This window comes from Nocardia coubleae NBRC 108252, from assembly GCF_001612805.1.
GTDB classification, from domain to species: domain Bacteria; phylum Actinomycetota; class Actinomycetes; order Mycobacteriales; family Mycobacteriaceae; genus Nocardia; species Nocardia coubleae.
Window position 1 is genome coordinate 111,988 of the sequence record NZ_BDBD01000029.1, and the last position, 55,708, is coordinate 167,695.

Sequence of the window (55,708 nt, forward strand, 5' to 3'; positions counted from 1 at the left end):
GCAGCGGGGTGGTTCCGGTGTGTTCCCGGAAGCGCCGGATCAGCGTGCGGGTGCTGGTTCCGGCCCGCTCGGCGATATCGGCGAGGGTGAGGTCCTCGGCCAGGTTCTCCTGCAGCCAGGTGAGCAGCGTTTCGAGCTCACAGCCCTGCGGTGTCGGGACGTGGTCGTGGACGATGAACTGCGCTTGTCCGCCTTCGCGTTCGAGCGGCATCACCGACAGCCGGGCGGCGTGCGCGGCCACGGCCGAGCCGTAGTCACGTCGAATCATGTGCAGGCACAGGTCCATTCCCGCCGCGGCGCCGGCCGAGGTGAGGAACTGACCGTTGTCGACGTAGAGGACGTCCGGGTCGACGTCGATGTCGGGATGGGCGGTGGCCAGTGCGCCTGCCGCATGCCAGTGGGTCGTGGCGCGCAGCCCGGCGAGCAGACCCGTGGCGGCCAACGGGAAGGTGCCGACACAGATGGACGCGATACGGGTGCCCTCGGCGGCGGCCGAGCGTAGTGCCTCGCGGACGGCGGGTGAGAGCGGCGCCGTCGGATCGGCGATGCCCGGCACGATGATCGTGTCCGCGTTCCGGAGTCCGTCCAGGCCCCACGGGGCGCGCAGGGTGAAGGCGCCCGCGTCGACCTCTGCGTGCTCGGCGCAGACCCGCACCTGGTACCCGGGTCGTCCGTCGGGCAGCCGGGTCCGCGAGAACACCTCGATCGGAGTGGACAGGTCGAACGGAATCACCTTGTCCAATGCCAGGACGGCGACGGTGTGCATGGCCCGAGAGTACCGAGGTTGGCATTTTTCCGTCGAAACCTGTCGCCAGTGCCACTGGGCTCTCGCCGCGAGCACCGGTTGACTGTGGGATGTCCAGCGGATATCGACGCGAGGAACTCATCCATGCATATTCAGATCGTCCTTTTCGACGGCTTCGACCCACTCGATGCCATCGCTCCCTATGAAGTGCTGTACGCGGGCGGCGTGGCGTCCGACGGTGCGGTCACCGTCGAGCTGGTCTCCGCACAGGGCCCTCGCGAGGTGATCAGCGGCACCGGCGGACTGACACTGCGCGCCACCGGCACCCTCGACCCGGAACGTGCGGACATCGTTGTGGTGCCCGGGGCTTCGGGCCGGGTGGGCGACCTCGCCGAGGTGCCGGAAGCAGGTGCGGGCGAGTGGGAACCGGACCAGCCCATCCCGGTACTGCTCGGTCGCACGCTGAGCACCGACCTGCCCGCGCTCCTCGCGCAGGCGATGAAAGCCCCAGACGTCACGGTCGCCACCGTCTGTGGAGGTTCACTGGTCCTGGCCATGGCCGGCCTGCTCGAAGGCCGTCACGCCACCACCCACCACCTCGGCCTGGATCTGCTCGACGCCACCGGCGCGCACGCCGTCTCGGCCCGGATCGTGGACGACGGCGACCTGGTCACCGGCGCGGGTGTCACCTCCGGCCTCGATCTCGGCCTGTATCTGCTCGAGCGCGAGCTGGGGCCCCGTGTCGCGCATGCCGTCGAAGAGCTCTTCGCACATGAGCGCCGTGGCACCGTCTGGCGCGCCGACGGTCTGACACCGACCGCCTTCTGAGCACCGTACCATTCACCGAACAGTCAGGAATCGCATCAGCATGTCCTTCGCAGGCACCTGGAACATGTCCATCGCCACCCCGATCGGCAAGATCGACGCTGTGGTCGAAATCCGTGAACAGGACGGGGTATTCACCGGCGTCGCGCGCGGAGCAGGCGAGGACGTGCCACTCACCGAACTCCGCGCCGACGGCGATCGGCTCACCTGGAAACAGGCCGTCACCAAACCCCTGCGACTGAACCTGGCATTCGACGTCACCGTCGACGGTGACACCCTGCGGGGAACCTCCAAGGCCGGGCGCCTGCCGTCGTCGAAGGTCGTCGGCGAACGACGCCGCTGACGCTCAGTCGCCCTGCCTGCGCACCATTTCCGCGATCCAGGTGGGTGCGAACGGCGAGGTGCAGCCGGGCGAGGTCGGATAGTCGGCGAGCACCCGCAGCCGTTCCCCGATGTCGACGGCACGGGCCCGGTGTTCGGGGTGGTTGATCCCGATCTGGGCCAGGCAGGTGTTCATCGCCCATTGCAGGCGGTCTGGGGCGGTCTTCATGTGCGCTTCGATGTCGTCCAGGAGCCCGGGGAGGTCAAGTCCCGCAGGCTTTTTCACCACTCGTTCGGCGGTGAGCGCCCAACCGGCGGCGGCCACCGCCGGATCCGGGTCGGCGAGCCAGGCCACGCGCAGGTCCTCGGCGTGCGGGTTCTTCTTCACCACATAGTTCACGAGCCAGTCGTGCACCTTCGGGGTGCGGGCGGCGCGGATCATCGCGTCGAGCTCTGCCTGGTCGAAGGCTTTCGGCCGGCAGACGAGCAGGGCGAGCAGTTTCGCGGCGGTGTCGTCGGTGGCCCACAGCTCGACGGCGAGGTCGTGGTTGGTTTTCAGCCGTTTGGCGACCGCACGCAGCTCGGTGAGGTTCACGCCGTGGTCGTCGCCGTGCTTCTCGTTGACCTCGCGAACGCGCGGGTTGTCGAGGGCGGCGAACTCGGCGAGGACCTCCGGCACGGTCATCTCACTCGGCCTCGCGTGCGAGCAGCACATCGGTGTCGAAGCAGGTGTGGGTGCCGGTGTGGCAGGCCGCACCTTCCTGATCGACGATCAGCAGCACGGTGTCACCGTCACAGTCGAGCCGCACCTCGTGCACATACTGCGTGTGCCCCGAGGTCTCCCCCTTCACCCAGTACTGCTGCCGCGAACGCGAGTAGTAGGTGCCCGTGCGGGTTTCGAGGGTGCGGGCCAGGGCCTCGTCGTCCATCCAGGCCATCATCAGCACGTCGCCGGTCGCCTTCTCCTGCGCGATCGCAGCGATCAGCCCGGCCTCGTTGCGTTTGAGGCGAGCGGCAATAGCAGGATCCAGACTCATCCGTCGTTTATAACAGCTCGATCGCCACCAGCAGTTCGACGAGGTCGTTGACGCTGCGCACATTGCGTCCGGTGAGTTCCTGGATGCGGCCCAGCCGATACTTGGCGGTGTTGAGGTGGATGTGCAGAGCGTCGGCGGCTTCGCGCAGGTTCATGTCGGCGGCGGCGAACGCGCGGACGGTGTCGGCGAGGGTGCCGCCCCGGGCGCGGTCGTCGGCGAGGGCGGCGCCGACGCGGGGGTCGACGAGCTGACGGGTGGTGTCGTCGGCGCGCAGCAGCAGGTACCGGAACGGCGTCATCTGCGGCAGCGCGAGCACGCCACCGTCCTCGGGCAGCAGGGCGAGGGCGGCCCTGGCCTGGCGATGCGCCCGGGGAATCTGGCCGACCTCGGTGACCGAGGTGCTCACTCCGACGGCCAGTGCCACACCGTCGGCGGCGAGTTGTTCACGCAGCGCCCGCAGTCGTTCGCACAGCTGCTCGGCCGACCCGTCGGGTCGCAGCGCGGGGATCGCCACGATCTCGGTATCGCGCACCACCGACAGGGTGCGCAACCCGTTGACACCGGTGCGCGCCAACGCGGCCGACACCACTTGCCTTGTCTCGCACAGGGAGTCGGCCGTCGGCGCGGGGTCGAGCACCATCGCGGTGACGACCACCAGCGGCGCGGTCCGTTCGGCGCCGATCCCGTGCGCGGTGGCCACGGACAGGTGTGGTCCGCTCGCGGGCAGGGCACCGTCGAGCAGGGAGTCCATGAGTGCCTGGCCGTCGCGGCTCGATTCCGCGGTGACGTACTGCTGGAATTCCAGGTAGGCGTCGGTGGCCTGGGTGCTGATCAGGTCGGTGTAGCGGGCCAGCGGTCCGGCCAGCGACAACACCGCCTCACGTCCCGCGTCGGTGTCGCCCGCGTGGGCGAGCAGCGATTTCCAGATCGCGCGCTGACCCAGCCGGAACGCGGCGATGTAGTCGACCAGCGGCAGCCCGCAGCGGGCGCGGCGCGCGGCCGCCTGCCTGGCGTAGGAGACATCGGCCGGGGTGACTCGTTTGTGCTCGAGCAGGGCACCGAGCCCGGTGCGGCTGAGCCGGGCCAGCTGGTCGTGCACGTCGGCGAGAAACCCCGGATCGGCGGTGCCGTAGCCGGGCAGTTCGACGCGCAGCTTGGCCATCACATCGTCGGCGATCTCGTCGGCGTGCTCGTACGCGCACCCGACGATCCGGGCGCGCTCGGCGTGCACCGGGTCGGAGTAGCCGAGCAGTTGTGATCCAGCTGACATGTTCGGGGAGTTTGCAGCGCCGCGTTCGAGGTGTCAACCAGATCACACTGTCCGCAGCGGACGAGGCGCGGCCGAAAACTTGGTCCACAACGTCCGATGTGGGTGCTGACCAGCGCTCTTAGTGTTCCTCGCATGCTCGACATAACCCACCTGACGGTGCGCTTCGGCGGGATCACCGCCCTGCAGGATGTGGGGTTCACGGTCGCCGGGGGCGAGATGGTCGGTCTGATCGGGCCCAACGGCGCGGGCAAGACCACCCTGTTCAACTGCCTCACCCGGCGCAACCGTCCCACCTCCGGCACCTTGCGCTACCTCGACACCGACCTGACCACGGTGCGCCCCGATGCGCTGGCCGGCCTCGGCATCGCCCGCACCTTCCAGAACCTCGGCCTGTTCGCCCGGATGTCGGTGCGCGACAACGTGCTCGTCGGCACCCATCACCGCACGCGCGGCGGTTTCGTCTCGGCGGGGCTGCGGATGCCGTGGGTCGGCCGGGACGAACGGCGATTGCGCGCCGACGCCGACGAACTGCTCGAGCGGCTCGACCTCACCGCCGTCGCCGAGCACCCCGCCGCCGGGCTGCCGTTCGGCACGCTCAAACGGATCGAATTGGCGCGCGCCCTGGCGGTGCGGCCCCGGCTGCTGCTGCTCGACGAGCCGGTGAACGGGCTGAGCCACGGCGAGGTCGACGAGTTCGCCGAACGTCTTCGTGCCCTGCAGGCCGAGCTCGACCTCACCGTCGTCGTCGTCGAACACCACATGGGCTTCGTGATGAACACCTGTGACCGGGTGGTCTGCCTCGAGTTCGGGCAGGTGATCGCCGAGGGCGAACCCGAAGCGGTGCAGAGCGATCCGGCTGTCGTCCGCGCCTATCTGGGGGCTGCCTCATGAGCGAATTCCTGACCGCCACCGACCTGTACGCGGGGTACGGCGCGGCGAAAGTACTGCACGGCGTGAGCTTTTCGGTCGCCGAGGGCGAAGTGTGCGCCATCCTCGGCCCCAACGGCGCGGGCAAGACCACCCTGTTGCGCGCGCTGTGCGGCATGGTGAAAGTGCGTGGCACCCTGCGCTTGGACGGTGACGAAGTGGCCGGACGGGCACCCGAGGCGATGGCCCGGCTCGGGGTCGCCCACGTGCCCGAGGGCCGCGGCACCTTCGCCCCGCTCACGGTGGAGGAGAACCTGCGCCTCGGCGCCTACTCCCGCCGCGACCGCGCGGGCGTCGAGTCCGACCTGCGCCGCGTCTACGACTACTTCCCGATCCTGCGCGACAAGCAGCGCGACCCGGCGGGCGGGCTGTCCGGCGGTCAACAGCAGATGCTCGCCATCGGCCGGGCGCTGATGCTGCGCCCACGACTGCTGCTGCTGGACGAACCCTCGCTCGGGCTTTCCCCGCTGGTCACCCAGGAGCTGTTCGGGATCGTGCACACCATCAACGCAGAGGAACGCACCACCGTGATAGTCGTCGAACAGAACGCCCACCTCGCGCTGGGTGTCGCCCATCAGGCACATGTGCTCGAGACGGGCCGCATCGTCCTGTCCGGCAGCGCCGCCGAGATCAAAGCAGACGAGCAGGTCGTCCGCTCCTACCTCGGATACCGGGTGCGGCCGTGACCGAATTCGTACAGCAGCTCGTCGAGGGGCTCTCGGCGGGCGCGATCTACGCGGGACTGGCGCTGGCCCTGGTCCTGATCTACCGGTTCACCGGAGTGGCCAACTTCGCCCAGGGCGAGCTGGCCATGTTCTCGGCATTCCTGGCCTGGCAGCTGAGTCAGGTGATGCCGTTCTGGGCGGCACTCGTCCTCACGCTGGTGATCTCGTTCCTCGCGGGCATGGTGATCGAGCGGGTGGTGATCCGGCCGGTCGAAGGCAAACCGGAGATCACCCTGGTGATCGTCACGGTCGGTTTGTTCTTCACGGTGCACGCGGCAGCGGGCTGGATCTGGTCCTACCAGGTGAAGTCCTTCCCGAATCCCTTCCCGGACGGCGCGTTGCGCGTGGCCGATGTCAGTGTGGGGTACGGCAGTCTGGGCATCTTCGCCGTCGTCGGACTGGTGATGGCCCTGCTGTATCTGCTGTTCCGCTACACCGCGATCGGGTTGGCGATGCGGGCCGTGGCGTGTAATCCGCAGTCCGCCAGGCTCGTCGGGATCCGGGTCGGCACCGTGCTCTCGCTGGGGTGGGGACTCGCGGCGCTGGTCGGGTCGGTGTCGGGTGTGCTGTCGGCACCGCTGCTGTTCCTCGATCCCAACATGATGAGCGGCGTCCTGATCTACGCCTTCGCGGCGGCGACGCTCGGCGGGTTCGACTCCCCCGGCGGCGCGGTGGCGGGCGGTCTGATCGTCGGCGTCGCCGAAACCCTCACCGGCGCCTACATCGACGCGATCGGCACCGAGCTCAAGATCGGTGTGCCGCTGGTGATCATCCTGGGCGTGCTGTTGCTTCGCCCCCAAGGTCTGTTCGGACACGCGGCGGTGGAACGGGTATGAGTGACGTGAAAGTCTCGGCAGCGAATCCTGTAGCACCGCAGGCGGAACCGGCACGTCCGGGAATCCGTGTCCCCCGGCTTCCGCTGGTCTTCACGGTCGCGGTACTCCTTCTCGCCTGTGCCGCACCGTTCCAGCTGGTGCCCTTCCACACCTTCCAGCTGGCGATGGCCATGATCTACGCGGTCACCCTGCTCGGACTGAACCTACTCGTCGGGCACACCGGCCAGATCTCGCTCGGCCACGGCGCCTTTTTCGCGGTCGGCGCCTACACGGCCGCGATCGCGATGCATCAATGGGACACACCGTATTTCGCGACCATCCCACTCGCGGCGGCGATCACCTTCGTACTCGGTTTCGCCCTTGGTATCCCGGCGCTGCGCCTGCGCGGCCTGTACCTGGCGCTGGTCACGATGTCCATCGCGATCTTCCTGGTGCCGTTGCTCAAACGCTTCGACGGGCTCACCGGCGGTTCGATGGGTTTGGGCGTCGAGAAGCCGGTGCCGCCTGCCTGGACCGGGCTCGCCGAGGATCAGTGGCTGTACTTCCTCGCGCTTGCCGTCACCGTACTGAGCTTCGTGCTGGTCGCCGGGATGCTGCGTTCCAAAGTCGGTCGCGCCCTGCACGCGGTGCGCGACAACGAGACCGCCGCCGAGGTGCTCGGGGTGAACCTGGCGCACTACAAGACCCTGGCCTTCGCCTGGAGCGCGCTGCTGGCCGGCGTCGCGGGCTGCGTCTACACCTGGGTGATCGCCTTCGTCTCCCCCGACTCCTTCGCGCTCACCCTGTCGATCACCCTGCTGGCCGGGCTCGTCGTCGGCGGACTCGGCACCACCTGGGGGCCGGTGCTCGGCGGGCTGTTCGTGATGTTCGTGCCGAGCCTGGCACAAGACGTCAACCAGGCCGCACCCGGCGTCATCTTCGGACTGCTGATCATCGCGGTCATGTACCTCGCACCCCAGGGACTGGCCGGTCTGGCCACCCGATGGGCGCACTGGCTCGGACAACGCGTCCGGAAAGGGAGAACTCATGCGCACTAGGACAATCCAGTGTCTCGGGGTGGCCGCCGCACTGGTCGCCACGCTCACCGCGTGCGGTGGCCGCAACGCCGACACCGGGACCGTCGGCGAAGGCGATTGCCGAGGTCAGCAGACCACCGGCATCACCGACAGCACCATCAAGCTCGGCGGCGTGTACCCGCTGTCGGGTCCGGCCTCGGCCTACGGCGAGGTGCCCAAGGGCATCAAGGCCTACTTCGACTACGTCAACGCCGAGAAGGGCGGCATCGGTGGACGCCAGGTGGAATACCTCGTCCGCGACGACGGCTACCAGCCGCCCAAGACTGTCGAGGAGACCCGCCGACTGGTCGAACAGGACCAGGTGTTCGCGGTCTTCCAGACCCTCGGCACCGCCACCTCCTCGGCGGTGACCGACTACCTCGGTCAGCGCAAGGTGCCGCAGGTGTTCGTCGCCACGGGCGCCACGAAGTTCGGGTCCGAGGACAACCCGTGGACCATCGGCTGGCAACCCAGCTACCGCACCGAGGGCCTCGCCTACGCCGAGTACGTGAAGAAGCAGCGCCCCACCGCGACCGTCGCGGTGCTGTACCAGAACGACGACTTCGGCAAGGATCTGCTCGCCGCGTTCCGCGAAGGCGCCGAGGGCAGCGGGGTGAAGGTGGTCGCCGAGCAGAGCTTCGAGGTCACCGACCCCACCGTCGACGCGCAGGTCCGCAACCTGGCCAATTCCAAAGCCGATGTGATGCTGAACTTCTCGACGCCGAAGTTCGCCTCCCAAGCGCTGGCCGCCGACGTGCGCAACACTGACTGGAACCCGCTGCACGTGCTCACCCAGGTCTCCAACACCATGGCGACCCTGCGCCCGGTCGGCCTGCCGAATATCCAGGGCACCGTGAGCGCGGCGTTCCTCAAGGACCCCGCCGATCCGCGCTGGGCCACCGACCCCGGTATGCAGACGTTCAAGACCGAACTCACCCAGTACGCGCCCGGCGCCGACACCGAGAACCAGCACGCGATGGCCGGCTGGGCGATGGCGCAGAGCCTCCACAAGACCCTCGAAGCGGCGAAGTGCCCGACCAGGGAGGGCCTGCGCGATGCGATGCGCTCCCTCGACAACGTCTCCGCCGACCTGATGCTGCCCGGAATCAGCATGAAAACCGGTGCGGGCGACGGCTTCCCGCTCGAGGCGGTCGGCATCCAGACCTTCGCCGGCGAGCACTGGTCGCTGACCGAGGGCCTGATCGATACCTCCGGCAAGTAGTCCCGTGCCGCGAGGCACAAGTTCACCCACGATCGATGAGGATCACCATGAAGATGTCAACCACGCTCGCGACGGCCGCCATGACGGCGCTCGCCCTGTGCGTCGGCAGCGCGAACGCCCACGCCGAACCGACCCAGACCGAGGTCCACTACGAGATCAGCAGGCAGGGCGACGCGGCCGTGCTCTCGACGAACGACGGCAAACTGCAGGTCGTCGACGGTCAGCTCGTGCTCACCACCGAGGCCGATGTGCCCGTCGCGGCGCTGCCGCTGTCGTACCGGATGGACGACAAGGTCTTCCCGATCGCGGCGGCGATCGACGGTGACCGCGCCACCCTCACACCATCACGTGACGGCGGCACACCGGCCGAGGCGGCCACGAACGTCATCAGTCAGGATGTCGCGGTGCAGCAGATCGCCGAATCCTTCACCCCCCGTGACCAATCCGCGCTCGGTGTGCTCGCCCAGCGGCTCACCATCGGCAGCGCGGTGGCCGCCATCATCGGCGCCGTGGTCGGCGGCGGGGTGGGCTGCCTGGTCGGCGGTGCGGCCGGTGCGACGATCGCCAGCCCCGTGATCGTGCTGCTCGTACCGTGGGTGGGCGCCACCGTGGCGGGATGTGTGCTCGGCGCGGCCACGCTCGGCGCGGTGGGCGGGATGGTCGGGCTGGTCACCGTCGGTGGTCCGCTGGCCTTGTTCGCCGCCTACCAGTACTTCTCCACCATCCTCGCGCCGTGCCCGGCCGAGCTGGGCGCCTACTGCAAGGACCCCGCGGTACCCGCGCCCGCGAAGTAGATCTCGTCCGCTGCCGGGCCGCGAACACGGGGTGTTCGCGGCCCGGCCCGTGCGCACAGGCGCGCCGACAACAGGGGAATCGCTGATGCGCAGAACAGCTTTCGACGCCGAACTCGTCGCCTTCCGGGCCACGATCCGGGCCTTCATCGAAGCCGAGGTCGTCCCGAGCTTCGGCCGCTGGTACCAGGACGGTCTCGTGCCGCGCGAATTCTATTACCGGCTCGGGGATCTGGGAGTCTTCGGTCTCGAGGTGCCGGTGGAGTTCGGTGGTGCCGGGCGTGACTCACTGGCCTATCGTGGCGTGCTCGCCGAGGAGATCGCCAGGGCCGCTGTCTCCTTCGGTGGGGCAGGCGCGCACCTGGGGCGCTGCCTGCCGTTGATCACCGCGCTCGCCACCCCGGCGCAGCAGGCCAGGTGGCTGCCGGGGATCGTCTCCGGCGACACGATGTTCGCCCTCGCGGTGGCCGAGCCGGGCACGGGCACCGAACCGGAGGGGATGCGCACCACCGCGCCACTGACCGCCGAGGGCAGCTATGTGCTGAACGGTTCGAAGACCTATGTCATCGGTGGGGTGCACGCCGATCGGGTCATCGTGTGCGCCCGCACCGCACCGCCGCGGCCCGACGACCCGTCCTACGGTCTTTCGCTACTCGTGGTCGACACGAGCGCCACCGGTTTCCTGGTGGGCAGGCGCCTCGACACATTGGGCCGCAAGGTCGGTGGCACCGCCGAACTCACCTTCACCGATGTGCGCGTCCCCGCCACCGACCTGCTCGGCGACCCACACCGAGCCGCCGCGCACCTGGCCGCCCAACTGCCACAGCAGCGACTGAATATCGCGCTCGGCGCCTACGCCCGGGCCAAGGCGGCCATCCGCTTCGCCCGCGACCACACCCGCGACCGGCTTCCGGCCGCCCGCCCCGTCGCCGCCGTCCAGCACAGCAAGTTCGAACTGGCGGGCTGCCGAGCCGAGGTCGATGCCATCGAGGCCGTGATCGATCGCGCGCTCGCCGCCCACGACAGCGCCGCACTCGACCCGGCCCACGCCGCCTCCGCCGAACTCTTCGCCACCGAGACCGCGACCCGGGTCATCGACCGCTGCCTCCAACTACACGGCGGCGCGGGCTATCTCACCGACTCGCCCATCGCCCGCCTCTACGCCGACCACCGCGTGGACCGCCTCCAAGGCGGCGACACCTCCGACACCCTGCGCACCGTCATCGCCACGGACATGGGTCTGTAGCACCGACGACGGAGACCGCCGAGCGTCGGCGCCGGGTCAGCGGACGGTGATGCCGTCTGCGCGCATGGCGTCTTTGACCTGGGCGATGGTGAGGTCACCGAAGTGGAAGACGCTGGCGGCGAGCACCGCGTCGGCACCCGCGTGGACGGCGGGCGGGAAGTGTTCCACCGCGCCCGCACCGCCGCTGGCGATCACCGGAACGTGCACGGCGGCGCGGACGGCGGCGATCATCGGCAGGTCGAAGCCCGCCTTGGTGCCGTCGGCGTCCATGGAGTTGAGCAGGATCTCGCCGACACCGAGTTCGGCGCCGCGCACAGCCCATTCGACGGCGTCGATACCGGTACCGCGCTTGCCGCCGTGGGTGGTGACCTCCCAGCCGGACGGGGTGTCGGGCTGCCCGTCGGGCACGGTGCGGGCGTCGACCGAGAGCACGATGCATTGGGAACCGAAGCGCTGCGACATCTCCGAGAGCACCTCGGGACGGGCGATGGCGGCGGTGTTCACCGAAACCTTGTCGGCACCGGCGCGCAGCAGGCGGTCCACGTCCTCGACCGTGCGCACCCCGCCACCGACCGTGAGCGGGATGAAGATCTGTTCGGCGGTGCGGGTCACCACGTCGAGCATGGTCGCCCGGTCGCCGGTGGAGGCCGTCACGTCGAGGAAGGTGAGTTCGTCGGCGCCCTGGGCGTCGTAGGTGGCGGCCAGTTCCACCGGATCACCCGCGTCGCGCAGGTTCTGGAAGTTCACGCCCTTGACCACCCGGCCCGCGTCCACATCGAGACAGGGAATCACGCGGACGGCCAGCGTGCTCTGCTGTGTGCTGGTACCCATCGTGTTCAACCTCGTTCTTCGTCGCTGACCGCGCAGATCATGTCAAGGAGTTCTTCGTGCACACCGGGTGCGGCGGCGAGCACCGAGCCGGAGGTGATGGTCCACGGCTCGCCCGCCAGGTCGGTGACCACCCCGCCCGCGGCCCGCACCAGCGCGACCCCGGCGGCGTTGTCCCACGGATGGTGACCGAACACCACCGCGCCGCCGAGCACACCGGAGGCCGTGAACGCCAGATCGATTCCGGTGGCGCCGTGCATGCGGACCCGGGAGGACAACCGGCTCAGCGCGCCGAGCAGGTCGAACCGGAACTGGCCCGGGATGCGGCCGGCCGAATCCAGGTTGAACGCGCCGAAGCCGATCATGGCCTCGCCGAGTTTGCCGGGCGCCAGCGGCGGCAACGCCACCCCGTCGAGATACACCGGACCGCCGCTGACGGCGGCGTACCGGCGGCCCAGCCCGGGCAGCCAGGTCGCGCCGATCACCGGTTCGCCCTCGTGCACCAGGGCGAGCAGGATGCCCGACATGGGATGTCCCACCGAGTAATTGAAGGTACCGTCGATCGGATCGAGCACCCAGGCCGTGCCCGACGTCAGCTCCGGCCCGCCGAATTCCTCACCGTGCACCGCGATTCCGGTGCGCTGCCGCAACTCGGCGGAGATGGTGCGTTCCAGTTCGAGGTCGAGTTCGGTGGCGAAGTCGTTGCGGCCCTTGGCCACCGCGCTCGGCGCGCCGACACCCTCGAGATAGCGCGGCACCACCCCGTCCAGCACCTGGGTGGCGACGGCCAGCAGGTCGGTCAGTTCGGCGGTGCTCGGCGCGGTGGTCATGGCGAGGTCAGCGCACCGCGGCCAGGGCTTCGGGCAACGTGAACCGGCCCGCGTACAGCGCCTTGCCGATGATGGCGCCTTCGACACCCTCGTCGGTGAGGCCGGCGATGGCGACGAGATCGTCGAGCACCGAGATGCCGCCGGAGGCCACGACGGGTGCCTCGGCGGCATTGGCCACCTGGCTGAGGAGTTCGAGGTTGGGGCCGGTGAGCGTGCCGTCCTTGGAGACGTCGGTGACCACATAGCGTGCGCACCCGTCGCGTTCGAGGCGCTCGAGGACCTCCCAGAGGTCGCCACCGTCGGTCACCCAGCCGCGCCCGCGCAGCCGCCATTCGCCGTCGATCTGCTTGACGTCGAGCCCGACCGCGATCCGGTCGCCGTACTCACCGAGTACGCGGGCACACCACTGCGGGTTCTCGATCGCCGCGGTGCCGATGTTCACGCGCGCGCAGCCGGTGGCCAGGGCGGCCTTCAGCGAGTCGTCGTCGCGGATTCCGCCGGAGAGTTCGACCTTCACGTCGAGTTCGCCGATCACCTGGGCGATCAGTTCACGGTTGCTGCCCTTGCCGAAGGCCGCGTCGAGGTCGACCAGGTGCACCCATTCGGCACCGGCCTCCTGCCACGCGAGGGCGGCGTCGCGGGGCGACCCGTATCCGGTTTCGCTTCCGGCCTCCCCCTGTACGAGGCGCACGGCCTCCCCATTGGCGACATCGACCGCGGGCAACAGCACAAGACTCACGCCGATCAGACTAGTAGGTCTTGCTCCGTGGGCCCGCAACGGTCCTGGTGGGTGCGCTCCGCGTCACTCCAGTCGCTGCGGCCGCATGCCGGAATCGCGCGCCAGGTCGTGTGCCACAAGTTTGCCCGCTTTTCCGAAGACCATTAGCTAGCTATGCGCCAGGCCTTATGTGATCGATCGAACAGACCCGGTTGACCTGCGGAAACATTCCGTTTACCAAGTATTAATGGTGATAATCGCCACGTGGAATCAATTAGCTATTCGTTTCCCGCATCGATTAACTTTCCGTTTTGTCGGCAGGAACACCAACCCCTACCGAGTTCATCGCCGCACCGCCCCTTTGCGTTACCAGCCTGTGATTGCAGGCACCGAAAGGAAATCTCATGACTCGCAAGACCCTCGCTGTTGCCGGTGCCCTCGCCATCGCCGTGCTCGGTCCCGCCGCCGCCGCCAACGCCTTCACCGGCTCGGCCGCCGCCGCCACCGGTTCCGCCGCCCTCGGCGCCACCGGCTCGGCCGCCCTCGGCGCGACCGGATCCGCTGGTGCGGGCGCCGCGGGTGCCGGTGCCGCCGGTACCGGTTCCGCCGCCGCCCTGCCCGCTCTGGCCACCGGTTCGGCCGGTCTCGGTGCCGCGGGCACCGGCTCGGCGGGCCTCGGTGCCGCCGGTACCGGTTCGGCCGCCGCTCTCGCGGGCCTCGAGGTGCTCGAGACGGGCAGCTCGGCATTCGACAGCCTCACCAGCGGTGGCGCCAACATCGTCGACATCCTGCTCGGCGCGCGCGAACTCAACACCCCCGCCGAGTAATTCGGTATAGCCGGACTTGCCGACCACTCCCCTCAGGTCGGTGTCGAATGCGGTGACGTGCCAGGTGCACGTCACCGCATTCTTTTGTCTCCGAATACATTTCCGCCTGAGAAATTGCCGCCATGTTTGCGGCAGGATTACCGATTCCGTTGTCGATGCCCAGCCGACAGCTGATCAGCACCGGGCACTGCCCGATTAGGCGCTGTCGGCCAGTCGGGCGGGTGCCGATGAGGCGGTCGGAGCGTGACACAGGCGAACACCAGGCAAAATACTCACCGGTCGGTAAAGAACCTTTACCGATGAGAGGTGACGGATGAACTGGCAAGAGATCGAAACGTTCCTCGCGGTGGCCGAGGAACTGCACTTCGGGCGAGCGGCGGATCGGTTGCTGCTGTCGCGAGCCCGGGTGAGCCAGTTGGTCCAGACACTAGAGGCCCGCGTCGGCGCACCTCTGCTGGAGCGGACGAGCCGTCGGGTTTCCCTGACACCCTTGGGCATTCAGCTCCGCGACGACCTGCTCCCGCATCATTGCGGCGTACTGGACGCGGTAGCGGAGGTGACCGAAACCGCGCGCGGCGTCGACGGCGTGCTGCGAGTCGGTTTCTCCAGCCCACTGGCGGGCAAGCTGCTGATCGGGGCGGGCGATGCCCTGCGCGCACGTCACCCCGGCTGCACTCTCGATATCCGTGAGGTGCAGCTCTCCGATCGCTACAGCGCGTTGCGCTCGGGCGAGCTGGATCTGCAGCTCATCGAATTCCCCGCCACCGAACCCGACCTGGTGTGCGGTCCGGTGCTGCTGCGCGATGCCCGGGTATTGGCGGTGTCCACCCGCAATCCGCTCTCGCAGCGACGCTCGGTCACCGTCGAGGATCTGACCGGACAGACCGTGCTGTTCATCGGTGGGGTGCCGGGCTACTTCCTCGATCACGTGGTTCCGCCGGTGACTCCCGCCGGGTCGCCGATCCGCCGTTCGACGACGACACGGTACTGGCAGGAACTGCTGGCCCACGTCGCCGCGGATATCGGTGTCACCGTGACGGCCGCCCAGGGCATCGAGTACTACCCGCGACCCGACCTGGTCTACGTGCCGTTCGAGGAGCAGGCGCCGATCGAATACGGTCTGCAGTGGCGCGCGTCGGGTCTGTCGGCGCGTGCGGCGGCCTTCGTGCGCACCGCCGTGAAGTGCGCCGGGAGCACACGATGAACTGGCAGGAGCAGGAAACCTTCCTGGTGCTGGCCGAGGAACTGCACTTCGGGCGGGCGGCGGAGCGGCTCGCGGTATCGCGGGCCCGGGTGAGTCAGATGATCCACACCGTGGAACGGCGCATCGGGGCACCACTGTTCGAGCGGACGAGTCGACGGGTGTCGTTGACCCCCTTGGGAATTCAGCTGCGCGACGCCCTCGCCCCGCATCACCACGGCATTCTGGCCGCGCTGGCCCGAGCGGCCGACAGCGCGGGTGCCGCGGAGGTGTTGCGGGCCGGCTTCACACACCCACTGGGCAGCGAGATGCTGATGTCGGCGGCCACGATGTTCCGCGCCGAGCGGCCCGCGTGCACGGTGGAACTGCGTGAGGTCCAGCTGTCGGACCGGTTCGGTCAGCTGCGGCGCCGCGAGCTCGACCTCGTCTTCCTCGAGTACCCCGCCGTCGAGCCGGATCTGGTGAGCGGCCCGGTCCTGTTGCGTGACGCGAAGGTCCTCGTCGTCCCGACCTCCCACCCCCTGGCCACCCGCACCTCGGTCTCCGTGGCCGACCTGGCCGACGAAACCCTCCTCACCGCACGGGGATTGGCGGGCTACTTCCTCGACCACCACTTCCCCACCCACACCCCCGCGGGCCGACCGATCCATCGCTCGATGACCATGCCGTACTGGCAGGAAGTGATGGTCCAGGTGGCAGCGGGCAACGGCATAGCCCTCGCCGCCGCCCAAGCCGGCCACTTCTACCCCCGCCCCAGCCTGGTCTACCTCCCCTTCGACGACCTCCCACCCATCGAATACGGCCTGGTCTGGCGCGCCTCCGGTTTGTCCCCGGCCGGCACCGCCTTCGTCCGCACGGTCACCGAGACCGCGCCCTCGACAATGCCGGATTCCGTTGACCGAGAAGCGATTACACAGCCAGAACCCCCGCCCGGATAGAGTTCACACGACGAGCGAGTCCGCGTCGTCGTTGTGCAATCGAAGGAAATGCAGTGTCACGTTCCACAATTCTGAGCGGGTTGCTCGGTTCCCTGGTGCTCGCCGGGGTGGTCACGGCTCCGGGTGCGTCCGCGTTCACGCCGGAACACGCGCGGTCGTCCGCGTGCGACTTCGCCCGCGAGGTGTCGACCTACCACTACGCCCAGGACCTCGACGGCTATTTCCAGCGCGTCATCGACCGCACCTCGGGTAACCTCCGCGCTCAATGGACAGATTCGCGGGAGCAGCTGACGGCGCTGATGCGGGAATCCCAGGTGTCGGCACACCTCGAGGGGCTCAACTGTGGCGTGCTCAGTGGTGATCTTCTGAATGCCGAAATCATGGTGACGATGACGCAGGTCCGCACCAAAGTCGGCGTGACCAGCCGTGAGAATCTCGCCATCACGATGCGGCTCAACAACGACTGGGGCCGCTGGCTGGTGAACGAGATGAAGGCGCCGCTGGGCAACTAGCCCGCCGGCGGCCTCGCCCGTTTGTGTCGAGAGCGGTGGTCGGGGGACCATCAGGAGACCATGGGCAAGCAGAATCGTCGACGTCGCACCGGACGCAAAGCCATACCCGTGGCGGCGCTCGACGACTTCTCCGGCGATCCGGGCGGCATTGCCGAAAAGATCATTGCTGCGGCAGTGCGGGGCCGGGGCGAATTCGTCGGGCCGGTGACTATTACCGACGAGCTCGCCGCAGGGGTCGAACTGGCCGGTCGGCGGCTCATTTCCCACGCCTCTGATCTCGGCTGGCTGCCGGGGGACATCCATCAGGCCGCGCGGCGACGCCTCGACGAGTTCGCGGTGGGGTATCTGCTGGATCTGATGGCGGCGCATCATCCCGACGCGAGGTGGGACGCAGAGCTCGACGAGCTCGATGCCTCCGTCTGGTGGACGGCTCCCCACCTGCGGGCGTGGGCCGATCGTGCCTTGCTCACCGGCAGCGAGGCGCTGACAACGGTGATCGAAGCGCTCGCACTGTTGCTGCGACTGCCGAAGCTCGAATCGTCCGGGCCGGTCCGGCCTCGGCACGGTGTGGACGAGAAGGTGCTCGGCCGGGTGCGTGGGCTGCTCGCCAAGGCCGAATCCACCTCGTTCCCGGACGAGGCCGAGACGCTGTCGGCCAAGGCGCAGGAGCTGATGACCAAGTACGCCATCGATCACCTGCTGCTCGAGCCGTCGAGCGATCTCCCCGCCACCCGTCGCATCTGGCTCGACACCCCCTACACCGATGCCAAAGCCCTGCTCATCGACCGGGTGGCGCACGCCAATCGCTGCCGCGCGATCTTCGCCGCCGAGTGGGGTTTCGTCACCGTGGTCGGCGACGACACCGACCTCGACCTCGTCGAGCTCCTGTCCACCTCCCTGCTGGTCCAGGCCACCCGCACGATGATCGACACCGCCGATACCGGCGAAGCCCGCTCCCGCCACTACCGCAAAGCCTTCCTCACCGCCTACGCGACCCGCATCGGCGAGCGCCTCACCGAGGCCACCGACACCACGATCGCCCACGCTCCGAACCACCTCCTCCCCGTCCTCGCGGCCCGGCAACACCAGATCGACAAGGCCTTCGACACCTACTTCCCCACCGCCCGCGCGAAAGGCATCACCATTCGCAGCGCCGAAGGCTGGGCCGCGGGCACCGACGCCGCCACCGAAGCCCGCGTCGACCCCTCCTGATCGACATATAGCCGGTCAGTAAGGGTTTCGACCTCATCTGTGCGGCGTGCCATCGATCCCGCCATCTGGGTGGCCGCCCATACCGCCTCGACGACACCACGACGGTCGACACGCCCCGAGCGCGTGCAGCGCCCCGCTGCGACTGATCGGCGGCGCATACGTCACCACCCACCTACGCTGGTGAGATGCGCCCGATCGTGTCCGAAGCGGAACTGGGTGGGGACTGGGAGGTTGCGGCTCCCGATTCCAACCGGGTTCCGGGCGCGATGATGGGCGGGTTCCTGGAGCGCGTCGTCGGGACAGGTGCGCCGATGCGGGTGTGCGCGCGGCCCGAGGTGACCGTCGTGATCCAGTTCGGCGAGGCTCCGCTGCGGGTCACAGCCGGTGGTGAACAGCGGCAGCTCGGCGGTGTGGTCGCCGGACTGGCACCGATGCCGCAGCAGGTGACGGCCGACCGCATCGAATGCCTCGAGATACGCCTGTCGCCCCTGTCCACGCGCACTCTGCTGGGCGCCGCTCCCTCCGAATTGCGCGGCGAGGTGGTCGATCTCGACGCCGTGTGGGGACGCGAAGCACCCCTACTGCGCGAGCAACTGTCCGAAACACCCACGTGGGCAGGGCGATTCACCATCCTGACGGCATTCCTCGCCCACCGCGAACCAGTCGGCGCCGCCGATCCCGAGGTAGCGGCATGCTGGAACCGCATCGTCGCTACCGGTGGCCGAGTACGGGTGCAGGAGCTGGCGGAGTGGACCGGGTGGAGCCGGCAGCGACTGTGGTCCCGATTCACCGCACAAGTAGGTGTCACCCCCAAGCAGGCCGCGAAGATAGTGCGATTCCGGCACGCACTGGATCGCCTCGCCGCCGGGCAGCCCGTGGCAGACGTCGCCGCGATCTGTGGCTACGCCGATCAGCCCCACCTCCATCGCGAGATCGTCGCTTTCGCCGGCACCACGCCGCGCACCCTCACCCACTGATCGACCGGCGCACACCCACTGCCACCCGCACACACCGCCACCCGGCGTCATCTCGCACGACATCCCCGCGTCCGCCACCCCACACCCCACCAACCCACCAACCCACCGACGTGTCGACGCACCAACCCACCGACGCACCAACGCACCAACCCACCAACCCACCAACCCACCAACCCACCAACCCACCAACCCACCAACCCACCAACCCACCAACCCACCAACCCACCAACCCACCAACCCACCAACCCACCAACCCACCAACCCACCAACGCACCAACGCACCAACGCACGGACGCACGGACGCACGGACGAGCATTGCACTCCGCACCGAAAGCGGACATTCGTTCAAGACCTACCCGCGTTCCCCGCGCGACAGTTGACCCATGACGTCCTCTCTCGACAATCGGATTCGCGCGATCGAACAGCGGGTTGCCAGCGCACACGGTCTGACCATCACCGAACATCGACTGCCGCAACGTGATCCGCGTGTCAGAGTGCTCAGCGTCGGCTCGGGAAGTCCGTTGATCTACCTCAACGGCATCACCGCACCGGCGCTAGGCTTCGCACCGCTGCTGTCCGAACTCCCCGGTTACCGCCACATCCTGGTCGAATTCCCCGGTCACGGACTAGCCCCTTCACCGCAGTGGACCGGCCCTTCACTGCGCGAATTCGCCGTCGCCACGCTGACCGGAACTCTCGACGCACTCGACCTGCCGAAAGCGACCGTCATCGCCAACTCTCTGGGCGGCCTGTGCACACTCTGGACAGCATTGGACGCGCCCGACCGAATCTCGCGCGCCGTACTCATCGGCGCACCGGCTACCGCCCTGCCCGGCGCCCGGCCCGTTCCCGCGATGGTCTCCCTCACCACCCCGCTCCGTGGCCGGATGGAACAGGCGCTCATGGGACTGCCCTCACCCCGGTTCCTCGCCGAAGCCGCCCTCACCGAGGCCCTCGGCGGGCAGGCGGTAGCCGCCATGTCGGACGACCTCGTCGACCTGCACCGGCTCCCCCTCCGCCGACCGGGCCAAGCCGCCGCCTATCGCTCGCTGGTGACGCGACTACTCGACGGCCGTGCACCACGCCCCGAAAATATCCTCACCCCAACAGAATTGAGCCGACTCGATATCCCCTTGCTCTTCGTCTGGGGCCGCGACGACGTCATCCTCTCCCCCACCGACGCTCTCCCCAGCATCGAACACATCCCCACAGCGCACCTCGAAGAAGTCCCCGGCGGCCACAACCCCTGGTTCGACGACCCGGCCGCCTGCGCCACCCCGATCCACGCCTTCGTCACCACCGGGCACGGCGCAGAAACCGCCCCGGCACCCCACCCTATCCCCTGACGATCACCGACCGAACCCGTCCCAGAAGGGCCGAATTATGCGCAAACACGACCCCATCACCACCGCGAAAACCCTCGCCCAGTTCGACTTCCGCGAACTGGCCCCGTTCAACACCGGAGCGTTCTGCATGTATCACGGCGCCGAACTCCCCGGCTCCGACTGGGAACTGCACCCCGACACCGACGAATTCCTGATGGTCCTGCACGGCAGCGTCACCGTGGAGATCCTCACCGACGACAGCAGTCACCGAAACCGGCTCACCGCAGGACAATTCGTCGTCGTGCCGAAGGGCCACTGGCATCGCCACCTCGACATCGACAACGTCGTGGAGCTGTACTACACCCCGGGCGAGACGATCGAATCCACCGCCGCCGACCCCAGGCTCGGCTGACCTACAGCGACCCGATCCAGTTGCGCAGCAACTGAGCACCCGCGTCGCCGGACTTCTCCGGGTGGAACTGGGTGGCCGAGAGCGGGCCGTTCTCGACGGCGGCGAGGAACGGCACACCGTGCTCGGCCCAGGTGAGTTTCGGCGGCGGGATGTGGTCGGCTTCGGGCAGTTCCCACTGCTGGGCCGCGTAGGAGTGGACGAAGTAGAAGCGGGTGTCGGCGTCCATGCCGGCGAACAAGGTGCTGTCGGCGGGGGCTTTCACCGTGTTCCAGCCCATGTGCGGCAAGACGGGGGCCTCGAGCCCCGCGACCGTGCCCGGCCATTCACCACAGCCCTCGGTCTCCACCCCGAACTCGACGCCCCGGTCGAACATGATCTGCATGCCGACGCAGATGCCGAGCACCGGGCGTCCACCGGCCAGGCGCTGCCCGATGATGCGTTCACCACGCACAGCGCGCAGCCCGGCCATGCAGGCCGCGAACGCGCCGACACCGGGGACGACGAGCCCGTCGGCCGCCAACGCCGCGGTCGGGTCGGCGGTGACCTCCACCTGGGCACCCGCCCGCACCAGGGCGCGTTCGGCGGAGTGCAGGTTGCCGGAGCCGTAGTCCAGCAGCACGACGGATTTCACAGCACACCTTTCGTGGACGGCACACCGCTCACGCGGGGGTCGATCTCGACGGCCGCGCGCAGAGCCCGTGCGACAGCCTTGAATTCGGCTTCGGTGATGTGGTGCTGGTCGCGCCCGTAGAGCACCCGGACGTGCAGGGCGATCCGCGCGTTCTGCGCGATCGATTCGAACACGTGCTTGTTGAGCACCGTCGAGTACGACGCACCGGGGCCCGCGCTCGGAATGATGGTGTGCACCAGGTGCTCCGGTTCGCCGGTGAACACGCAGTACGGTCGGCCCGACACGTCGACGGCGGCGTGGGCGAGGGTCTCGTCCATGGGAATGAAGGCGTCGCCGAACCGGCGGATGCCCTTCTTGTCGCCCAGCGCCTGCCCGAGGGCCTGCCCGAACACGATGGCGGTGTCCTCGACGGTGTGGTGCGCCTCGATCTCGATATCGCCTTCGGCGCGCACCACCAGGTCGAACCCGGCGTGAGCGCCGAGGGCGGTGAGCATGTGGTCGTAGAACGGCACACCGGTGGAGATCTCGGTCTTGCCGCTGCCGTCGAGGTTCAGCTCCACCAGGATCGAGGATTCCTTGGTGACCCGTTCCACCCGCGCTGTTCTGCTCATGGTCTGTTTCTCCACGCTTTAGTGAGTGAGGTCGGTGGCGGCGATATCGCGGCTCACGCGCAGGAACTCGTCGTTCTCGGCGGCGAGCCCGATAGTGGCGCGCAGGTAGCCGGGAATGCCGACATCGCGGATGAGTACCCCGGCGTCGAGGTAGTGCTGCCAGGCGCGGGCCGCGTCGGTGAACCGGCCGAACAGCACGAAATTGGCGTCGCTGGGGATCACCTGGAACCCGAACGAGGCGAGCGCCGCGGCGACCCGATCGCGCTGGGAGGCCAATTCGGCCACACTGGCAAGGGTTTCGTCGGCGTGGCGCAGGGCGGCGCGGGCGGCGGCCTGGGTGACCACCGAGAGGTGATACGGCAATCGGACGAGCAGGATCGCGTCGATCACGGCGGGCGAGGCCGCCAGGTAACCGAGGCGACCACCGGCGAAGGCGAACGCCTTGCTCATCGTGCGGGTGACGACCAGCTTGGTCGGGTACCGGTCGATCAGGGTGATCGCGCTCGGCGCGGCCGAGAACTCCCCGTACGCCTCGTCGACCACCACGATGCCCGGTGCGGCGTCGAGCACACGCTCGAGGTCCTCGATCGGGACGCTGTGCCCGGTCGGGTTGTTCGGGCTGGTCACGAACACCACGTCGGGACGGCGTTCGGCGATCTGCGCGACGGCGTAGTCGATGTCGAGGGAGAAGTCGCTGCCGCGCGCGGCCTCGAGCCATTCGGTGTCGATGCCCTCGGAGATGATCGGGTGCATCGAGTACGACGGCACGAAACCCAGTGCGCTGCGGCCCGGCCCACCGAAGGCCTGCAACAGCTGCTGCAGGATCTCGTTGGACCCGTTGGCCGCCCACACATTGCTGGTGTCGACGGCGACACCGGTCTGGCGGGTCAGGTACTCGGCCAGGTCGTGGCGTAGCGCGACCGCGTCCCGATCCGGGTAGCGGTGCAGGTCGGCGGCGGCGGCCCGCACCGACTCGGCGACATCGTCGACGAGCGCACGGCTCGGCGGGTGCGGGTTCTCGTTGGTGTTGAGCTGCACCGGCACCGTCAATTGCGGTGCGCCGTACGGAGATTTGCCGCGCAGGTTGTCGCGCAGCGGCAGCTGGTCGAGGGTCGCCGAGGCGCCGGGCACAGTCGGGGTGCTCATACCGTCACCCCGCAGGTGCTCGATGCACGAACCACACACAAGTCGGTCACGACAGCGCCTCGAATCGCGCCTGCACAGCCTGGCCGTGCGCGGGCAGGTCCTCAGCATTCGCCAGCGCCACAACGTGTCCGGCGACATCCTTCAACGCCGCCTCGGTGTACTCCACGATGTGGATGCCACGCAGGAAGGTCTGCACACTCAACCCAGAGGAGTGCCGCGCGCAACCCGCGGTCGGCAGCACGTGATTGGACCCGGCGCAGTAGTCACCGAGACTCACCGGCGCCCACGGACCGACGAAGATCGCGCCCGCGCTGCGCACTCGTGCCGCCACGGCCGACGCGTCGGCGGTCTGGATCTCGAGGTGTTCGGCGGCGTAGGCGTCGACCACCCGAAGGCCCTGGGCGATGTCGTCGACGAGCACGATCCCGGACTGCTTGCCGCTCAACGCTTCCCGCACCCGGTCGTGGTGCTTCACCACGGCCAGCTGGGCATTGACGGCGGCGTCGACCGCGTCGGCGAGGGCGACAGAATCGGTGACGAGCACGCTGGCGGCGAGCACATCGTGCTCGGCCTGGCTGATCAGGTCGGCGGCCACGTGCACCGGGTCGGCGGTGGCGTCGGCCAGCACGGCGATCTCGGTGGGGCCCGCCTCGGCATCGATACCGACCAGGCCGCGGCACAGCCGCTTGGCGGCGGTGACATAGATATTGCCCGGACCGGTGATGAGGTCGACCGGCTCCAGCGCCGCACCGTCGGTATCGGTGCCGCCGTAGGACAGCAGCGCCACGGCCTGCGCGCCACCGACGGCCCACACCTCGTCGACACCGAGCAGCGCGGCGGCCGCCAGGATCGTCGGGTGCGGCAGCCCACCGAACTGCGCCTGCGGCGGCGAGGACACCACCAGCGATTCCACACCCGCGGCCTGCGCCGGGACGACGTTCATCACGACCGAGGACGGGTACACGGCGTTACCGCCGGGCACGTACAGGCCGACCCGTTCCACCGGCACCCACTTCTCGGTGACGGTGCCGCCGGGGACCACCTCGGTGACCGAGTCGGTGCGGCGCTGATCGGCGTGCACCTTCCTGGTCCGCTCGATGGCGACCTCGAGCGCGGCGCGCACGGCGGGGTCGAGGGCGTCGAGGGCTTTGCCCAGCTCGGCGACCGGCACCCGGACCGCGCTGGGGCGGACACCGTCGAACTTCTCGCTGTAGTCCAGCGCGGCTTCGGCGCCCCGGTCGCGGATGTCTTCGACGACCGGCCGCACATGATGCAGCACCGAGTCGACGTCGACCCCTCCGCGCGGCAGCGCGGTGCGCAGCTCGGCGGCGGAGGGAGTACGACCGCGCAGATCGACGCGGGCGAGCTCGATGCGGGGAGTCATATCGGAGTGCGGTCCTGTTCTGTGCGTGGCATCAGGTCAGGTACCAGCCTAATGGGCGGCAACCACCGGTTTTCCGCCACATCCTCCTCGCGCGCCGATCCGCCCGTGTGTATCGGGCGGACCAGCGGTTTTCGGCGGCTGAGCTAGCGGGTGTCGCCGTCGATGCGTAGGTTCCCGTTGTAGTTCACCACGCGCATGACCATGGACTTGGTCTGGCCGTCGATGGTGATGCTGGCCAGGCGCATATCGGTCGAGCCGTCGGCGTTGTTGCCGCTGACGGCGGTGATGCTGGTGAAGCTGGTGATGACGCGCGAGTTCCAGTACTGCCGGAACTCGGCCTCGCTGCCGTACACCTGCTGCGCGGCGGGGGTGAGCATCGACCACGACCCGGCGGGATCGCTGAAGAAGTTCTCCACCAGCAGACCGGCCGAGCCGATGTTCACGGTGCCGGTATTGGGAGCCTGACCCAGCGCGGGGATCGCCGAGGTCGTCGTCGGCGCCACAGCGGCCTGGGCCGTCGTCGTCGAATTCGCCTGCACCTGAGGCGAATCGGAGTCCGACCCACTCATGGCACTGATCGCGACGGCGATCGCGGCGATCACCGCACCCACACCCGAGCCGATCAGCACCGCACGACCCTTGCCCGGCTGCTTGCGGGGCGCGGGGGCGGGCTGGGCCTGGGTGGGCGGATGCGCGGCGGTGTCGTAACGCGGCTGCGGGCGCGGCTGCGAACGGATCTGACGGGTCGCCGCGCTGGACGCACCCGCGTGCGAGGCACGCCTGCCGCCGGACTGCCGGATCACCTGCGTGGTGGCGGCCGAATTGCGGCGGCCGTACGCCTCGCTGGCGGGGACGAATCCCGCGGGCACCGCGTCGGCATCGTCGGCGAAGGCGGCCAGCGCGTCGCGGGCCTCGGTCATCGTCGGACGATCGAGCGGTTCCGGGTTGAGCAGGTCGAGCAGGAAATCGGTGGCCGGACCGGCATTGTGCGGTTCGCGCACCTGGCCGTTGGCGGCCGCGTAGAGCACGGCGAGCGGGTTGGCGTTGGCGCCGTAGGGCGGTTCGCCTTCCAGCGCGTGGAACAGGGTGGCGCCGAGGGCGAACACGTCGGCGGCCGGTGTCGGGTCGGCGCCGCGCGCCACTTCGGGCGCCAGGTACGCGGCGGTGCCGCAGATGAGGCCGGTCTCGGTGAGCGTCACGTCGCCCGCGGCCCGCGAGATGCCGAAGTCGGTGATTTTCACCTCACCGTGCTCGCCGAGCAGGATGTTGCCCGGCTTCACGTCGCGGTGCACGAGCCCGGCCTGGTGGGCGGCGATCAGCGAGGACGCCACCTGCTCACCGATGCGGGCCACCTCGAGCAGCGGCAGCGGGCCCTTCTGACCCAGTTCCGCGGCGAGGCTCACCGACTTCAGGTATTCCATCACCAGGCACGGATCACCGTTGTGCTCGGTGATGTCGAAAACGACGATGGCATTGGGATGCTGGAAGCGTGCCGCGTTGCGAGCTTCGCGAATCGCACGCTGGCGCAGCACATCTCGCTCGGCCTCGGGCAGGCTCGGCTTGATGTGGATCTGCTTCACCGCAACCGAGCGTTGGAGGCGTTCGTCGACAGCGCGCCATACAACGCCTGTGCCGCCGCTACCAATACGCTCGACCAGGCGGTAATGCTCCGCGATCTTCTGACCGGTATCGATGGCGCCTACTCCGAACCTTCTCGAAATTGTGACATCCCGCGTATTGACCATGGGTATGGCCCGCCGACGAGTGTAGCTCGACTGGTGGTGACCGCGTGCGGCAGCGGGGGGATTGCACGCCTGCGGAGAGTGAGATGGCTCATCGTGTCACACGAAGCATCCTGCCCGCCGACTCGACCGCCGGTCCGGAGCTGCCCGCGTCGGCGACGAACACCGCGAAGGCGAGGTCGCCACGGATTCCGACGAACCACCCGTGTGCGTGTTCGTCGTCGATGTACTCGGCGGTGCCGGTCTTGCCGAGCAGGCCGGGGATGTCGTGCAGGGCGGTGGCGGTCCCGGCGCTCACGGTCTCGGCCATCATGGCTTCCACCTGCGAGGTCACCGCGGCGGGCACCGGTTCGGTCCGGCGATCGGCGGTGCCGGGACGGCCGACGACGACCGACGGCGCGGGCGCGGTTCCGTGGGCGAGCGAGGCGGCGACGAGCGCCATCCCGAACGGCGACGCGGTGACCGTGCCCTGTCCGATGCTCGCCTCCACCTGTTGCGCCGGATTCTGCGCGGCGGGAACTTTCCCGGTGACTGTCGTCAAGCCGGGTGTCACATAGTCCACGCCGAGGCCGAGTTGCGCGGCGGCCTGGGTGAGTCCGTCGGCGGGCAGGCGCACACCGAGCTGCGCCATCGTCGTATTGCAGGACCGGGCGAAGGCGGTGTGCAGCGGCACGTCACCGAGGTCGAAACCGTCGTCGTTGGGGATGGTTCGGCCCTCGATGGTGGCGCGGCCGGGGCACGGCAGGACGGTGTCGGCGGTGACACCGCCCGCCTGCAACGCGGCCGACACGGTGACGGTCTTGAATGTCGATCCCGGCGGGTAGAGCCCGGTGAGCGCGATGGGGCCCTGCGCGTCGGCGGGTGCGTTCTGCGCGACGGCGAGCACCTCGCCCGTCGAGGGCCGCAGCGCCACGATGGCGGCGGGCGTCGGCACGGGCGCCAGCGCACCTTCGGCGGCGTTCTGCAGGTCGATGTCGAGGGTGGTGGCGATGTCGGTGGTCGCGGTGGCGTCGGGACCGGCGATGCGCTGGGTCCCCGATGCGGTGTGGGCGCGTACCGCCCAGCCCGCCGCGTCGTCGGCCTGGTGCTGCCAGAGTTCGGTCAGTCCGGCCAGGGTCGGTGCCGCGAGGGTCTTGTCGACGGTCAGCAGCCTCGGCTGCGGTGCGAGGGTCACGCCGCGCAGCCCGGTCAGCGTGTCACGAACCGGTGCGATGTCGGCCTCGCGCAGGGCGACCGCGGTGATCGGTTTGCCTTGGGCCGCATCGAGATCCGTTCTCAGGGTGGCTTCGGTGACGCCGTGCGGTGCGAGCGCGGCGGCCACGGCGGGCAGGTCGGCGTCCGGGGCGACGGTCACCAGGGTGACCACCTGCTCGGTCATCAGCTCACCACCGCTCGCGTCGAGTACGCGTGCGGGTTTCGGCGGTACGGGGCTGTAGCTGAGCGGGCCGAGGTCGAGGCCGGGCGCCACGGTGGCGGGGTTCCAGTCGATCGTCCAGTCGTTCTCGTCGGCCGTTCCGGTGCTGGTGTAGGTCCATTCGTCCTGACCGCCCGTGCCGAGTTTCCAGGTGGATTCGAGGGTGAAGCTCGACTCGTCGGTGGCGCTCACCCGCACGGTGTCGTTCTTGCCGAGGTTCTCGAACAGGGTGGTGAGCGTCTGGCGGGCCTGGTCGGGCGCGTCGGTGAGGGCCGCGGCGGCCGCCGCGTCACCGCTGCTCAGGGCCTTCGCGAAGGCCTCGGCGACGGTCTGTGGCTGGTCCGGTCCGGACGAGCACGCGACGGGCACGACAGCTAGCGCGACGAGCAGGACCGATGCCTTGCGGGGTATGCGCACCGGTCCGAGGGTAGCCGGATCCGCGGCGCGCGTGGTGATCTCGCTCTCACCACCAGCCGGTAACGGCGGCGATCTGGCGGCCCAGTTCGGGGGCGAGTGATCGGGCGTAACTGGCGGTGAGGTGGTGTTCGTCGCGATAGATCAGCACATTGCCCTCGACGACCCGGCAGCGTTGCGGGCGGCACACGGCGTCGGAGAGATCGAGCAGGTAGATGTTCGGATAGCCGGCGGCCGGTTCGGCGGCCGGGTCGACCGCGTCGAGCGCCTCGGCGCGGTCCATCCCGCAACTGTCGGGATCGCCGCGATGGGCCAGACAGTCCGGGGCCCGATAGAACACACCGTCGCGTCGCAGCCGCGGCGTGTCGCGCAGGGCGAGCACATTGAGCCCGCGATCCTGCAGCGCCGACCACACCTCGAGGTATTCGCCGGGCACCTCGTCGCCCGGGGCGTCCTGGCGGTAGCGGGTCGACAGCGTGACCACCCAGTCCGGTTGCTCGGCGGCCAGCCGGTCGAGCACTTCCACCGACCACTCGTGACATTCGGGGAAGGGCCATTCGGCGTAGGACGGCTCGTCGACCAGCACCAGCGGGCACCCCTCCTTGAGGTAGGACACCACCCGGAAGCCGTGTTCGGCGCCGAGCACCTCGAGTGCGGGCAACCAGTGCTCGGAATGCGAGCCGCCGACGAGCGCGATCGAGCGGGTGGCGTCGGGGTCGCCGTAGACGCAGGTGCGGACCTCGCGGTTGGGCGTGATGCACCCGTCGGTCGTCGGCGACGGGGTGTCGACGTGACCTTCGAACACGGTGGGCCGCATGGGCGCCTTCGGGAATTCGGCGCCCGAGAGCAGCGCGGCTGCTCCCGGGTAGCGCAGGCTGTCGAGGTTTTCCGGCGGCACGGCCGGGTTGGCGAGCAGCACCATCTGCCAGCCGAGGGCCGAGGCGAGCACGGCGACGGTGAGCGCCCCGACGAGTGTCCCGGTGGCCCGGTGCGGCGGTGTCTCCTGACCGCGTGGCCCCATCCGCAGGGGTGCCTCGATCCAGCGCGCGGTGGCATAGGCGGGGATCAGGGAAACACCGATCACCACCAGCCCGTCGACGACACCCGCGTCGGTCCGCCCGGTCTCGCCCAGGTAGAAGATGAGAATCGGCCAGTGCCACAGGTACAGCGGGTAGGCCATCGCGCCCAGTTCGGTGCACACCCGTCCCGACAGCAGTCGGGTCGCGGTGCCCGGTGTGGTGCCCGATCCGAATCCGGCGGCGATCACCAGGCAGGCGGCGGTCACCGGCCACAGGGCGGCGACACCGGGAAACTGGGTGGCGCCGTCGAAGAGCGGACCGCAGGCGAACACCATGAGGAGCCCGACCGCAGCCGCCAGGCCGCGCAGCCGGGTCGGCAGGCGCAGCCAGGGCGCGGCGACGGCGAGTACAGCGCCCGCGAGCAGTTCCCACCCGCGCGCGAGACTGTCGTAATAGGTCCAGGCCTGATGGTGGCCGGTGCCGACCGTGGCGTACCAGAACGAGAGCAGCCCGATTACGGTCAGCGCCGCGATGAGCGTCGCCCGGTCGGCCCTGCCCCGGCGGCGCAACCACGCCCAACCGGCCAGGAGCGCGAAGATCACCAGGTAGAACTGTCCCTGCACCGACATCGACCACAGGTGTTGCAGCGGGCTCACGGTCGGGTCGGGCGCGGTGTAGTCGAGTTCGGCGACGGCCAGATACCAGTTCTGGACGTAGAACATCGAGGCGAGAGTCTGCGCGGCGGTTTCGCCGAGCAGAGTGTAGGGCCGCAGGGTGATCGTGGCGACCGCGACCGCCGCCAGCACGACGACCAGCGCGGGGGTGAGTCTGCGCAGGGTCCGGCGCGCGGTGTCGGTGGCGGCTACCCGGCCGCTGCGTTCCACCCCGCGCACGATCGCGCCGGTGAAGAAGAAGCCCGAGAGAACGAGGAACACGTCGACGCCACCGGAGACCCGGCCCGCCCACACGTGGAACGCCACGACCAGGGCGATCGCCACGCCGCGCAGCCCGTCCAGGTCCGACCGCCAGCCGGGCCGGGCAGCGGCACCGCTCGAACGGACCCCCTGCTCCGGCTGACCCGGCAACGCGACATGAACCTTCGGCACGAACGACCCCACTGATTCGGACCCCACCGCAGCGATCGGGGTTTGTTTCCCGGCAAGTAACCATCAATTTGCCGTAGCGACACGGTGGAAGCAAACTGCCGAGCCGTGTCGGTGGGACCGAAATCAGCTCAGTTGGTGCGCCAGGGTGTGGTGACGAGCACGTCCGCGTCGGCGGGTTCCAGTTCGATGTCGAAGACGTCGGTCAGCACCTTCGGCAGGTCGGTGGCATCGATCTCGCGGCTTTCGCTGGTGCCGTCGGGGTATTCGGTCACCAGGGTGAGGTCGTCGAGCACGTGGTGGACGTCGGGCCGGAAGCGCTGCAGGAACGGCCGGGTGGTGAACGGTGAGTGTGGCGAGGTCGACACGAAGTGGTTGCCTACCGCGAAGTCGATGCGGTACTGCGGGTTCTCGGTGAAGGTGTAGCGGTCGATCCAGCCGTCACGGCCGAACTGGTGGAGCACCCAGAGGTTGTCGCGGTGCTCGAGCCGGAAGCGCCAGTCGCCCATCGTGAATTCGCCCGCGCTGTCGGCCAATTCGAACGGTGCGAGTGGACCGGCACCGAACCCGACATCGCAGATCCAGACCCGGTCGTCGTCGGGGGCGGTGACGCGGAGCAGGGCGTGGGTGGCGGGCCGGATCGCCCCGGTGGCCAGTGAACCGAAGGTCACCCGGCCGCTGAGGCCACGCACCTCGAATCCGAGGCGTTCCAGCGCGGCGGCGAAGAGGCCGGCGTTCTCGTAGCAGTATCCGCCGCGAGCGTGCCGGACCAGTTTGTCCTGCAGGGAATTCAGGTCGAGCGGGATGCCGCGGCCGAGGATGATCTCGAGGTTCTCGAAGGGGATGGTGGTGGTGTGGGCGCGTACGAGGGCGCGCAGGGTGTCGACCGAGGCCGTGCGCGGCCCGTCGTAGCCGATCCGGGCCAGATAGGCGTCCAGATCGAGCTCCTCACCCAGCCAGCGTTCGTCGCGTGCCACGGCCTCGGTCATCGCATCCTCGTTTCGGTCGGCGTCTGTTTCGCACAACCGAGCCACGCCACTGGTTGTTCCCGCACAGCACACGGTCCCCGTCACCCCTGGTAGCCGAGGGTGGCGGGGACCGTGGCACCCGCGTGTCGGGCGCGGGTGGCGGCGGGCGACGTCAGCGCAGGGCTACCTCCGAGCCGCGGTGCAGCTCTACGGGCGCGGTTTTGCTCGCGGTGTCGGCATTGATCCCCTTGGCGGCCGGATTCGCCTGCTCGAGTTGGGGTTTGCGGTCGAGCAGGGTCTTGGTGAGGACGCAGGCGAGGTTCGCGTCGAGATCGTCGCGGACCACGAGCAGGTTGGGCACCACCACGGTCGGCACGTCGGCACTCAGGCCGTAGGTGGCGGCCGGGATCGAGCCCGCCTCGTAGACGGGGTTGATCTCTTTCAGCTTCGGCAGCGCCCCCGTGATGTCGAGGAACCTGACCTTGTCCTTCGCGGTGGTGAACAGGTCGGTGATGCCGGGCGTCGGCAGGCCGCCCGACCAGAACATGGCGTCGATCGAGCCGTCCTTGAGACCGTCGACGGTCTTGGTGAGGTCGAGGCGCTGGGCGGAGATGTCGGTGTCGGGGTTGAGACCCGACGCCTGCAGGACGCGCTGGGCGATCACCTCGGTGCCCGATTTGGGCGAGCCGGTGGAGACCCGCTTGCCGCGCAGGTCGGCCAGGGAATTGATGCCCGCGTCGGCGCGCACGATCACCTGGGTGTAGTTGTCGTAGAGCCGGGCCAGCGCGCGCACCGGCTGGACGCTGGTGAAGCTGCCCTTGCCCTGCACGGCGTCGGCGGCGGAGTCGGCCAGCGAGAAGCCGACCTGGTAGGTGCCGCCGACCACCTGCTGGATGTTCTGCACCGAGGCGCCGGTCTCGGCCGCAGTCGCCTTGACCTTGCCGTCGGTGGACGCCGAGATCTGTTCGGCGTAGGCGTTGCCGAGCGCGAAGTACACGCCGGTCGCATTGCCGGTGGCGATGCCGATCCTGGTGTCCTGCTTCACTTCACAGCTCACCTCGCCGCCGCTGTCCGCCGTCGGCGAGTCCTGCCTGCCGCCGCAGCCGGTGAGCAGGGCGGCGGCGGTGCTCGCCGCGACAACGATGCCAAGTGTTCTGATCATGACGACCTCTCTCCTCGACGGCGGCGCCGCCTGCTGACCGATCACGGTGTGCCCGTGGCTTTTCGATGACGCACGCGTTCGACGACTCCCGCCGCTGCGGCGACTACGAGCACACCGAGCCCGATCGCCGTCGCCGTCGGATGCGGGTACAGCAGCGTGAGACCGGCGGCGCCCGCGAGCATGCGCGGCACCGCCCCCACCGCGCCGATGCCGAGGATCCAGCCGCCGGTCGCGGCCGCCAGCGCCGCGACGCCGACGCACGCGGCCGCGGTCACCCACAGCACGTCGAGCAGCGCGCCACGGCCGAGCAGGTGCTGCCCGGAGTCGGTGAGCACGAACATCAGCGGCACGAGGAACGCGGGCAGCGCGTAGCGCAGCGCCGACCACATGGTCGGCATGGCCTTCGCGCCGGTGACGGCGGCGGCGCCGACGGCGGCCAGCGCGGTCGGCGGGGTCACCTCCGAAAGCACCGAGAAGTAGAAGACGAACATGGCGGCGGCGGGCGCGGCGACGTGCAGGTCGAGCAGGGCGGGACCGATGATGACCCAGCCGATCACGAACGACGCCGTCACCGGAACCGCGAGACCGAGCAGCGACAACGCGATCGCGGCGAGCAGCGCGGTGGTGGCGAGCACGACGGCGGGGTCGTCGGACAGCACCGAACCTGCCCGCACCAGCAGCGAGGCCAGCTGGGCGCCGAGACCGGTCTTGGTGGTCATCGCGGTGATCACACCCGCTGCCGCACACACGGCGACGACCGGCAGCGCCGAGCGCATCCCGAGTGAGAGCGCGCGCAGGGCTTCGAACGCGAACCGCAGCAGTGTTTTTCGCGTCCAGAGACCTGTGGGGGTCGACGGCTGTGCCGCCATTGCGCTCGACGACGCGTCGCCTTTTGACGGGTGGCCCGTTGACGCGTCGCCTGACAATGTGCCCGATGCCGACTTGCCGTCAGTCAACGGGCCGTCGGTCGACGTTTCGCCGGTCGATGACGCGGCTCCGTTCGCCTCGCGAGCTCGCAGCATCCGATCCGGCACGGCCAGGATCAAGGCGAGTGCCGTGGCGTAGACGACGGCACGGGTCGCGCTCACGCCGGCGAGCAGCAGCACCACGATGACGACCAGCGACGAGAAGTGATACCCGAAGCGCCCCAGCAGTTTCCACCACGGGGTCGGCAGCGGGCCGTCGGCGAGATCGGCCGGGGCGCGGCCTTCCGCGTGGATGCGACGAGCATCGATCTCCACCGACAGCAGGATGCCGAGGTAGTACAGCAGGGTCGGGATGAGCGCCCAGCCGAGCACGGTCACATACGACACGTCGAGGTACTCGGCGACGATGAACGCCGCAACCCCGAGCGTCGGCGGCGACAGGATCGCGCCAACACCCGCCGCCGCGAGCATGCCGCCCGCCTGTTCCGGCCGGTAACCCGCCCGCTTCAGGATCGGCCAGGTGACCGCACCGGTACTCACCGCCGTCGCCGTGCCCGACCCGGACACGGTGCCGAGCAGGAATCCCGACGCCACCGCCGTTCGCCCGGCCGCACTGTGCGAGCGCCGGAACAGCGACACCGACAGGTCGACGAAGAACCTTGCGGCGCCGGAGAATTCGAGTACCGCGCCGTACAGGGTGAACAGCACGATGTAGCTGGCCGCCACGTCGAGCGGGGTGCCGTAGAACCCGCTGCCCGAGTTGTACAGCGCGTCGACGATCTGATCGATGTCGAGCCCGGCGTGCGCGATGGCCCAGTTCTGCGGCAGCAGCCCGCCGTAATAGCCGTAGGCGAGGAACACCAGGCACACGATCGGCAGGATGACACCGGTCGTGCGCCTGCATGCCTCGAGCACGAGGACAAGCAGCAACCCACCCATCGCCACATCGAGCGGGGCGAGCATGCCCTGGCGGTCGAGGAAGGCGTTGTAGCCGCCGCCCGCGTCACCGAAGGTCACCGGCAGGATCGGATACAGGCACACCACCAGGGCGATCGCCGCGAGCACCCAGTCGAGCACCGAGGGTGCGTCGGCCCGGTCGAGCCTGCCCCACCAGGACCGGTAGCTCAGATACACCAGCGGCAAGGCGATCCCGAGGAACACCACCAGGTAGTACTGGCTGCCCTGGGCCAGCGGCCGGAACACCTGCCAGATCGACAGCAGCGCCACCGCGAGCGCGACGATCCCGACCAGCCTGGCCGGGAATCCCGACAGGGTCCGTGCGGGCCGTTCCTCGTCGTCCACGCCCAGCTCAGCCGCGGTGACAACGGGTGGCGCAACGCTCATGTGCGGACGATAGCAACGGGATTCGGGCGTCGGAGCGAAAACGGTGACCGGGCGGTCTGCACAAAATGGACACTATGTGGACGGGCGTTTCTGTCGGTGCCCCCGCTTAGGATGCGGCCCATGGTCTCGATCGATAGCGCGCAGCGGCGGGTCCGCCTGGCGATCCGGCATCGCCTCGCCCCCTCCGCCCGCTCCACCGACCCGGTCGACATCGCCCGGTCGATGGTCGTCCTGCACGCCACCGACCCCGCGACGGTGTTCCTGTCGGTCGGCGCGCGCGGTATCGACCTCACCCCGGCGGATGTGGAGAAGGCGCTCTACGCCGACCGCACCCTGCTGCGTCTGCTCGCCATGCGCCGCACCATGTTCGTCGCCCCCACCGAACTGCTCCCGGTCCTGCAAGCCTCCACCTGCGACGCGCTCGCCCACAAGCAGCGCCGCGCCTACGGCCGCTATCTCGAGCAGGCCGGGATCGACGACGTCGACACCTGGTTGCGCGAGGTGGAGGCCGAGACCCACGCGGCGCTGCTGGCGCGCGGCGCGGCCACCGGCGCCCAACTGGGCAAGGACGTCCCCCGGCTGCAGACCAAGATCGATACCGCGCCCGGCAAGTCGTATTCCAAGCCCACGAGCATCACCACCTGGGTCCTGGTGATCCTCGGCGCCGAGGGCCGCATCGTCCGCGGCCGTCCCAACGGCGGCTGGACGAGCAGCCAGTACACCTGGTCCCCGGTGGAAACCTGGCTCCCCCAAGGCTTTACACCGATGCCCGCCGACGCTGCCCGCACCGAACTGGTCCGCCGGTGGCTCTACGCCTTCGGCCCCGCCCCGGTCAGCGACCTGAAGTGGTGGACCGGCTGGACCCTCAGCGAGGTCCGAAAGGCCCTGTCCCCCTTGGACACCACCGAAGTCGATCTCGACGGCACACCCGGCATCATCCTGTCCGACGACCTCGCCCCTGTCCCCACCCCCGAGCCCTGGGCAGCCCTGCTCCCCGCCCTCGACCCCACCCCCATGGGCTGGCAGTCCCGCGACTGGTTCCTCGGCCCGCACGCCCCCGCCCTCTTCGACACCAACGGCAACATCGGCCCCTCCATCTGGGCCGACGGCCGCATCGTCGGCGGCTGGGCCCAACGCTCCGACGGCGAAATAGTCACCCGCCTCCTGGAAGACGTCTCCCCCGAAACCCGAAAACTCATCGACACCGAAATCGACCGCACCACCACCTGGTTCGGCACCACCCGCGCCATCCCCCGCTTCCGCACCCCCCTCCAACGCGAACTCACGGCCTGACAGCCTGTCCATCCGGCAATATCCTGCCGGTTTGCTGCATTATGTTGACGAATACCGACGAAAACTGCGAATTCGGCAGAATATTGCCGATTACCTGCTGCCGCGCGTATGCTTCGGAGCGAGACGAGCATTTCGGCAACATTCTGCCGATCGGAGGCGATGGTGGGCACACTCGAAGACATCGGCGGGAAGATCCGGGCGGAGCGGCGACGTCATCGACTGACCCAGGAGGAACTCGCCGAGATTGCGGCAACTTCCACCCGCACGGTTCGCGATATCGAACACGGCCGCGGTTCGACCAGTATCGGAACGGTCGCCGCGGTGGCCGACGCTGTGGGCCTGACATTGACGGTGGTGCCGTGACCGATTTCGAAGCATTGCGCAGAGCCCGCAGCGCGGACGTCTACAAAGCGGGCCGTCTCGCCGCCAGGATCAGCAGGACGGCCGACGGAGGCACCGAATTTCGCTACGAACCCGGCTACTCCGGTGATCCGCTCGCCTCTACCTTGCCTCTTCACACCGCACCGGTTGTCAGCGGATCGGGGTCCGTTCCGCCGTTCTTCGCAGGACTCCTGCCCGAGGGCCACCGCTTGACCGTGCTTCGCCGCGCGGTGAAGACGAGCGCCGACGACGAGCTCAGCCTGCTCCTGGCCGTGGGGGCGGACGCACCCGGTGACGTTCAGGTGTTTCCCCACGGCACAGACCCGATAGACGTTCCAGCGCTCGTCGACTGCATGTCGCCCGGAGAGCTCGAATTCGGCCGTCTGATCGATCATGTCGACCGGCAGGCCATCCCCGGTGTCCAGAACAAGGCCAGCGCGTCCATGATCAGCGCACCGATTGCAGCCGGCTTCGGTCGGTTCATCCTGAAACTCCCACAGCCGGAGTATCCCTACCTGATCGAGAATGAGGCCACGCACCTGTCCGCGGCTCGCGCATTGAAACTCGCAGTCGCCGATTGGGATCTTGTGCACGACAAAGCGGGGCAATCAGGCTTGCTCGTCCGCCGCTTCGACCGCCTTCGCGAGGGAGATGCCTGGCGCCGCCTCGCGTTCGAAGACGCCACCCAGCTGCTGGGTATGCCGCCGTCCGCCAAATACAATGTCGACGCGGTCCAGGTTGTCGCAGCCGTCACCGGTGTAGTGCGCACCCCACTCCTCGCGGCACGAAACCTCTACCTACAGTTCCTGTTCGCCTGGTTGACAGGCAACGGCGACCTGCACGCGAAGAATGTCGGCGTCCCTCAGGACAGCGAGGGCCGCTGGGATATCGCGCCCATCTACGACATTCCCTGCACCTTGATCTACGACGACGAATCCATGGCACTGCCGATCGCCGGTCGGACCAAGGGCTTGCGCGCCCGGCACTGGGCAGATTTCGCCACGGAGATCGGTTTGCCGGCCAAAGCCTCGGCTTCGGCGCAACGACTCGCGCTCCGCGCGGCTGCTGCGGTGGATCTTGACCGGATTCCCTTCACCGGTTCACCGCTGAACCGAGCGCGCCGCGAGCTGCGCCTACGTCGCGGCGAGCTCGAGCAAGCACTCGGCTCGTAGCACTGGCAGAGCTCCGCCGAGCGCCTCGGCGCTGTTGGCAGCTCACATATCCAAACCCAGGTCGAGAACACGCACCGAGTGGGTGAGGGCGCCGATGGCGAGGTAGTCGACGCCGGTGCTCGCGTAGTCGGCGGCCTGGTCGAGGGAGAGGCCGCCCGAGGACTCGAGTTTCGTATCGGGGGCGGCGGCGTCGCGGCGCTGGACGGCGGCCTGGGTCTGCCAGAGGGGGAAGTTGTCGAGCAGGACGAGTTCGACGTTCTCGGCCAGGACGGCGTCGAGCTGTTCGAGGCTGTCGACCTCGACCTCGCAGGCGATGTCGGGTGCCAGTTCCCGGACCGCGCGCAGGGCGTCGACGACCGAGCCCGCCGCCACGACATGGTTGTCCTTGATGAGCGCGGCATCGCCCAGGCCCATGCGGTGGTTGACTCCCCCACCCACGCGAACGGCGTACTTCTGCAGCGCGCGCAGGCCGGGCAGGGTTTTGCGGCTGTCGCGGATCTGGCACCGCGTGCCCTCGACCGCGTCCACCCAGGCCGCGGTGGCGGTGGCGATGCCGGACAGGTGGCAGACCAGGTTGAGCATCGTCCGCTCGGCGGTGAGCAGACCGCGCGTCGGCGCGACAACGCTCAGCACGCTGGTGCCCGGTTCCACCCGGGTCCCGTCGGCCACCCGGCCGGTGATCTCGTAGGTGCCCGCGCCGAGCACTTCGTCGAGCACGAGCAGACCGACATCGATACCCGCCACGGTCCCGTGCTGTCGCGAAACCACCGACGCCTTGCTCACGGCGTCGGCGGGCACGGTCGCCATCGTGGTGACATCGGGTCCGTATCGCAGGTCCTCGTCGAGGGCGGTACGGATCAAGGCCAGCAGTTCGTCCTGGTCCAGCGCGGCATCGAGAGTCATTGCTGCACTCCTGTTCTCGGGGCGCACCTCGCGCCGGGTCGAGCGGGAGGTCATCGCCTCACCACAGTTCATCGGGTACTACAGGTTTCGCCGCGCCGCCCACGTGAGCGGCCGCCGGCGAGGGGCCATCGACGGATCGGCCTGCGCAAGACCGTCGACGACCTCCCCGCACTGCGGTTGCCATCGGAACGGCCGACGACGCTCATCGCGCGCAAACCACCGCGGTAGCTGCCGGCATAGCCGACACATCGAATCCACCCTGCGGATCGAGGCGGACGATCGTGCTGTGCCGCTGGACGTCGACCGCATCGGGGTGATCCGAGCGGGTGTGACACCCTCGGCTCTCGGCGCGCACCGCCGCCGCACGCAACAGCGCCCGAGCGGTGACGGTCAACGCCGCGTCCTCGACATACCGCAGATGTCGCGCCCACACGGACGCGGATTCGCCCACCTGCTGACCGGGACCACACCGACCGGCGTCCCCGAAAGCCAGACCGGGCTCGGACTGCATCACTCCGCGCGAGTCGGCCAGCCCGGCCGAACCGGGTACCGACACCACGTCGGAAGCGGGCAGCCGCACGTCACCGGCAACGGGATCCGGCACCGTCACAGTCCCGATCGCCGCCTCGATGCGCTCGAGCGCGTGCGCCAGACCGTCCCCGTCACGGACCACCGAGGCATGTTCGGTCATCGCCTGCTGCACAACCGCCCGCTCAGCGAATTCGGCTGTCCACGAACCGATCTCCGTAACCCGAGCCCGCACGCCAAGGCGTTCGACGGCGGACGCGCCCGCACGTTCACCGACGACGAGCCCCTCGAGCAGGCTGTTGGACGCCAACCGGTTCGCCCCGTGCAGTCCGGTCCTGGCGACCTCGCCCGCCGCGTACAGCCCGGGCACTTCGGTGCGCCCGTACGTATCGGTCGATACTCCACCGCACTGGTAATGCGCGGCGGGCGCGACCGGAATCAGCTGTTGGGCCGGATCGATACCCGCGGCCAGGCAGGATGCGGTGATCGTCGGGAACCGCTGCGCGAAACCGGGGAGATGACGCGCGTCGAGGAACACGTGATCGGTACCGAGCGCGCGCATCCGCGCCGCGATGGCCCGCGAAACCACGTCACGCGGTGCGAGATCACCACGAGGATGGACCCCGGCGGTCACCGAATCACCGTGGGAGTCGACAAGTCTCGCGCCCTCACCGCGCACGGCCTCACTGATCAGCGGCCGCCGCCCGACCCCACCGGGGGTGAAGAGCACCGTCGGATGGAACTGCACGAACTCGAGATCGGCCACTGCCGCTCCCGCCCACAGCGCCAGCGCCACCCCGTCACCGGTGGCTCCGGGCGGATTGGTGCTCGCGGCGTAGAGCTGCCCGAGCCCACCGGTGGCCAACAGCACCGAGGGTGTGTGCACCACGCCGAAACCGTTGTCCGACACCGCGACAACACCGCACACGCCCTCCGGACCGGTCACCACCCGCAGCGCGGCGGCACCGAAGAGCACCGGCAGCCCGGCGGCATTGAGCGCCCGCTGCACCTCCGCGCCGGTGGCGTCACCGCCGGCGTGAATGATGCGCCGCGTGCTGTGCCCACCCTCCCGGGTCCGCGAGATCTGCCCGTCACGGCCGAGGTCGAAGACCGCGCCCAGGTCGGTCAGTGCCGCGATCGCCGCCTGACCGCCCTCGACGATCGAGCGCACCGCGTCGATATCGCACAGCCCGGCACCGGCCTCGACCGTGTCGTGCACATGCGAGTCGACCGAATCACCTTGCGGCGCCACAACGGCGATGCCGCCCTGCGCGTACTGGGTGGAGGTGTCGGTGGGGCCGCCCTTGCTGAGGGTGAGCACCCGCAGCCCGCGCAGCGAGGCGGTACGGGCCGCGGTGAGCCCGGCGACGCCACCGCCGATCACCACCAGGTCGGCCTCGGCCTCCCACGAGACGTTCATGATCGTCTATCCGCTCGATCGCGCCGGGGAGATCACTCCCCACCGCCGGGATTGCCGATCGCGATCATCCGCTGCACCGACGCGCGACCGGCCTCGGCCATTGCCGGGTCGACGTGCACCTCGTCGGCGTTCTCCACCAGGCAGCGCAGCAGCGCGGCGGGGGTGATCATCTTCATGTACTTGCAGGAAGCGCGGTCGTTCACGGCCTGGAAATCGATGCCGGGCGCGGCCTTGCGCAGCTGGTGCAGCATGCCCACCTCGGTCGCCACCAGCACCTGGTTCGACGTGGACGCCTTGGCCGCGTCGATCATGCCGCCGGTCGAGAGGATGTGCACCCGCTCGGCCGGGAACGCGCCCTCACCCGCGAGGTAGAGCGCCGAGGTGGCGCAGCCGCACTCCGGGTGCACGAACAGTTCGGCGTCCGGGTGGGTGCGGGCCTGCTCGGTGAGTTCGTCACCGTTGATGCCCGCGTGCACGTGGCACTCACCGGCCCAGATGTGCATGTTCTCGCGGCCGGTGACCCGCTTGACGTGCGCGCCGAGGAACTGGTCGGGCAGGAACAGCACCTCGGTGTCCGGGTCGATCGAGGCGACCACGTCGACGGCGTTCGACGACGTGCAGCAGATGTCGGTGAGCGCCTTCACCTCGGCGGTGGTGTTCACGTACGACACCACCATCGCGCCCGGGTGCTCGGCCTTCCAGGCGCGCAGTTCCTCGGCGGAGATGGAGTCGGCCAGCGAGCAGCCCGCGCGCTGGTCGGGGATGAGCACGGTCTTGGCCGGGCTGAGAATCTTGGCGGTCTCGGCCATGAAGTGCACACCGCAGAACACGATGGTGTCCTCCGGCGCCTCGGCCGCGATCCGCGAGAGGGCGAGCGAGTCGCCGACGTGGTCGGCCACGTCCTGGATCTCGGGCAGCTGGTAGTTGTGCGCCAGGATGGTGGCGTTGCGCTCGCGCGCCAGCCGCCGCACCTCCTTCGCCCACTCCGGCGTCGCTTCGACACCCGCGTATCCGCCGGGTCCGTCGAAGACCGAACCCATCAGCGTCGGCTGCGTAGTCGTCGTCGCCATGGTGGCTCCCTTCCTCGTGCGAGCGGCATCCGCGCCACGATTCGCACCAAACCAGGTTTTCGACTTAGAATCGAAAACGTGCCCCATAGTAACACCATCCACGAATCGCTCACCGCGGTGTTCCAGGTTCGCCGCTTCGGTTCCGACGTTTCCGCAGGTAGAAACGGTAAGCACCCCGAGCTGGCGGTCTTGCTGTGGGAACGCGCGCTCGATCCGCAGAAGGGAACGTGGTCGCTGCCCGGCGGCAGGCTGCGCGACGACGAAGATCTCGACACCTCGGCCAGGCGTCAGCTCGCCGAGAAGGTCGATGTGCGCGAACTGGCCCACCTCGAGCAGCTGTCGGTGTTCAGCGCCCCCGACCGCGTGCCCGCCCCGCGGCGCATCGCCTCGGCGTATCTGGGCCTGGTCCCGCTGACCACGGAACCCGAACTACCCGCCGACACCACCTGGCACCCGGTGTCGAATCTGCCGGACATGTCCTTCGACCACCGCACCGTCGTCGACCACGCCCGTACCCGCCTGGCCGCCAAACTCTCCTACACCAATATTGCCTTCGCCCTTGCCCCCGACACCTTCACCATGTCGACGCTGCGTGAAATCTACTGTGCCGCACTCGGATACGACGTGGACACCACAAACCTCCAGCGCGTCCTCACCCGCCGCAAGGTCATCACCCCCACCGGTGCGACGGCACCCTCCGGCCGCGCGGGCGGGCGCCCCGCCGCCCTCTACCGCTTCACCGACTCGGGCCTGCGCGTCACCGACGAATTCGCCGCTCTTCGCCCACCGACCTGACCTCGGCAGAAGCCGTCGACGGCCCGAACTTGTCGGTGGTCGCTGTCACACTGCTCGCATGGACAACAACGCGGCGGATACGAAAAAAGTCACCTCCTACGACGATCCGGATGCCCCCTGGAACAAGGAATTCTCGGCCGAGGAGATGACCGGCTGGAACGACGACGTCATCACCGAGTTCCGGGAGAACGGCGGCCAGGTGGGCGGTGACTACGCGGGCGCCACCCTGCTGTTGCTCACGACCACGGGCGCGAAAAGCGGTAAGCCCCATGTGGTTCCGCTCGGTGCGCTGTATCGGGGCGATGTGCTGTATGTGAGTTCGTTTATCGAGGACCGGTACCCGGCCTGGTACCACAACGCCAAGGCGAACCCGAGTGTGACGATCGAGCTCGGCGGGGAGAAGTTCCCGGCGAGGGCCGACGTGCTCACCGGCGAGCGGTACGACGAGTTCGCCGCCTGGGCGCTCAGCGAGAACCCCCTGCTCGCCGACTACCAGTCCAAGGTGGACAAGCCGCTGCCGCTGGTGGTGCTGACCCGCGAAGCCGCGTAGCCGTCAGGATTCGTAGCGCCGATCACGGTGCTTGGTGGAGCGTCGATAGGTGCGGCCACTCGGCACCGCGGTCGCCGCGGACGAACTGCGCAGTGCGTGGCGCTTGCGCCAAGCCGCCAGATCGGGCCGCTCGGTCGGCGCCTGCTTGTCTTCGGTCTTCATGTCCAGGTCCTCCCCCGAAATTCGTCGTCCCCAGGGTAGGCAGCGGGTCCGACGGAATCCACCGATTTACCGGCCCGCACGGATGCGGGTCAGGCCGTTTTCATCTGGGGCGCGGGCGGCGGAACCTCGCTGCGGGTGGCGACCCGGCCGACCGCCCAGAAGAGCAGCTCCACGAACCAGAACACCACGAGTGCGGTGGTCACCACCACGACCGGGACGGCGACGAACAGCACCGAGGGCACCGCGATCAGGAACCAGCCGAGGACATCGCCCGCTGTCGCCCCACGCAGGCGCGAACCGAATCGCACCGCGGCCCACATCATCCAGCGGCGCGGGATCGACACACCGGCTTCCCGAAGGCTGCGCCGGAACAGTCCGTCGGCATCCGCCGGCCCGACTTCACCTGTGCGGCACAGATAGTCGTGCAGGATCGCCGCGCGGGTGTAGGCGCCGTAGCGGGGTATGAGCCAGACGAGCGCACGGGGCACCGAGGCGAAGTCGGTGCGGAATCCCGCGGGCACGGTGAAAGTTTCGACCGCACCTCGATAGGTGAGCGGCTGGGTGAGCCGCCAGAATTTCGCATCGATCCCCTCGACGACGGGACCACCACCGATGAATGCCACGACTGCTCCTCTCGAGCCGCGCGCAGTCTCTCTACCTGCCGATATGCCGATGGTAGCGCGGTGGTGAGGCTCAGCCGCGAGGTTGCGAACTCGGGTCGAAATCGCCGCTGGGCCGATACTGTTCGGCTCCGTAGGGCAGGCGATAGTCCTCGTCGTCGTCGAAATCGGCGGGGCGCAGATCGCCGAGCAGCCCCGCCGCTCCCGACCCGAGGTCGGCGGCGGGATGCAGGGCGGCGAGGAACAGCAGCACGAGCGCGGCGAGGAACGGTTGCACGAGCAGCGCCATGTCCGTACCGATTTCGGCGGGCAGGGCGATGATCTGGCCGACAGGCGGGTCATCGGGCCGCGGATACCGCAGGCCCGCAACCCATTCCCCCATCCACATCATGATCGCCGCACCGAGTGCCGAGGCGAACAGCAGTCCGAGCACGAGCGCGGGCCCACGCACGATCCGCACCCGCCAGGCCGCGATCGTGGTGAGCACCGCCACCGCCGCACCGATACAGAGGAACATGCCGACAGCATCGAACAGATGCATGCTCTCCCCGGTGAGCACCGCGGCCCGGCCGGGCTGGGTCACCCGCAACCGTTCGGTCGGTGCGAGCAGACCCCACACCACACCGGCGGCGGCGCTCACCGCGAGAACGGCGACGATCACGGCACCGACGCCGATCACCTCGCGGCGCAGCACCTGCGGCCGTGGCTCGCTCACCGCGTCCACTACCGGCGTTCCAGCTGGGCCGATTCGGTGACGCCGTGCCGCGAGCACTTGGCCCACCAGCCGTCGGGGCTGATCTGCACGACCATCCGGCGCCCGCAGTGCTCACAGAACCGTGGCGGTTCCAGCCCGAGCGCGGCGGCCGCAGGCATCGCGTCGTCGAGCCCTGGCACGATCCGCTTGCCCGTGAACGGGTTGTAGCGTTCGTCCATGGCGGTCACCTCCTCGGTCGCCGTGTCGGCCCTGGTCGATTCCCGATCGTACACAGCGATTTACAGCGTTTCGTTGAGCGCCTTGATCGGCATCTTCAGTTCGCCGAGCAGGTCGAGGTCGGATTCGGCGGGCCGGCCGAGGGTGGTCAGGTAGTTGCCGACGATCACCGCGTTGATGCCGCCGAGCATGCCCTGCTTGGCGCCGAGGTCGCCGAGGGTGATCTCGCGACCGCCCGCGAAACGCAGGATGGTGCGCGGCAGCGCGAGCCGGAACGCGGCGATGGCACGCAGCGCGTCGGCGGCGGGCAGCACCTCGAGGTCACCGAAGGGGGTGCCGGGGCGCGGGTTGAGGAAGTTCAGCGGCACCTCGTCGGGTTCGAGCGAGGCCAGCTGCGCGGCGAATTCCGCGCGCTGCTCGATGGTCTCGCCCATGCCGAGGATGCCGCCGCAGCACACCTCCATGCCGGCTTCGCGGACCATGCGCAGGGTGTCCCAGCGCTCCTCGTAGGTGTGGGTGGTGACGACCTTCGGGAAGTGCGACTTGGCGGTCTCGAGGTTGTGGTTGTAGCGGTGCACGCCCATGGCGGCGAGCTGATCGACCTGCTCCTGGTTGAGCATGCCCAGCGAGCACGCCACCTGGATGTCGACCTCGTTGCGGATGGCCTCCACACCGGCGGCGACCTGTGCCATCAGCCGCTCGTCGGGCCCGCGCACGGCGGCGACGATGCAGAACTCGGTGGCGCCGGTCTTGGCGGTCTGCTTGGCGGCCTCGACCAGGCTGGGGATGTCGAGCCAGGCGGCGCGCACGGGCGACTGGAACAGGCCCGACTGCGAGCAGAAGTGGCAGTCCTCGGGGCAGCCGCCGGTCTTGAGGCTGATGATGCCCTCGACCTCGACCTCGGGCCCACACCACTTCATGCGGACCTCGTGGGCCAGCTCGAGCAGCGCTTCGAGCTGGTCGTCGCCCAGGCGCAGCACCTCGACGGTCTGTTCCTCGGTGAGGCCGACGCCGCGCTCGAGCACCTGCTCACGGGCGATGGCGAGAATGTCGGTACGGACGGGTGCCTGCGTCACGACGTGATGTCCCTTCGTCGGGGGCGTGCACGCGCCGCTGGTGATGGTGGTGGTGGCCGTGCAACTTGAACGGTGTTCAGGATAGGGTAGCGGGAAGTAGTGAGTCACGACACTCGGGTCGCGAATCGGCGGAAGGACACCTGTGCAGCTGCGGAAGACGGACGTGGTCGATGCCGCGGTGACGATTCTGGATCAGTACGGGCTGGCGGATCTGACGATGCGCAGGTTGGCCGGGTCGCTGCAGGTGCAGCCGGGGGCGCTGTACTGGCACGTCAAGGACAAGCAGTCCCTACTCGGTGCGGTGGCCGACCGGATCCTCGCACCCATGGACGAGCCGATCGCCGCCACCGAGTGGCCCGAGCAGCTCACCGAGCTCGCGCATCGGCTGCGCGACTGCCTGCTCGCCTACCGTGACGGCGCCGAGCTGGTCTCGGCGACCTACGCGTCGCGGTTGACCACGAGCAAGGCGCGAGAACGGCTGGCGGGCATCGTGATCCGGGCAGGCATGACGAGGGAGGAAGCCGAGCTCACGGCCTACACCCTGCTGTACTACGTGCTCGGCCAGACCGTCGACGAGCAGTCGCGCATGCAGATGGACTCGGTGGGCGCCCTGCCCGCCGACAACACTCCCCTGTTCGAGACACCGGACGCCACCGCGCGATTCGACTTCGGCCTGCAGTTGTTCATCGCCGGGGTGCGCACCATCCTCGGCTCCCGGGTGCGCTGATTCCTCACCGGCGGTCGCGGACCGCCTGCTGATAGCGGAACAGGAACGGCAGCACCTGCGACTCGATCGCGGCGTTGTATTCGCGCGGTCGCTGTATCGGGTTGGCGTGACCGGTTCCGTTCGCCCGCACCACGAGCAGGTTGCCGTCGACTCCGCCCGCGTGCTCGGCCAGCACCCGGCGCGAGTACTCGACATCGACGACGTCGTCGCGCGCGGCGTCGCCGGGGCGGATGAACACGATCGCCGGGCTTTCGCGATCGGGGTTCGGCCGGGCGAGCGCCCGCAGATCGGCGGTGCCACCGCCGGCGACGATGGCCAGGAACTGCGATTCGATCAGGCCGTTGCTCGCCGCGTTCTCGGAGAAGATCTTGTCGCGCAGCACTTCTTCGGCCACCTCGCGCAGTGCACCGAAGTCGATCCCGGGCAGCGGAGCACCGGGCACGGTGAAACGTTCACGCCTGGCCGCCATTTCGACAGTGAAGCGCAGCAGCCTGCTCTCCCGCGCGCCCGGTAGCCAGCCGGTCCAACGCAGCAGTTCGGCTCCGCGACTGCGGCTTTCGGGACGAACGGCGTGGAGGTCGATCGGCGTGCAGTCGAGAACCACCCCGACCAATCGCCGGTCACTGCCCAGGTGGATGTGGCGGGCCACCTCGAGCGCGACCACCCCGCCCATGCTGTGCCCCACCAGCACGATATTGCGCACGGCGCCGTAGCGGGCGGCACGCACGATCATGTCGGCGATGACCTTGGTGTCGATACCGGCGTCGTCGTAACGCACCGCCCACACCACGCCCAGCCGGTTCAGCACGGGCAGCGCCGACGCGGTCGGGACGGCGTTCACCCCGCCGAGACCGACCAGATCGACCACCGCGGTGTCCCAATCCCGGGAGTCGGCGGGCAACGACACCGGCAGCAGATCGGGTGCGGTCTGTTCGAGCCGAGCCCGCTCGGGCATCACGTCGTACTTCCAGTACTGGGCGAACACGATGAGCCCGACGAGGACCACCCCCACCGCTCGCATCGCCATCATCCGGACGCGCCCCCAGCGCCGGAGTCCTACCCGGGTTTCACGCAGCCGTGCCCGCCGTCGCGCGTCGTCGTAGTCCGCGACGGTGGACGGATGCCGCTCGAACGTCGACATATTTTCCACTGTAGGGGCCGGCCGCCCGCGGCCCCGGCCCGACGATCGTCAGCCGCCGAAGCCGTCGTATCGCTGTGCGTAACCCGTCGGCGGCTCCCCGAAAACAGTGCGGAAATCCCGGCTGAGGTGGGCTTGGTCGGCATATCCGAGGTCGGCGGCCAGCCTCGCCCAGTCGACCTCCTCCCCGGTCGCGAGGCGCTCGGTGATCTCCCGCAGCCGATACCGCCGAATCACCCATTTCGGACTGATTCCGACGTATTCCGCGAACAGCCGCTGCAGCCCGCGCACCGTGGTCCCGAACCGATCCGCCACCTCGTCGACCCTGGTCACGGTGGGGTCGGCGGCGATACCGGCCACCACCCGCGCCGCGAGATCGGCGCGGGAATCGGACTCGGGCAGCCGGGCTTCGAGGAACCGGCAGGCAGCTTCGGCATCGGTGAGACTTGTCACGCTGGGTCCGAAAACCGTTGTGGCGTCGATCGTCCGGTCGCGCAACGACGCGACGGATGCGCCGAGGAACGGCCGGAACATTCCCGGCCGGAAGGTGACCCCGAACACGGAGCCGATGCCGGAGAGCTCGCGATACACGTGCGAGGACGACGGGCCGTGCAGTTCGGCGCGTCCGTCCCGACAGGTGAGGTGGACATTGGGCAGCGGTACGACCAGCTGGCGGTAGGGCCGGTCGTAATTCCAGGCGACCGCCCAGAACCGTTCCACGTATCCCGCCAGCTCGGCGGGCGGCTCGGTGAAGGTGTGGCGTTGCGAGGTCCGCCACGCACCGCCGAGTTCCCGTGGGTCTCGCTGCACGCCGGGAGTGTATGTCGCGTTTGTTCAAGACAGGGGTGGGCGGCCGGTGGTTGGCTGGCCCTATGTCCGAGAACGAACGTGTGGCCCGCGCTGCGGTGCCGTTGTCGAAGATCATCCGTACTGTCACACCGGATCAGCTGACCGCGCCGACACCATGTGCCGAGTTCGATGTGCGTGCTCTGCTCAATCACCTGTTGTTCTGGGGCCCGTCGCTGATCGGGGCGGGTCGTAAGGAAAGTGTTCCGCCGCCTGCCGCTGCCGAATCCGACGTCGACCTGGTCACCGCAGAGTGGGCGGCGGCCCTCGAAACGCAGCTCGACGAACTCGCCACCATCTGGCGTGACCCCGCGGCGTGGGAGGGCGTCACCCACATGGGTGGCCCGACGGAGCTGCCCTCGGCGATGATCGGCGGGATGGTCGTCGGCGAGCTGATCGTGCACGGCTGGGACCTGTCCCGAGCGCTCGGCACGCCGGTGTCGTGGGACGACGATCTCCTCGCGGACGTCTACGCCGAAACCGCCGCCACCGCCGAGCAAGGGCGCGGCATGGGAATCTACGGGCCCGAAGTACCGGTCTCCCCCGATGCCCCGCTCATCGACCGGATCCTCGGTGTCACCGGTCGCGATCCCGGGTGGCAGCCACCCGCGCGATAGCGCACAGCCATAGGTCGGGTCGATCCGGCCGACGACCTGAGCGCATTGCCCCGCTTGGATTCCGACTGCCCCAGGGCTTCCTGACGAATCCCTGGTCAGCCGTCGGTACGCGAGATCGGCCCGGGAAACCACCGATACATCGCGACCGATCCGAGCCCGAGGGTCACCGCGAGTAGCCCACCGGCGGCGGAAAGCCCGGCGAAGGCGCCGACCACCCCGACCGCGACCGGCCCGGCGAACATCCCGGCGTCGTGGGTGACGCGCCACGCGCCGAGGAATTCGGCGCGCCGGTCCGGTGGGGCGGCGAACGCCCCGACGGTCATGATGAGACCGTTGCTCAACCCGTTCGCCAGGCCGAGCAGCACGGTGGCCGCGCCCATGGTGAGCACGGAATCGGTGAAAGGCAGTGCCGCGTAACCGGCGGCGAAACAGATGCCGCAGGCGACGCCGGTGACGCGGCTGCCCGCCCGGTCCAGCCACACCCCGGCCGGGTAGGACATGAGCACGTCGATCGCACCCGCCAGCCCGAACAGCAGGCTCGTCGTCGCGGCATCGATACCGAGGTGCACCGCCCACAGCGGCAGCAGCGCCGATCGCGACGCGCGCGCCGCCCCGACCGCGACCGCCGCGAGGCCGAGAGTGCCCAAGGCCCTGCGGTTTTCGGAAACCACGGTGTGCAGCGGCCGTGACGACGGCTCGACCGGTGCACCCGAGCGGATCGTCAGCATCGCCGCGGCCGCCACCACGGTGGTCACGAGCTGCAACCACAGCGCCCCGATCGGACCGAACCCGTGCACCAGTGCCGCACCGAGGAACGGCCCACAGAAGAACCCCAACCGGTGCGCACCAGCCAACGTCGACATGGCCCGCCCACGCTGCTCCGGCGCCACCACCGACACCAGATAGGTCTGTCTGGCCAGCCCCCACACCGCGCCCGCCGCACCGATGAGCAGCAAACCCACCGCCAGCACACCGAGATTCGGCGCGAGGATCGCCGCGACCACGCCGACCAGACCGAGCCCGCTGCCGACACCGATCGCGGCCCGCTCCCCGACCCGCGCGACGATCCGCCCGGCGGGCAGATCCGTGAGAACCATGCCGAGCCCGCTCAACGCGACGATCAACCCGGCCGCACCCGCCGATGCACCGAGATCGAGTGCCCGCAGCGCGTACATCGGTGCGGCGGCACCGGTCCCGATGCCGTACAACACCATCGGTGCGAAGACCGGCAGCGCAAGCGTCCGCAGCCGAACGGCAGAATCGTCGAGCATCACCGCCCGGCAACCGATCCATCGCTATTAGCCGGACAACAACTTTCGTCGCTCATCCAACACTCGCCGGTTCGGGCGCGAATCGGCTCGCGGGCCGGGCGAGACCGAAGTGGTCGCGCAATGTCGTTCCCGAGTACTCGGTGCGGAACAGGCCGCGCTCCTGCAGGATCGGCACCACCGTCGAGGTGAACACCTCGAGCCCGCCCGGGTACCAGGGCGGCATCACATTGAATCCGTCGGCCGCGCCGTGGGTGAACCATTCTTCGATAGTGTCAGCGATCTGCTCAGGGGTTCCGGCGATCACCCGGTGCCCGCGCGCACCGGCCAGCCGGTGCAGCAATCCGCGCAGCGTCGGCCGTTCGCGTTCGACGATTCCGGCCACGACCTGCAGCCTGCTGCGCGCGTTGTCGGTGACATCGCCCGCCCCGGCGAAGACCTCCACCGGCACCGCCTCGTCGAGCGCGTAGCCGCGCAGCGACGTCCCGGTGATCGATTCCAGTTGCTTCAACCCGTATTCCGGCACGGTGAGCTCGTTGAACTCACGCTCCAGACGCCGCGCGGCGGACTCGGTGTCGGCGATGAACGGGCTGATGCCCGGCAGGATCCGCACCTCCTCCGCGTTGCGCCCGTACTCCGCGGCCTTGGCCTTGATGTCAGCGTAGAAGGCCTGGGCATCCGAAAGACGCTGGTGCGCCGTGAAAATCGCCTCGGCGTACCGGCCGGCGAACGCACGGCCCTCGTTGGAGGCACCGGCCTGCACCAGCACCGGGCGTCCCTGTGGTGTCCGGGCCGAACTGAAAGGTCCACGCACACGCAGGTATTCACCGACGAAATCGATCGGATGGATCTTGTCCGCGTCCGCGTAGATGCCCGCCGCACGGTCGAGCACGATCGCGTCGTCCTCCCAGCTGTCCCACAGCGCGACCACCGCGTCGACGAATTCCCGCGCCCTGGCATACCGCTCACGATGGTCGGGATGCCGGTCTAGACCGAAATTGGCTGCCGCCACGTCGGTTCCGGTGGTGACAATGTTCCAGCCGGCCCGGCCACCCGAGATGTGGTCGAGCGAGGAGAACAACCGTGCGAGGTTGTACGGCTCGTAATAGGTGGTCGACGCCGTGGCGATGAGACCCAGATGCGTGGTGGCGGACGCGATCGCGGTGAGCAGCGTGATCGGTTCGAGCCCGGGCGCGGCATTGTGGCGAACATCGGTCCGCAATGCCGGGCCGTCGGCGAAGAACACCGCGTCCAGCTTCGCCGCCTCCGCGGTGCGCCCAATCTCCTGGTAGTAGGTCACGTCGTAGATGCGGTCCGGCCGGCTGTCGGGATGCCGCCAAGCGGCCTCGTGATGACCGGACGGGTAGATGAAGGCGTTCAGACTCAATTGCCGTGGTGCGTTCACGATGCCTGCTTCACTGTCTCGAGGTCGGTGGTGTCCACGCCGAGCCCGGCGAGCAACACCTCACGCAACCGGATGAATTCGGGGTGGGCGTGCCTGCGCGGTCGGGCGATGTCGATGCGCTGATCGATGGCGATGCGGCCCTCGTCGAGGACAAGCACCCGGTCGGCCAGCAGCAGTGCCTCGTCCACGTCATGGGTCACCAGCAACACGGCGGGCTGGTGCCGTGCGCACAGCGCCTGCAGCAGCGAGTGCATGCGGATCCTGGTGAGGGCGTCGAGCGCGCCGAACGGTTCGTCGGCCAGCAACAGTTCCGGCTCACGCACCAGTGATCGGGCCAGCGCGACCCGTTGTTGTTCGCCACCGGAAAGCTCACGGGGCCAAGCCTTCTCGCGCCCACCGAGGCCCACCTCGGCCAGCGCTGACCGGCCGCGCTCGGCGGCGTCGCGGCCGGTGAGTCCGAGCACCACATTGTCGAGTACCCGTGCCCAGGGCAGCAGCCGCGAATCCTGGAACACCACAGCGCGCCGCCCGGGAACGGTCAGTTCTCCGGACCCCGGTACCTGTCCGTCGAGTTCGGCCAGGGCGCGCAACAGCGTGCTCTTACCGGACCCGCTGCGCCCCAGCAGCGCCACGAACTCTCCGCGACGGATCGCAATATCTATACCCCGCAATATGACACGCTGCCCGAAGCCCCGGGTGAGACCCCTTGTCCGCACCACCGCGCGGTCGTCGCGCTCGATCAGTCGCCCAGCGTCTGTCGCCATGCCAGCACCTTCCGTTCCGTTGTCCGCACGGCGAGATCGCCGAAGAGTCCGAGAAGTCCGTAGATCACCAGGCCGACGACGATCACGTCGATCTGCCCGTAGGTGCGCGCCTGCGTCATCAGATATCCGATGCCGCTGGTCGCGTTCACCTGTTCGACGACCACCAGCGCCAGCCACGAAATGGTGACCGCGAGCCGCAGGCCGAGAAAGAAGCCGGGCAGCGACCCGGGCAGTGCGACGCGGCGCAGGAATCCCCACCGCGACAGCCCGACCGTCTCGGCCAGCTCCACATAGCGCGCGTCCACACCGCGCAGATACGCGTGGGTGTTGAGGTAGATCGGGATCAGCACGCTGGTCGTGATGACGATCAGCTTCATCTCCTCGCCGATCCCGAACCACACGATGAACAGCGGGATCAGCGCCAACGTGGGAATGGCGCGCTTGATCTGCACCGGGCCGTCGACCAGCGCCTCCCCGATCCGGCTCAACCCCGCGATCAGCGCGAGCGCCACCCCGATCACCACACCGAGCACCAGCCCGATCGCCGCCCGTTGCAGCGAGGTGAGCAGATTGGACTGCAATCGCCCGTCCGCGATCAGCTCCCCCGCCGTCCGCGCGACCGTCCACGGTGCGGGCAATGTCTCGGGATCGAGTGCACCCGTGGCCGATCCGGCGACCCACGCGCCGACAAGCAACGCCGGACCGAGCGCGAAACCGAACGGAATGGGCTTGCCGGGGCCGAGCCTTCGCTTGCCGCGTCCACGCGGAGCCAATTCGGGTTCGCCGGTCCGGTGTGCCCGTACGCGCCGCACCACACCGGCTTCGAGGGTCGCCATCAGCTCACCGCCCCGGCGAAGGCCGCGCCGCTCGCGGTGACGGCCTCGGTGACCGCCGCGTCGAAACGCAGGTCGAAACCGTCGGTGGCGGTGATCTTCTTCGGCAACTCACCGGCGGCATCGATCGCGTCGATCGTGCTCTGTTGACGCGCGACCAGCTGCGGGTCCAGGTGCGGGAACGTATAGGTGCCGAGCGATTCCACGATCCGCCGCGCGTCGTCGGGGCTCACCTTCTGGTTGCGCACGTAGTACGCGTCGGCCCATTCGGCGCTGTGGGTGTTGGTCCAGTGCCAGGCCCGCACGAACGCGCCGACCAACGCCCGGGTCGCGGCCGCCTTCGCCGGATCCTGCACCACCGCACGCCGCGCGTACAGATAGGCGAGCCCGCTGTAGATGCCGCTCGTCTCCGAATCCGGGATCAGCGACGTGCCGGGAGTGCGCAGCAACCTGGTCACATTCGGTTCGATCAGCGGCGCCACCTCGACCTGCCCGGTGCGCACCGCGTCGAGGAACTCCGCCAGCTGCAACCGGATCAATTGCACGTCACCGGTTTTCAGACCCGCCTTGCTCAGCGCCTTCAACACCGCCGCCTGCTGGGCGGTGCCCTCGGCGTAGGCGATCTTGCGCCCCTTCAGGTCCGTGAGCCTCGTGATCGACAAGCCTGGGGCGACAGCGAGTTTCAGCGCCTGCGGGTTGGTCTGGTACGAACCGACGATCGGCACGTCCTGTCCCGCCGCGAGTGCGTGGATCGGCGGTACGTCACCGACCTGGCCCACATCGGCCGCCCCGGCCCTGAATGCCTCCAGGATCGCCGGCCCTCCGACGAAGTTCGCGAATTCGATCTTGAACGGCAGTTTGTCCAGCTCGCCCGAGAGCCGAAGAGCATTCTGCAACCGCTCCTGCTGGTCGGCGACCACGAGGGTGGTACCCGGCGGGACCTCGGTCGGCAGCGGTGCGTCGGGGGTGCCGAGCGGCTTGTCGTCACCGCCCGCGCATCCGGTCAGGCCGAGGGTCGCGGCGGTGGTCACCGCGAGGAACGCGGCGGTGACGCGGCCACGCAGGCCGTGCCCGGAGGTGTTCGATCGGTACATACCCGGATTCAAGCAACCGGACAAACCGGCGAACACCCTTTGCCTTACCGTGAGCCGAACCCGGCGCTGTGCCTGCACCCGGTGCCGCGCTACAGTCGGTGGGTCATCCCCGGTGGGTGCGGGAATCCGGTGCAATTCCGGGACGGTCGCGCCACTGTGATCGCCTCACGGCGAAAGTCAGACCTCCCTCGCCGGGCACCCTCTGAAAGGGCCGCGCCTTGCCTCTGGAGAACCCGCGATGATCCGTGCACGGATCTCGCTCGCACTACCCGTGCTCGCGGTGTTGCTGCTGGTCGCCATGATCGCCGCCACCGGCTTCGGCGCGGAAACCGTTCCCGTGCGCGCGGTACTCGACACCCTCGGCGCCCGGCTCACCGGAACCACCCCCACCGACCCCGGCATCGACACCATCGTCTGGCAGCTGCGCGTCCCACGCACCATCCTCGCCGCCGTGGTCGGTGCCGGTCTCGCGGTGGCGGGCGCCGCGATGCAGACCCTGGTCCGCAACCCGCTCGCCGACCCCTACCTGCTCGGTGTCTCCTCCGGCGCGGCCGTCGGTGCGGCGGCCGTCATCACCTCCGGCCTGTTCGCGGGTGCAGGCATGTGGGCGTTGTCCGGCGGTGCGCTGGCGGGCGCTTTCGGTGCGGCGACCCTCGTGTTCCTCATCGCCCTTGCGCAGGGCGGACTCACCCCGTTGCGGCTGGTGCTCACCGGTACCGTGCTCGGCTCGGCCTTCGCCGCGTGCAGCAGCTACCTGGTGTTCCGCAGCACCGATCCCGCCGCTGCCGAATCGGTGCTGTTCTGGCTGCTCGGCAGCCTCGCGGGCGCCGACTGGTCGACCCTTGGTCTCCCGCTGATCGTCGTCGCGCTCTGTGCCACGATCCTGGTCGCGATCGCGGGCTGGCTCGACGCCCTCACCCTGGGCGCCGACACCGCCTCCTCCCTCGGGGTGCCGGTGACCGGCCTGCGGATCGGGTTGTTCGTGCTGCTCGCGGTGCTCGTCGGTGTGCTGGTCGCGGTGTCGGGTGGGATCGGTTTCGTCGGCCTGGTCGTCCCGCATGCCGCGCGCATGATCGTCGGCCCACGGCATCGTGATCTGCTGCCCGCCTGCGCATTGTGCGGGGCGTTGTTCCTGGTGGTCGCCGATGCTGCCACCCGGGTGCTGGTACGCCCCACCGAGATTCCGGTCGGTGTCCTCACCGGCCTCATCGGCGCCCCCACCTTCCTGTTGCTGATGGGCAGACGCCGCTACCGGTTCGGCACCTCATGAGCACCGACGAACCGCCGCTTCTCGAACACGGCAGGCTCTATGCGCGCGAGCTCGCCTGCGCCATCGGCCGACGCACTGTTCTCGCGGAGGTGGACTTCTCGATCGAGCCGGGTGAGACCGTCGGCATCGTCGGCCCCAACGGCAGCGGCAAAACCACGCTACTGCGCACCTTGTCCGGTGTGCACCGCCCCCGTTCCGGCC

The 55,708-nt window shown here is 69.0% G+C and carries 58 protein-coding genes (2 of these 58 running past the window's edge); 26 read left to right on the plus strand and 32 right to left on the minus strand.

The window, feature by feature from the left end:
* Positions 1–766, minus strand: partial view of a GlxA family transcriptional regulator gene (locus tag NCO8_RS29245; RefSeq protein ID WP_067644705.1) — the 5' portion only. The gene continues 173 nt to the left of window position 1, outside the view; 766 of the gene's 939 nt are visible here — the first part of the coding sequence; its start codon is at positions 764–766; its stop codon lies beyond the left edge, outside the window.
* Positions 767–889: 123 nt separating this feature from the next.
* Here NCO8_RS29245 and NCO8_RS29250 point away from each other — a divergent pair, with 123 nt between their 5' ends.
* Together NCO8_RS29250 and NCO8_RS29255 are read left to right on the plus strand one after the other, a co-directional pair.
* Positions 890–1,573 (plus strand): DJ-1/PfpI family protein, encoded by a 684-nt coding sequence (locus tag NCO8_RS29250; RefSeq protein ID WP_067644708.1) that lies wholly within the window; start codon positions 890–892, stop codon positions 1,571–1,573.
* Positions 1,574–1,613: 40 nt separating this feature from the next.
* Positions 1,614–1,913 (plus strand): hypothetical protein, encoded by a 300-nt coding sequence (locus NCO8_RS29255; RefSeq protein WP_067644711.1) that lies wholly within the window; start codon positions 1,614–1,616, stop codon positions 1,911–1,913.
* A gap of 3 nt (positions 1,914–1,916) precedes the next feature.
* Here the strand turns inward: NCO8_RS29255 and NCO8_RS29260 are convergent, their stop codons facing one another.
* From NCO8_RS29260 to NCO8_RS29270, 3 genes are read right to left on the minus strand one after another with little or no spacing between them, the layout of a single operon-like run.
* The gene (locus NCO8_RS29260) at positions 1,917–2,576 is read right to left on the minus strand and encodes a DNA alkylation repair protein (protein ID WP_245655546.1); all 660 of its coding nucleotides are present in this window, start codon (positions 2,574–2,576) and stop codon (positions 1,917–1,919) included.
* Between the two features lies 1 nt (position 2,577).
* A complete protein-coding gene (gene hisI / locus NCO8_RS29265) occupies positions 2,578–2,928 on the minus strand; it encodes a phosphoribosyl-AMP cyclohydrolase (protein ID WP_067644718.1) in 351 nt (116 codons plus the stop codon).
* A gap of 7 nt (positions 2,929–2,935) precedes the next feature.
* A complete protein-coding gene (locus tag NCO8_RS29270; protein ID WP_067644721.1) occupies positions 2,936–4,198 on the minus strand; it encodes a PucR family transcriptional regulator in 1,263 nt (420 codons plus the stop codon).
* A 132-nt stretch (positions 4,199–4,330) separates the two neighbouring features.
* Between NCO8_RS29270 and NCO8_RS29275 the strand changes: the two genes are divergently transcribed.
* The 7 genes from NCO8_RS29275 (at position 4,331) to NCO8_RS29305 (ending at position 11,000) form a co-directional block, all read left to right on the plus strand.
* Positions 4,331–5,089 carry an ABC transporter ATP-binding protein gene (locus NCO8_RS29275; protein ID WP_067644724.1) on the plus strand — a complete coding sequence of 253 codons (759 nt, stop codon included), beginning with the start codon at positions 4,331–4,333 and terminating at the stop codon, positions 5,087–5,089.
* The gene (locus NCO8_RS29280) at positions 5,086–5,811 is read left to right on the plus strand and encodes an ABC transporter ATP-binding protein (protein ID WP_067644727.1); all 726 of its coding nucleotides are present in this window, start codon (positions 5,086–5,088) and stop codon (positions 5,809–5,811) included. Before NCO8_RS29275 ends, NCO8_RS29280 begins: the two co-directional genes overlap by 4 nt.
* Positions 5,808–6,686 (plus strand): branched-chain amino acid ABC transporter permease, encoded by an 879-nt coding sequence (locus tag NCO8_RS29285; RefSeq protein ID WP_067644730.1) that lies wholly within the window; start codon positions 5,808–5,810, stop codon positions 6,684–6,686. Before NCO8_RS29280 ends, NCO8_RS29285 begins: the two co-directional genes overlap by 4 nt.
* Positions 6,683–7,723: a branched-chain amino acid ABC transporter permease gene (locus NCO8_RS29290; RefSeq protein ID WP_067644733.1), complete on the plus strand. Its 1,041-nt coding sequence runs from the start codon at positions 6,683–6,685 to the stop codon at positions 7,721–7,723. The genes NCO8_RS29285 and NCO8_RS29290 overlap by 4 nt, the downstream gene beginning before the upstream one ends.
* Entirely contained in the window at positions 7,713–8,963 is a 1,251-nt protein-coding gene (locus NCO8_RS29295) for an ABC transporter substrate-binding protein (protein WP_067644736.1), read from the plus strand. Before NCO8_RS29290 ends, NCO8_RS29295 begins: the two co-directional genes overlap by 11 nt.
* Positions 8,964–9,010: 47 nt before the next feature.
* Positions 9,011–9,757 carry a DUF8020 domain-containing protein gene (locus NCO8_RS29300; RefSeq protein WP_067644739.1) on the plus strand — a complete coding sequence of 249 codons (747 nt, stop codon included), beginning with the start codon at positions 9,011–9,013 and terminating at the stop codon, positions 9,755–9,757.
* 85 nt (positions 9,758–9,842) lie between these two features.
* On the plus strand, positions 9,843–11,000 hold the full coding sequence (locus tag NCO8_RS29305; protein ID WP_067644742.1) for an acyl-CoA dehydrogenase family protein: 1,158 nt from the start codon (positions 9,843–9,845) through the stop codon (positions 10,998–11,000).
* A gap of 36 nt (positions 11,001–11,036) precedes the next feature.
* Here NCO8_RS29305 and hisF read toward each other — a convergent pair whose 3' ends face one another.
* Genes hisF through priA form a run of 3 tightly spaced genes read right to left on the minus strand, consistent with a single transcriptional unit; the run spans position 11,037 to position 13,397 of the window.
* Entirely contained in the window at positions 11,037–11,831 is a 795-nt protein-coding gene (hisF, locus tag NCO8_RS29310; RefSeq protein ID WP_067498179.1) for an imidazole glycerol phosphate synthase subunit HisF, read from the minus strand.
* Positions 11,832–11,836: 5 nt separating this feature from the next.
* Positions 11,837–12,658 (minus strand): inositol monophosphatase family protein, encoded by an 822-nt coding sequence (locus NCO8_RS29315; protein ID WP_067644745.1) that lies wholly within the window; start codon positions 12,656–12,658, stop codon positions 11,837–11,839.
* Between the two features lie 7 nt (positions 12,659–12,665).
* Positions 12,666–13,397, minus strand: a complete 732-nt coding sequence (gene priA, locus NCO8_RS29320) for a bifunctional 1-(5-phosphoribosyl)-5-((5-phosphoribosylamino)methylideneamino)imidazole-4-carboxamide isomerase/phosphoribosylanthranilate isomerase PriA (protein WP_067644748.1) — start codon at positions 13,395–13,397, stop codon at positions 12,666–12,668.
* Positions 13,398–13,780: 383 nt separating this feature from the next.
* Here priA and NCO8_RS32065 point away from each other — a divergent pair, with 383 nt between their 5' ends.
* The 8 genes from NCO8_RS32065 to NCO8_RS29360 all read left to right on the plus strand — a co-directional run bounded on the left by NCO8_RS32065 (position 13,781) and on the right by NCO8_RS29360 (position 20,780).
* Positions 13,781–14,203: a hypothetical protein gene (locus NCO8_RS32065; protein ID WP_067644751.1), complete on the plus strand. Its 423-nt coding sequence runs from the start codon at positions 13,781–13,783 to the stop codon at positions 14,201–14,203.
* Between the two features lie 313 nt (positions 14,204–14,516).
* Entirely contained in the window at positions 14,517–15,407 is an 891-nt protein-coding gene (locus NCO8_RS29330) for a LysR family transcriptional regulator (RefSeq protein ID WP_067644754.1), read from the plus strand.
* On the plus strand, positions 15,404–16,342 hold the full coding sequence (locus NCO8_RS29335; protein ID WP_084457584.1) for a LysR family transcriptional regulator: 939 nt from the start codon (positions 15,404–15,406) through the stop codon (positions 16,340–16,342). The genes NCO8_RS29330 and NCO8_RS29335 overlap by 4 nt, the downstream gene beginning before the upstream one ends.
* A gap of 53 nt (positions 16,343–16,395) precedes the next feature.
* Positions 16,396–16,854 carry a hypothetical protein gene (locus NCO8_RS29340; RefSeq protein ID WP_067644758.1) on the plus strand — a complete coding sequence of 153 codons (459 nt, stop codon included), beginning with the start codon at positions 16,396–16,398 and terminating at the stop codon, positions 16,852–16,854.
* 60 nt (positions 16,855–16,914) lie between these two features.
* Positions 16,915–18,066, plus strand: a complete 1,152-nt coding sequence (locus NCO8_RS29345; RefSeq protein ID WP_067644761.1) for a DUF2786 domain-containing protein — start codon at positions 16,915–16,917, stop codon at positions 18,064–18,066.
* A gap of 185 nt (positions 18,067–18,251) precedes the next feature.
* Positions 18,252–19,043: a helix-turn-helix domain-containing protein gene (locus NCO8_RS29350; RefSeq protein WP_067644764.1), complete on the plus strand. Its 792-nt coding sequence runs from the start codon at positions 18,252–18,254 to the stop codon at positions 19,041–19,043.
* Positions 19,044–19,426: 383 nt separating this feature from the next.
* Positions 19,427–20,389: an alpha/beta fold hydrolase gene (locus NCO8_RS29355; RefSeq protein WP_067644767.1), complete on the plus strand. Its 963-nt coding sequence runs from the start codon at positions 19,427–19,429 to the stop codon at positions 20,387–20,389.
* Positions 20,390–20,426: 37 nt separating this feature from the next.
* Positions 20,427–20,780 (plus strand): cupin domain-containing protein, encoded by a 354-nt coding sequence (locus NCO8_RS29360; protein WP_067644770.1) that lies wholly within the window; start codon positions 20,427–20,429, stop codon positions 20,778–20,780.
* Position 20,781: 1 nt separating this feature from the next.
* Here the strand turns inward: NCO8_RS29360 and hisH are convergent, their stop codons facing one another.
* From hisH to NCO8_RS29410, 10 genes are all read right to left on the minus strand, one after another.
* Entirely contained in the window at positions 20,782–21,411 is a 630-nt protein-coding gene (gene hisH / locus NCO8_RS29365; protein ID WP_067644773.1) for an imidazole glycerol phosphate synthase subunit HisH, read from the minus strand.
* Positions 21,408–22,022 carry an imidazoleglycerol-phosphate dehydratase HisB gene (hisB, locus tag NCO8_RS29370; RefSeq protein WP_157105161.1) on the minus strand — a complete coding sequence of 205 codons (615 nt, stop codon included), beginning with the start codon at positions 22,020–22,022 and terminating at the stop codon, positions 21,408–21,410. Before hisB ends, hisH begins: the two co-directional genes overlap by 4 nt.
* A gap of 18 nt (positions 22,023–22,040) precedes the next feature.
* Positions 22,041–23,168 (minus strand): histidinol-phosphate transaminase, encoded by a 1,128-nt coding sequence (locus NCO8_RS29375; protein WP_067644863.1) that lies wholly within the window; start codon positions 23,166–23,168, stop codon positions 22,041–22,043.
* A gap of 46 nt (positions 23,169–23,214) precedes the next feature.
* Positions 23,215–24,552 (minus strand): histidinol dehydrogenase, encoded by a 1,338-nt coding sequence (hisD, locus tag NCO8_RS29380; RefSeq protein ID WP_067644779.1) that lies wholly within the window; start codon positions 24,550–24,552, stop codon positions 23,215–23,217.
* A 143-nt stretch (positions 24,553–24,695) separates the two neighbouring features.
* Positions 24,696–26,297, minus strand: a complete 1,602-nt coding sequence (locus NCO8_RS29385; RefSeq protein ID WP_084457573.1) for a serine/threonine-protein kinase — start codon at positions 26,295–26,297, stop codon at positions 24,696–24,698.
* 88 nt (positions 26,298–26,385) lie between these two features.
* Complete coding sequence (locus NCO8_RS29390; protein ID WP_067644782.1) at positions 26,386–28,125, minus strand: penicillin-binding transpeptidase domain-containing protein; 1,740 nt, start codon at positions 28,123–28,125, stop codon at positions 26,386–26,388.
* 46 nt (positions 28,126–28,171) lie between these two features.
* On the minus strand, positions 28,172–30,247 hold the full coding sequence (locus NCO8_RS29395; protein ID WP_245655547.1) for an acyltransferase family protein: 2,076 nt from the start codon (positions 30,245–30,247) through the stop codon (positions 28,172–28,174).
* Positions 30,248–30,375: 128 nt separating this feature from the next.
* Complete coding sequence (locus NCO8_RS29400; protein ID WP_067644785.1) at positions 30,376–31,233, minus strand: arylamine N-acetyltransferase family protein; 858 nt, start codon at positions 31,231–31,233, stop codon at positions 30,376–30,378.
* Between the two features lie 151 nt (positions 31,234–31,384).
* Positions 31,385–32,374 carry a TAXI family TRAP transporter solute-binding subunit gene (locus NCO8_RS29405; RefSeq protein ID WP_067644870.1) on the minus strand — a complete coding sequence of 330 codons (990 nt, stop codon included), beginning with the start codon at positions 32,372–32,374 and terminating at the stop codon, positions 31,385–31,387.
* Positions 32,375–32,415: 41 nt separating this feature from the next.
* Positions 32,416–34,644, minus strand: coding sequence for a TRAP transporter permease (locus tag NCO8_RS29410; RefSeq protein WP_067644788.1), 2,229 nt, complete (start codon positions 34,642–34,644; stop codon positions 32,416–32,418).
* A gap of 120 nt (positions 34,645–34,764) precedes the next feature.
* Here NCO8_RS29410 and NCO8_RS29415 point away from each other — a divergent pair, with 120 nt between their 5' ends.
* The 3 genes from NCO8_RS29415 to NCO8_RS29425 all read left to right on the plus strand — a co-directional run bounded on the left by NCO8_RS29415 (position 34,765) and on the right by NCO8_RS29425 (position 37,490).
* On the plus strand, positions 34,765–35,937 hold the full coding sequence (locus NCO8_RS29415; protein WP_084457574.1) for a winged helix DNA-binding domain-containing protein: 1,173 nt from the start codon (positions 34,765–34,767) through the stop codon (positions 35,935–35,937).
* 162 nt (positions 35,938–36,099) lie between these two features.
* A complete protein-coding gene (locus tag NCO8_RS29420) occupies positions 36,100–36,300 on the plus strand; it encodes a helix-turn-helix domain-containing protein (protein WP_067498766.1) in 201 nt (66 codons plus the stop codon).
* Complete coding sequence (locus tag NCO8_RS29425; RefSeq protein ID WP_067644794.1) at positions 36,297–37,490, plus strand: type II toxin-antitoxin system HipA family toxin; 1,194 nt, start codon at positions 36,297–36,299, stop codon at positions 37,488–37,490. Before NCO8_RS29420 ends, NCO8_RS29425 begins: the two co-directional genes overlap by 4 nt.
* A gap of 42 nt (positions 37,491–37,532) precedes the next feature.
* On the opposite strand, the gene nadC is transcribed toward NCO8_RS29425, so the two are convergent.
* The 3 genes from nadC to nadA all read right to left on the minus strand — a co-directional run bounded on the left by nadC (position 37,533) and on the right by nadA (position 41,411).
* Positions 37,533–38,393, minus strand: a complete 861-nt coding sequence (nadC, locus tag NCO8_RS29430; protein ID WP_067644797.1) for a carboxylating nicotinate-nucleotide diphosphorylase — start codon at positions 38,391–38,393, stop codon at positions 37,533–37,535.
* Between the two features lie 202 nt (positions 38,394–38,595).
* Positions 38,596–40,341, minus strand: a complete 1,746-nt coding sequence (locus NCO8_RS29435; protein WP_067644800.1) for an L-aspartate oxidase — start codon at positions 40,339–40,341, stop codon at positions 38,596–38,598.
* A gap of 32 nt (positions 40,342–40,373) precedes the next feature.
* Positions 40,374–41,411, minus strand: a complete 1,038-nt coding sequence (nadA, locus tag NCO8_RS29440) for a quinolinate synthase NadA (protein WP_067498729.1) — start codon at positions 41,409–41,411, stop codon at positions 40,374–40,376.
* Positions 41,412–41,489: 78 nt separating this feature from the next.
* On the opposite strand from nadA, the gene NCO8_RS29445 reads away from it, so the two are divergent.
* Together NCO8_RS29445 and NCO8_RS29450 are read left to right on the plus strand one after the other, a co-directional pair.
* Entirely contained in the window at positions 41,490–42,206 is a 717-nt protein-coding gene (locus NCO8_RS29445) for an NUDIX hydrolase (protein WP_067498728.1), read from the plus strand.
* Positions 42,207–42,264: 58 nt separating this feature from the next.
* Complete coding sequence (locus tag NCO8_RS29450; protein WP_067644803.1) at positions 42,265–42,756, plus strand: nitroreductase/quinone reductase family protein; 492 nt, start codon at positions 42,265–42,267, stop codon at positions 42,754–42,756.
* 3 nt (positions 42,757–42,759) lie between these two features.
* Here NCO8_RS29450 and NCO8_RS31985 read toward each other — a convergent pair whose 3' ends face one another.
* From NCO8_RS31985 to bioB, 5 genes are all read right to left on the minus strand, one after another.
* The gene (locus NCO8_RS31985; protein WP_166655832.1) at positions 42,760–42,918 is read right to left on the minus strand and encodes a hypothetical protein; all 159 of its coding nucleotides are present in this window, start codon (positions 42,916–42,918) and stop codon (positions 42,760–42,762) included.
* An 89-nt stretch (positions 42,919–43,007) separates the two neighbouring features.
* The gene (locus NCO8_RS29455) at positions 43,008–43,541 is read right to left on the minus strand and encodes a DUF1353 domain-containing protein (RefSeq protein ID WP_067644806.1); all 534 of its coding nucleotides are present in this window, start codon (positions 43,539–43,541) and stop codon (positions 43,008–43,010) included.
* A 70-nt stretch (positions 43,542–43,611) separates the two neighbouring features.
* A complete protein-coding gene (locus NCO8_RS29460) occupies positions 43,612–44,253 on the minus strand; it encodes a DUF2567 domain-containing protein (protein ID WP_225282470.1) in 642 nt (213 codons plus the stop codon).
* An 8-nt stretch (positions 44,254–44,261) separates the two neighbouring features.
* Positions 44,262–44,471 (minus strand): biotin synthase auxiliary protein BsaP, encoded by a 210-nt coding sequence (gene bsaP, locus NCO8_RS29465; RefSeq protein ID WP_157105166.1) that lies wholly within the window; start codon positions 44,469–44,471, stop codon positions 44,262–44,264.
* Between the two features lie 60 nt (positions 44,472–44,531).
* Positions 44,532–45,545 carry a biotin synthase BioB gene (gene bioB / locus NCO8_RS29470; RefSeq protein WP_067498720.1) on the minus strand — a complete coding sequence of 338 codons (1,014 nt, stop codon included), beginning with the start codon at positions 45,543–45,545 and terminating at the stop codon, positions 44,532–44,534.
* A 142-nt stretch (positions 45,546–45,687) separates the two neighbouring features.
* Here bioB and NCO8_RS29475 point away from each other — a divergent pair, with 142 nt between their 5' ends.
* Entirely contained in the window at positions 45,688–46,272 is a 585-nt protein-coding gene (locus NCO8_RS29475) for a TetR/AcrR family transcriptional regulator C-terminal domain-containing protein (protein ID WP_067498719.1), read from the plus strand.
* A gap of 4 nt (positions 46,273–46,276) precedes the next feature.
* On the opposite strand, the gene NCO8_RS29480 is transcribed toward NCO8_RS29475, so the two are convergent.
* Both NCO8_RS29480 and NCO8_RS29485 read right to left on the minus strand, forming a co-directional pair.
* The gene (locus NCO8_RS29480) at positions 46,277–47,413 is read right to left on the minus strand and encodes an alpha/beta fold hydrolase (RefSeq protein WP_067644873.1); all 1,137 of its coding nucleotides are present in this window, start codon (positions 47,411–47,413) and stop codon (positions 46,277–46,279) included.
* 48 nt (positions 47,414–47,461) lie between these two features.
* On the minus strand, positions 47,462–48,220 hold the full coding sequence (locus NCO8_RS29485; protein WP_157105162.1) for a helix-turn-helix domain-containing protein: 759 nt from the start codon (positions 48,218–48,220) through the stop codon (positions 47,462–47,464).
* Between the two features lie 62 nt (positions 48,221–48,282).
* Between NCO8_RS29485 and NCO8_RS29490 the strand changes: the two genes are divergently transcribed.
* Positions 48,283–48,873, plus strand: coding sequence for a TIGR03086 family metal-binding protein (locus tag NCO8_RS29490; protein WP_157105163.1), 591 nt, complete (start codon positions 48,283–48,285; stop codon positions 48,871–48,873).
* A gap of 95 nt (positions 48,874–48,968) precedes the next feature.
* Here the strand turns inward: NCO8_RS29490 and NCO8_RS29495 are convergent, their stop codons facing one another.
* The 5 genes from NCO8_RS29495 to NCO8_RS29515 are packed head-to-tail and all read right to left on the minus strand — an operon-like array spanning position 48,969 to position 54,237.
* The gene (locus tag NCO8_RS29495; protein WP_067644814.1) at positions 48,969–50,144 is read right to left on the minus strand and encodes an MFS transporter; all 1,176 of its coding nucleotides are present in this window, start codon (positions 50,142–50,144) and stop codon (positions 48,969–48,971) included.
* Between the two features lie 52 nt (positions 50,145–50,196).
* Entirely contained in the window at positions 50,197–51,549 is a 1,353-nt protein-coding gene (locus tag NCO8_RS29500; protein WP_067644817.1) for an LLM class flavin-dependent oxidoreductase, read from the minus strand.
* The gene (locus NCO8_RS29505; protein ID WP_084457575.1) at positions 51,543–52,310 is read right to left on the minus strand and encodes an ABC transporter ATP-binding protein; all 768 of its coding nucleotides are present in this window, start codon (positions 52,308–52,310) and stop codon (positions 51,543–51,545) included. The genes NCO8_RS29500 and NCO8_RS29505 overlap by 7 nt, the downstream gene beginning before the upstream one ends.
* The gene (locus NCO8_RS29510; protein ID WP_084457576.1) at positions 52,286–53,146 is read right to left on the minus strand and encodes an ABC transporter permease; all 861 of its coding nucleotides are present in this window, start codon (positions 53,144–53,146) and stop codon (positions 52,286–52,288) included. Before NCO8_RS29510 ends, NCO8_RS29505 begins: the two co-directional genes overlap by 25 nt.
* Entirely contained in the window at positions 53,146–54,237 is a 1,092-nt protein-coding gene (locus NCO8_RS29515) for an ABC transporter substrate-binding protein (protein WP_067644889.1), read from the minus strand. Before NCO8_RS29515 ends, NCO8_RS29510 begins: the two co-directional genes overlap by 1 nt.
* 238 nt (positions 54,238–54,475) lie before the next feature.
* On the opposite strand from NCO8_RS29515, the gene NCO8_RS29520 reads away from it, so the two are divergent.
* Together NCO8_RS29520 and NCO8_RS29525 are read left to right on the plus strand one after the other, a co-directional pair.
* Positions 54,476–55,507, plus strand: a complete 1,032-nt coding sequence (locus tag NCO8_RS29520; RefSeq protein ID WP_067644820.1) for a FecCD family ABC transporter permease — start codon at positions 54,476–54,478, stop codon at positions 55,505–55,507.
* Positions 55,504–55,708, plus strand: the 5' end (the start) of a protein-coding gene (locus NCO8_RS29525; RefSeq protein WP_067644823.1) for an ABC transporter ATP-binding protein. The gene runs 605 nt beyond the window's last position; the window shows 205 of its 810 coding nt (coding positions 1–205); the start codon lies at positions 55,504–55,506; the stop codon falls past the right edge of the window. The genes NCO8_RS29520 and NCO8_RS29525 overlap by 4 nt, the downstream gene beginning before the upstream one ends.

Bases quoted from the DNA above. Each gene is read 5' to 3' on its own strand.
- NCO8_RS29250 (WP_067644708.1), top strand. From the start codon at position 890: ATGCATATTCAGATCGTCCTTTTCGACGGCTTCGACCCACTCGATGCC.
- NCO8_RS29255 (WP_067644711.1), top strand. From the start codon at position 1,614: ATGTCCTTCGCAGGCACCTGGAACATGTCCATCGCCACCCCGATCGGC.
- NCO8_RS29260 (WP_245655546.1), bottom strand. From the start codon at position 2,576: ATGACCGTGCCGGAGGTCCTCGCCGAGTTCGCCGCCCTCGACAACCCG.
- hisI (WP_067644718.1), bottom strand. From the start codon at position 2,928: ATGAGTCTGGATCCTGCTATTGCCGCTCGCCTCAAACGCAACGAGGCC.
- NCO8_RS29270 (WP_067644721.1), bottom strand. From the start codon at position 4,198: ATGTCAGCTGGATCACAACTGCTCGGCTACTCCGACCCGGTGCACGCC.
- NCO8_RS29275 (WP_067644724.1), top strand. From the start codon at position 4,331: ATGCTCGACATAACCCACCTGACGGTGCGCTTCGGCGGGATCACCGCC.
- NCO8_RS29280 (WP_067644727.1), top strand. From the start codon at position 5,086: ATGAGCGAATTCCTGACCGCCACCGACCTGTACGCGGGGTACGGCGCG.
- NCO8_RS29290 (WP_067644733.1), top strand. From the start codon at position 6,683: ATGAGTGACGTGAAAGTCTCGGCAGCGAATCCTGTAGCACCGCAGGCG.
- NCO8_RS29295 (WP_067644736.1), top strand. From the start codon at position 7,713: ATGCGCACTAGGACAATCCAGTGTCTCGGGGTGGCCGCCGCACTGGTC.
- NCO8_RS29300 (WP_067644739.1), top strand. From the start codon at position 9,011: ATGAAGATGTCAACCACGCTCGCGACGGCCGCCATGACGGCGCTCGCC.
- NCO8_RS29305 (WP_067644742.1), top strand. From the start codon at position 9,843: ATGCGCAGAACAGCTTTCGACGCCGAACTCGTCGCCTTCCGGGCCACG.
- hisF (WP_067498179.1), bottom strand. From the start codon at position 11,831: ATGGGTACCAGCACACAGCAGAGCACGCTGGCCGTCCGCGTGATTCCC.
- NCO8_RS29315 (WP_067644745.1), bottom strand. From the start codon at position 12,658: ATGACCACCGCGCCGAGCACCGCCGAACTGACCGACCTGCTGGCCGTC.
- NCO8_RS32065 (WP_067644751.1), top strand. From the start codon at position 13,781: ATGACTCGCAAGACCCTCGCTGTTGCCGGTGCCCTCGCCATCGCCGTG.
- NCO8_RS29330 (WP_067644754.1), top strand. From the start codon at position 14,517: ATGAACTGGCAAGAGATCGAAACGTTCCTCGCGGTGGCCGAGGAACTG.
- NCO8_RS29335 (WP_084457584.1), top strand. From the start codon at position 15,404: ATGAACTGGCAGGAGCAGGAAACCTTCCTGGTGCTGGCCGAGGAACTG.
- NCO8_RS29345 (WP_067644761.1), top strand. From the start codon at position 16,915: ATGGGCAAGCAGAATCGTCGACGTCGCACCGGACGCAAAGCCATACCC.
- NCO8_RS29350 (WP_067644764.1), top strand. From the start codon at position 18,252: ATGCGCCCGATCGTGTCCGAAGCGGAACTGGGTGGGGACTGGGAGGTT.
- NCO8_RS29355 (WP_067644767.1), top strand. From the start codon at position 19,427: ATGACGTCCTCTCTCGACAATCGGATTCGCGCGATCGAACAGCGGGTT.
- NCO8_RS29360 (WP_067644770.1), top strand. From the start codon at position 20,427: ATGCGCAAACACGACCCCATCACCACCGCGAAAACCCTCGCCCAGTTC.
- hisB (WP_157105161.1), bottom strand. From the start codon at position 22,022: ATGAGCAGAACAGCGCGGGTGGAACGGGTCACCAAGGAATCCTCGATC.
- NCO8_RS29375 (WP_067644863.1), bottom strand. From the start codon at position 23,168: ATGAGCACCCCGACTGTGCCCGGCGCCTCGGCGACCCTCGACCAGCTG.
- hisD (WP_067644779.1), bottom strand. From the start codon at position 24,552: ATGACTCCCCGCATCGAGCTCGCCCGCGTCGATCTGCGCGGTCGTACT.
- NCO8_RS29385 (WP_084457573.1), bottom strand. From the start codon at position 26,297: ATGGTCAATACGCGGGATGTCACAATTTCGAGAAGGTTCGGAGTAGGC.
- NCO8_RS29400 (WP_067644785.1), bottom strand. From the start codon at position 31,233: ATGACCGAGGCCGTGGCACGCGACGAACGCTGGCTGGGTGAGGAGCTC.
- NCO8_RS29405 (WP_067644870.1), bottom strand. From the start codon at position 32,374: ATGATCAGAACACTTGGCATCGTTGTCGCGGCGAGCACCGCCGCCGCC.
- NCO8_RS29410 (WP_067644788.1), bottom strand. From the start codon at position 34,644: ATGAGCGTTGCGCCACCCGTTGTCACCGCGGCTGAGCTGGGCGTGGAC.
- NCO8_RS29415 (WP_084457574.1), top strand. From the start codon at position 34,765: ATGGTCTCGATCGATAGCGCGCAGCGGCGGGTCCGCCTGGCGATCCGG.
- nadC (WP_067644797.1), bottom strand. From the start codon at position 38,393: ATGACTCTCGATGCCGCGCTGGACCAGGACGAACTGCTGGCCTTGATC.
- NCO8_RS29435 (WP_067644800.1), bottom strand. From the start codon at position 40,341: ATGAACGTCTCGTGGGAGGCCGAGGCCGACCTGGTGGTGATCGGCGGT.
- nadA (WP_067498729.1), bottom strand. From the start codon at position 41,411: ATGGCGACGACGACTACGCAGCCGACGCTGATGGGTTCGGTCTTCGAC.
- NCO8_RS29450 (WP_067644803.1), top strand. From the start codon at position 42,265: ATGGACAACAACGCGGCGGATACGAAAAAAGTCACCTCCTACGACGAT.
- NCO8_RS31985 (WP_166655832.1), bottom strand. From the start codon at position 42,918: ATGAAGACCGAAGACAAGCAGGCGCCGACCGAGCGGCCCGATCTGGCG.
- bsaP (WP_157105166.1), bottom strand. From the start codon at position 44,471: ATGGACGAACGCTACAACCCGTTCACGGGCAAGCGGATCGTGCCAGGG.
- NCO8_RS29480 (WP_067644873.1), bottom strand. From the start codon at position 47,413: ATGTCGACGTTCGAGCGGCATCCGTCCACCGTCGCGGACTACGACGAC.
- NCO8_RS29490 (WP_157105163.1), top strand. From the start codon at position 48,283: ATGTCCGAGAACGAACGTGTGGCCCGCGCTGCGGTGCCGTTGTCGAAG.
- NCO8_RS29495 (WP_067644814.1), bottom strand. From the start codon at position 50,144: ATGCTCGACGATTCTGCCGTTCGGCTGCGGACGCTTGCGCTGCCGGTC.
- NCO8_RS29505 (WP_084457575.1), bottom strand. From the start codon at position 52,310: ATGGCGACAGACGCTGGGCGACTGATCGAGCGCGACGACCGCGCGGTG.
- NCO8_RS29510 (WP_084457576.1), bottom strand. From the start codon at position 53,146: ATGGCGACCCTCGAAGCCGGTGTGGTGCGGCGCGTACGGGCACACCGG.
- NCO8_RS29515 (WP_067644889.1), bottom strand. From the start codon at position 54,237: ATGTACCGATCGAACACCTCCGGGCACGGCCTGCGTGGCCGCGTCACC.
- NCO8_RS29520 (WP_067644820.1), top strand. From the start codon at position 54,476: ATGATCCGTGCACGGATCTCGCTCGCACTACCCGTGCTCGCGGTGTTG.